Source organism: Paenibacillus sp. FSL H7-0350 (assembly GCF_038593195.1).
Taxonomy (GTDB): domain Bacteria; phylum Bacillota; class Bacilli; order Paenibacillales; family Paenibacillaceae; genus Paenibacillus_AQ.
Genome location: NZ_CP151972.1, coordinates 6630765 through 6688435, shown reverse-complemented (window position 1 = coordinate 6688435; position 57671 = coordinate 6630765). Strand labels below are relative to the sequence as shown.

General features: G+C 51.6%; 47 protein-coding genes and 1 pseudogene (2 of these 48 cut by a window edge). 12 read left to right on the top strand and 36 right to left on the bottom strand.

Features of this window, described 5'->3' with window-relative positions:
- Both NYE24_RS29975 and NYE24_RS29970 read right to left on the bottom strand, forming a co-directional pair.
- A protein-coding gene (locus NYE24_RS29975; protein ID WP_036692728.1) for a sensor histidine kinase crosses the window boundary here: on the bottom strand, positions 1-470 show its 5' portion. It extends 466 nt beyond the left edge of the window; 470 of the gene's 936 nt are visible here — the first part of the coding sequence; it begins with the start codon at positions 468-470; its stop codon lies beyond the left edge, outside the window.
- Positions 467-1216, bottom strand: coding sequence for a response regulator transcription factor (locus NYE24_RS29970; RefSeq protein ID WP_342477345.1), 750 nt, complete (start codon positions 1214-1216; stop codon positions 467-469). The genes NYE24_RS29975 and NYE24_RS29970 overlap by 4 nt, the downstream gene beginning before the upstream one ends.
- A gap of 207 nt (positions 1217-1423) precedes the next feature.
- Between NYE24_RS29970 and NYE24_RS29965 the strand changes: the two genes are divergently transcribed.
- Positions 1424-1915 (top strand): DinB family protein, encoded by a 492-nt coding sequence (locus NYE24_RS29965; protein WP_036692725.1) that lies wholly within the window; start codon positions 1424-1426, stop codon positions 1913-1915.
- An 80-nt stretch (positions 1916-1995) separates the two neighbouring features.
- On the opposite strand, the gene NYE24_RS29960 is transcribed toward NYE24_RS29965, so the two are convergent.
- The 4 genes from NYE24_RS29960 to NYE24_RS29945 form a co-directional block, all read right to left on the bottom strand.
- The gene (locus tag NYE24_RS29960; protein ID WP_200869186.1) at positions 1996-2145 is read right to left on the bottom strand and encodes a hypothetical protein; all 150 of its coding nucleotides are present in this window, start codon (positions 2143-2145) and stop codon (positions 1996-1998) included.
- A 72-nt stretch (positions 2146-2217) separates the two neighbouring features.
- Complete coding sequence (locus tag NYE24_RS29955) at positions 2218-3345, bottom strand: glycoside hydrolase family 88 protein (protein WP_342477344.1); 1128 nt, start codon at positions 3343-3345, stop codon at positions 2218-2220.
- A gap of 34 nt (positions 3346-3379) precedes the next feature.
- The gene (locus NYE24_RS29950) at positions 3380-4414 is read right to left on the bottom strand and encodes an alpha/beta hydrolase family protein (RefSeq protein WP_342477343.1); all 1035 of its coding nucleotides are present in this window, start codon (positions 4412-4414) and stop codon (positions 3380-3382) included.
- Positions 4415-4469: 55 nt separating this feature from the next.
- Positions 4470-5348 (bottom strand): pectinesterase family protein, encoded by an 879-nt coding sequence (locus NYE24_RS29945; RefSeq protein ID WP_342477342.1) that lies wholly within the window; start codon positions 5346-5348, stop codon positions 4470-4472.
- Between the two features lie 73 nt (positions 5349-5421).
- On the opposite strand from NYE24_RS29945, the gene NYE24_RS29940 reads away from it, so the two are divergent.
- Complete coding sequence (locus NYE24_RS29940) at positions 5422-6285, top strand: AraC family transcriptional regulator (protein ID WP_036692713.1); 864 nt, start codon at positions 5422-5424, stop codon at positions 6283-6285.
- A 2-nt stretch (positions 6286-6287) separates the two neighbouring features.
- Here the strand turns inward: NYE24_RS29940 and NYE24_RS29935 are convergent, their stop codons facing one another.
- The 4 genes from NYE24_RS29935 to NYE24_RS29920 all read right to left on the bottom strand — a co-directional run bounded on the left by NYE24_RS29935 (position 6288) and on the right by NYE24_RS29920 (position 11286).
- On the bottom strand, positions 6288-7739 hold the full coding sequence (locus NYE24_RS29935; RefSeq protein WP_342477341.1) for a glycoside hydrolase family 28 protein: 1452 nt from the start codon (positions 7737-7739) through the stop codon (positions 6288-6290).
- A 19-nt stretch (positions 7740-7758) separates the two neighbouring features.
- Positions 7759-9324: a glycoside hydrolase family 43 protein gene (locus NYE24_RS29930; protein ID WP_342477340.1), complete on the bottom strand. Its 1566-nt coding sequence runs from the start codon at positions 9322-9324 to the stop codon at positions 7759-7761.
- A 283-nt stretch (positions 9325-9607) separates the two neighbouring features.
- On the bottom strand, positions 9608-10381 hold the full coding sequence (locus tag NYE24_RS29925) for a GNAT family N-acetyltransferase (RefSeq protein WP_342477339.1): 774 nt from the start codon (positions 10379-10381) through the stop codon (positions 9608-9610).
- Positions 10382-10488: 107 nt separating this feature from the next.
- Positions 10489-11286 (bottom strand): AraC family transcriptional regulator, encoded by a 798-nt coding sequence (locus tag NYE24_RS29920; RefSeq protein WP_342477338.1) that lies wholly within the window; start codon positions 11284-11286, stop codon positions 10489-10491.
- A gap of 138 nt (positions 11287-11424) precedes the next feature.
- Between NYE24_RS29920 and NYE24_RS29915 the strand changes: the two genes are divergently transcribed.
- The gene (locus NYE24_RS29915; RefSeq protein WP_342477337.1) at positions 11425-13677 is read left to right on the top strand and encodes an FAD-dependent oxidoreductase; all 2253 of its coding nucleotides are present in this window, start codon (positions 11425-11427) and stop codon (positions 13675-13677) included.
- Positions 13678-13775: 98 nt separating this feature from the next.
- Here NYE24_RS29915 and NYE24_RS29910 read toward each other — a convergent pair whose 3' ends face one another.
- From NYE24_RS29910 to NYE24_RS29900, 3 genes are all read right to left on the bottom strand, one after another.
- A complete protein-coding gene (locus tag NYE24_RS29910) occupies positions 13776-14405 on the bottom strand; it encodes a hypothetical protein (protein ID WP_342477336.1) in 630 nt (209 codons plus the stop codon).
- A gap of 119 nt (positions 14406-14524) precedes the next feature.
- Positions 14525-15640, bottom strand: coding sequence for a glycoside hydrolase family 88 protein (locus tag NYE24_RS29905; protein ID WP_342477335.1), 1116 nt, complete (start codon positions 15638-15640; stop codon positions 14525-14527).
- Between the two features lie 36 nt (positions 15641-15676).
- On the bottom strand, positions 15677-17473 hold the full coding sequence (locus NYE24_RS29900) for a sugar-binding domain-containing protein (RefSeq protein WP_342477334.1): 1797 nt from the start codon (positions 17471-17473) through the stop codon (positions 15677-15679).
- A gap of 226 nt (positions 17474-17699) precedes the next feature.
- Between NYE24_RS29900 and NYE24_RS29895 the strand changes: the two genes are divergently transcribed.
- Entirely contained in the window at positions 17700-18617 is a 918-nt protein-coding gene (locus NYE24_RS29895; protein WP_342477333.1) for a helix-turn-helix domain-containing protein, read from the top strand.
- A 95-nt stretch (positions 18618-18712) separates the two neighbouring features.
- Positions 18713-19568, top strand: a pseudogene (locus NYE24_RS29890) (SpoVR family protein); the annotation flags it as partial.
- 14 nt (positions 19569-19582) lie between these two features.
- On the opposite strand, the gene NYE24_RS29885 reads toward NYE24_RS29890, so the two are convergent.
- Genes NYE24_RS29885 through hsdR form a run of 3 tightly spaced genes read right to left on the bottom strand, consistent with a single transcriptional unit; the run spans position 19583 to position 25902 of the window.
- Positions 19583-21166 (bottom strand): restriction endonuclease subunit S, encoded by a 1584-nt coding sequence (locus tag NYE24_RS29885; RefSeq protein WP_342477332.1) that lies wholly within the window; start codon positions 21164-21166, stop codon positions 19583-19585.
- The gene (locus NYE24_RS29880; RefSeq protein WP_342477331.1) at positions 21163-22647 is read right to left on the bottom strand and encodes an N-6 DNA methylase; all 1485 of its coding nucleotides are present in this window, start codon (positions 22645-22647) and stop codon (positions 21163-21165) included. The genes NYE24_RS29885 and NYE24_RS29880 overlap by 4 nt, the downstream gene beginning before the upstream one ends.
- 3 nt (positions 22648-22650) lie before the next feature.
- Entirely contained in the window at positions 22651-25902 is a 3252-nt protein-coding gene (hsdR, locus tag NYE24_RS29875; RefSeq protein WP_342477330.1) for a type I restriction-modification system endonuclease, read from the bottom strand.
- Between the two features lie 345 nt (positions 25903-26247).
- Between hsdR and NYE24_RS29870 the strand changes: the two genes are divergently transcribed.
- From NYE24_RS29870 to NYE24_RS29860, 3 genes are all read left to right on the top strand, one after another.
- Positions 26248-26391, top strand: a complete 144-nt coding sequence (locus NYE24_RS29870; protein ID WP_342477329.1) for a hypothetical protein — start codon at positions 26248-26250, stop codon at positions 26389-26391.
- A 278-nt stretch (positions 26392-26669) separates the two neighbouring features.
- Positions 26670-28067 (top strand): SpoVR family protein, encoded by a 1398-nt coding sequence (locus NYE24_RS29865; protein WP_342477328.1) that lies wholly within the window; start codon positions 26670-26672, stop codon positions 28065-28067.
- 245 nt (positions 28068-28312) lie between these two features.
- The gene (locus tag NYE24_RS29860) at positions 28313-30730 is read left to right on the top strand and encodes a transglutaminase-like domain-containing protein (RefSeq protein WP_342477327.1); all 2418 of its coding nucleotides are present in this window, start codon (positions 28313-28315) and stop codon (positions 30728-30730) included.
- A gap of 57 nt (positions 30731-30787) precedes the next feature.
- Here NYE24_RS29860 and NYE24_RS29855 read toward each other — a convergent pair whose 3' ends face one another.
- From NYE24_RS29855 to NYE24_RS29835, 5 genes are all read right to left on the bottom strand, one after another.
- On the bottom strand, positions 30788-31393 hold the full coding sequence (locus NYE24_RS29855) for a DJ-1/PfpI family protein (protein WP_342477326.1): 606 nt from the start codon (positions 31391-31393) through the stop codon (positions 30788-30790).
- Between the two features lie 38 nt (positions 31394-31431).
- Positions 31432-32364 carry a VanZ family protein gene (locus NYE24_RS29850; protein WP_036700589.1) on the bottom strand — a complete coding sequence of 311 codons (933 nt, stop codon included), beginning with the start codon at positions 32362-32364 and terminating at the stop codon, positions 31432-31434.
- 41 nt (positions 32365-32405) lie between these two features.
- Positions 32406-33320 (bottom strand): AraC family transcriptional regulator, encoded by a 915-nt coding sequence (locus NYE24_RS29845; protein WP_342477325.1) that lies wholly within the window; start codon positions 33318-33320, stop codon positions 32406-32408.
- 86 nt (positions 33321-33406) lie between these two features.
- Entirely contained in the window at positions 33407-33850 is a 444-nt protein-coding gene (locus tag NYE24_RS29840; RefSeq protein WP_036700580.1) for a flavodoxin domain-containing protein, read from the bottom strand.
- A gap of 144 nt (positions 33851-33994) precedes the next feature.
- Positions 33995-34582, bottom strand: a complete 588-nt coding sequence (locus tag NYE24_RS29835; RefSeq protein WP_036700578.1) for a TetR/AcrR family transcriptional regulator — start codon at positions 34580-34582, stop codon at positions 33995-33997.
- A 161-nt stretch (positions 34583-34743) separates the two neighbouring features.
- Between NYE24_RS29835 and NYE24_RS29830 the strand changes: the two genes are divergently transcribed.
- A complete protein-coding gene (locus NYE24_RS29830; protein WP_342477324.1) occupies positions 34744-35535 on the top strand; it encodes a hypothetical protein in 792 nt (263 codons plus the stop codon).
- 108 nt (positions 35536-35643) lie between these two features.
- Here NYE24_RS29830 and NYE24_RS29825 read toward each other — a convergent pair whose 3' ends face one another.
- Positions 35644-37539, bottom strand: a complete 1896-nt coding sequence (locus NYE24_RS29825) for a PrkA family serine protein kinase (RefSeq protein ID WP_342477323.1) — start codon at positions 37537-37539, stop codon at positions 35644-35646.
- A gap of 170 nt (positions 37540-37709) precedes the next feature.
- On the opposite strand from NYE24_RS29825, the gene NYE24_RS29820 reads away from it, so the two are divergent.
- Positions 37710-38555, top strand: a complete 846-nt coding sequence (locus NYE24_RS29820) for a DUF2161 family putative PD-(D/E)XK-type phosphodiesterase (RefSeq protein ID WP_342477322.1) — start codon at positions 37710-37712, stop codon at positions 38553-38555.
- A gap of 717 nt (positions 38556-39272) precedes the next feature.
- On the opposite strand, the gene NYE24_RS29815 is transcribed toward NYE24_RS29820, so the two are convergent.
- The 7 genes from NYE24_RS29815 to NYE24_RS29785 form a co-directional block, all read right to left on the bottom strand.
- Complete coding sequence (locus NYE24_RS29815; RefSeq protein WP_036699718.1) at positions 39273-41174, bottom strand: beta-glucoside-specific PTS transporter subunit IIABC; 1902 nt, start codon at positions 41172-41174, stop codon at positions 39273-39275.
- A gap of 140 nt (positions 41175-41314) precedes the next feature.
- Positions 41315-42166, bottom strand: coding sequence for a PRD domain-containing protein (locus NYE24_RS29810; protein WP_036699719.1), 852 nt, complete (start codon positions 42164-42166; stop codon positions 41315-41317).
- Between the two features lie 247 nt (positions 42167-42413).
- On the bottom strand, positions 42414-43871 hold the full coding sequence (locus NYE24_RS29805) for a 6-phospho-beta-glucosidase (RefSeq protein WP_342477321.1): 1458 nt from the start codon (positions 43869-43871) through the stop codon (positions 42414-42416).
- Positions 43872-44096: 225 nt separating this feature from the next.
- The gene (locus NYE24_RS29800) at positions 44097-44870 is read right to left on the bottom strand and encodes a hypothetical protein (RefSeq protein WP_342477320.1); all 774 of its coding nucleotides are present in this window, start codon (positions 44868-44870) and stop codon (positions 44097-44099) included.
- Between the two features lie 31 nt (positions 44871-44901).
- Positions 44902-45603, bottom strand: coding sequence for an ABC transporter ATP-binding protein (locus tag NYE24_RS29795; RefSeq protein ID WP_218639657.1), 702 nt, complete (start codon positions 45601-45603; stop codon positions 44902-44904).
- Positions 45604-45845: 242 nt separating this feature from the next.
- Positions 45846-47063 (bottom strand): PLP-dependent aminotransferase family protein, encoded by a 1218-nt coding sequence (locus NYE24_RS29790; protein ID WP_342477319.1) that lies wholly within the window; start codon positions 47061-47063, stop codon positions 45846-45848.
- A gap of 67 nt (positions 47064-47130) precedes the next feature.
- Positions 47131-47787 (bottom strand): response regulator transcription factor, encoded by a 657-nt coding sequence (locus tag NYE24_RS29785; protein ID WP_036697743.1) that lies wholly within the window; start codon positions 47785-47787, stop codon positions 47131-47133.
- A 283-nt stretch (positions 47788-48070) separates the two neighbouring features.
- On the opposite strand from NYE24_RS29785, the gene NYE24_RS29780 reads away from it, so the two are divergent.
- On the top strand, positions 48071-48478 hold the full coding sequence (locus NYE24_RS29780) for a hypothetical protein (RefSeq protein ID WP_036697746.1): 408 nt from the start codon (positions 48071-48073) through the stop codon (positions 48476-48478).
- On the top strand, positions 48475-49542 hold the full coding sequence (locus tag NYE24_RS29775; protein WP_036697748.1) for a phosphodiester glycosidase family protein: 1068 nt from the start codon (positions 48475-48477) through the stop codon (positions 49540-49542). The genes NYE24_RS29780 and NYE24_RS29775 overlap by 4 nt, the downstream gene beginning before the upstream one ends.
- Positions 49543-49927: 385 nt before the next feature.
- Here NYE24_RS29775 and NYE24_RS29770 read toward each other — a convergent pair whose 3' ends face one another.
- The 7 genes from NYE24_RS29770 to glnA form a co-directional block, all read right to left on the bottom strand.
- On the bottom strand, positions 49928-50182 hold the full coding sequence (locus tag NYE24_RS29770) for an AbrB/MazE/SpoVT family DNA-binding domain-containing protein (RefSeq protein ID WP_036697751.1): 255 nt from the start codon (positions 50180-50182) through the stop codon (positions 49928-49930).
- A 158-nt stretch (positions 50183-50340) separates the two neighbouring features.
- On the bottom strand, positions 50341-50805 hold the full coding sequence (gene trmL, locus NYE24_RS29765) for a tRNA (uridine(34)/cytosine(34)/5-carboxymethylaminomethyluridine(34)-2'-O)-methyltransferase TrmL (RefSeq protein ID WP_036697752.1): 465 nt from the start codon (positions 50803-50805) through the stop codon (positions 50341-50343).
- Positions 50806-51054: 249 nt separating this feature from the next.
- Entirely contained in the window at positions 51055-52146 is a 1092-nt protein-coding gene (serC, locus tag NYE24_RS29760) for a 3-phosphoserine/phosphohydroxythreonine transaminase (protein WP_036697795.1), read from the bottom strand.
- Between the two features lie 106 nt (positions 52147-52252).
- Positions 52253-53137: a hypothetical protein gene (locus NYE24_RS29755; protein WP_076158943.1), complete on the bottom strand. Its 885-nt coding sequence runs from the start codon at positions 53135-53137 to the stop codon at positions 52253-52255.
- Positions 53138-53281: 144 nt separating this feature from the next.
- Positions 53282-56029 carry a cellobiose phosphorylase gene (locus NYE24_RS29750; RefSeq protein ID WP_036697756.1) on the bottom strand — a complete coding sequence of 916 codons (2748 nt, stop codon included), beginning with the start codon at positions 56027-56029 and terminating at the stop codon, positions 53282-53284.
- Positions 56030-56635: 606 nt separating this feature from the next.
- The gene (locus NYE24_RS29745) at positions 56636-56830 is read right to left on the bottom strand and encodes a hypothetical protein (RefSeq protein ID WP_076158940.1); all 195 of its coding nucleotides are present in this window, start codon (positions 56828-56830) and stop codon (positions 56636-56638) included.
- A gap of 163 nt (positions 56831-56993) precedes the next feature.
- A protein-coding gene (gene glnA, locus NYE24_RS29740) for a type I glutamate--ammonia ligase (RefSeq protein ID WP_036697759.1) crosses the window boundary here: on the bottom strand, positions 56994-57671 show its 3' end. It continues 747 nt past the right edge of the window; 678 of the gene's 1425 nt are visible here — the last part of the coding sequence; the start codon falls outside the window, past its right edge — the gene reads right to left on this strand; the stop codon is at positions 56994-56996.

The following is a 57671-nucleotide window of genomic DNA, read 5'->3' as shown; positions in this document are numbered from 1 at the left end:
GGGATATCCCGGTCCCCCGACTCCAGCTTCGCCAGATCGAAGAACCGGTTCATCAGCGCAATGACCTCGCCGGCCTTGGTATGAATCGTCCGCAGCATACGTTCCTGCTCTTCTTTGGATACCGTCTCATCATGCAGCAGCGTCTCAATATAGCCCAGCACTACCGTCAGCGGCGTCTTCAGATCATGCGACACATTCGCCAGCATTCCGCGCATAGATTGCTCCAGCTTGCTCCGCTTGGCCGCTCCCTGATGGTTAACATCCAGCAGACGGTTCAGATCGGTCAGCAGCTGCTGCATCTGCGGACTGCTGCTCATTAGCAGCAGCCGCTCATGCGATCCGCCTTCTATGATGCTCTCCAGCTTATGATGAATGTAGTCCAACTGGCGGGCATGCTGCCGTGAATTCAGGAACTGCAGCGTAGAGACCACAAGCAACAGGACAAGCAGAACCAGCAACAGAATGATCACAGCAGCATATCCCCCAGCTTGTAGCCGATCCCCCACAGCGTCTTGATATACTCCGGACGGGAGGGATCTTCCTCGATTTTCTCGCGCAATCTGCGCATATGTACATTAATTACGTTCTCATCGCCATAATAATCCTCTTCCCAGACTTGGCTGTAGATCTGCGCCTTGGTGAATACCCGGCCCGGACTGCTCACGAACAGCTTCAGGATGTGGAACTCCTTGGCGGTCAGCTTCAGCTCTTGCCCGTTCTTCCGTACGGAGAAATTATCCAGATCCACGGTCAGTCCCCGCAGCTCGATAACCTTCGGCTTCTCTGCCTGCGACTCCCCGCTGCCCTGCGCTCCGCTCCCGACAACAGCCTGGCTTCCAGATGCAGCATACCCCGCCCGGCGGATCGCCGCCTTCACCCGGGCCGCCAGCTCAATCATCGAGAACGGCTTCGTAATATAATCATCCGCGCCGAAGCCCAGCCCCAGTGCCTTGTCCACATCGCTGTCTTTTGCCGACATAATCAGTACCGGCACAAGACTGCCGCTGCGGATAATCTGCAGCACATCCGTGCCGCTGCGCTTCGGCAGCATCAGATCCAGCAGCACCAGATCATAAGTAAGACCGCCCAGGAACTTGCTCACCGCCATGTCCCCGTCATATGCGATCTCCACCTCATAGCCCTCTTTGGTCAGATAAGAATAGACCATTTCGCTGATCGCTTCATCATCCTCGATCAGCAGCACCCTCTGTTGCATAGTGAACCTCCTGTAATTAACTCTGTCTACCATCTATTTGAAATTATACCCTCTGTCCGTGCCGGATTCTATATAGATTGAAAATGAACTGAAAGGGTGCTGTTCTCCGTATACATTCTCTGAACCTGACAGGCCGTGGTCCAGTTCCTCCTATTATAATGAATGATATAATCTCTTATTCAATCTGACAGACAAGGTGGTATGATCATGGCAGCCAAAACCAACAAGCAGCTCATTCTTGAATTCGAATCCTTCATCCCCTATATTCAATCGCTGGACAGCATGGAAGATGCAGACTGGGAGGCTCCGCTGGAGGCCGGAAAATGGTCCCTGCAGGATGTCCTTTGCCACATCATACTGTGGGACAAATACTTTTATGAGGAGGCCCTGGTCAAAATCCAAGAAGGCCTGCCGCTGACAGCTGCGCATCTGGACTTCAATGTATTCAATGCCAATGCGGTTCTATACGCCAGGACAGTAACCCGGCAGGAAGCCATCCAGCAATTCGTGCTGTACCGGACCAAGATTACCGGGCTTGCGGCCTCATTAAGCGATACGGCCCTTGAACAGAATCATCGGGATGGTGACGGCAAGAAATTCAGCATACGCAAGTATCTGAGAGATTTCATCTCCCACGACAAGCATCACAAGAAGCAGATAGAGAAATATGCAGCATCAGTTGCAGTCTCTAAATCATAAAACTGCGGCCCCGTCTGTCCACTGAAATCTGGATAGATGGAGCCGCAGCTTTTTATCATTCTTTTGGATATAAACGATGCTTAATCCTGATTCCTAATCACAATATCGAACTTCTCATGATTCGGATGCATGAATAATTTATTGTAAGGGTCCGTATTCAAAAGATTCACATTCTCCTGCCCGAGCAGACTGGTCAGATGACCGGCAAATGTGGTTTTGCCCGATGCCATAAAATGCGGCCAGGGAACCGGCTGTCCTTCCAGCAAAATCCCGGCAACAATGGCCCATATCCCGCTATCTGTCTATTGCCCGGCAACATACCTTTCCACTTCAAGAGAAGCCAGCAGCAACGGCGCTACACCCATTGGTACATCGGATACAACAGCTTCGGAAATGTAGTAATCGTAGGAGCCGTTGCGGTCTTTGCTGAGCCCTGCCCCGTGGCAGATCTTGTGCAGATGAACGCCTTGTTCGTCTTCGGTAACCAGATGCTTAAGGATTCCCTCGTAGCCTTTTAACATCGCTGCCTTGAAGGAAGGCTCCAGATAACGCAGCCGCAGAGCTTTGGCCATTGCATAGACGAACATGCAGGAGCCTGTCGCTTCGAGGTAGTTGCCTTTGCGTCCCGCCTGATCCAGCACCTGATACCAGAGGCCGCTCTCCTGATCCTGCACCTCAACCAGCGCACCGCACATCCGCTGAAAAATTCCCATTACCGTTCCCCGTTGCGGATGGGTCAGCGGGAAATGCTCCAGGCAGTCCACGGCGGCCATCGCGTACCAGCCCATCGCCCGGCTCCAGAAATGGGCCGACAATCCGGTGGAGGAATCCGCCCACTCCTGCTCCCGGGATTCATCCCAGCCGTGATAGAACAGGCCGGTACGCGGATCACGGGTTCTGCGTTCTATCAGCAGCAGCTGACGTACAGCTTCATCGATCAGCTCCGGACGCCCGAAGACTGCCCCGTATTCGGCCAGGAACGGCGAAGCCATGTATAACCCGTCCAGCCACATCTGGAAGGGATATATTTTCTTATGCCAGAAGCCGCCTTCGGAGGTCCGGGGCTGTCCGATTAGCTGCGCTGCCAGCAGATGGGCGGCTTCCGCGTAGCGCTGCTCACCCGTCTGAGCGTACAGCCAGAACAGATTCTTGCCCTGATTGATCTGATCCAGGTTATATTCCTCCAGCGTGTAGGAGCGGATGCTTCCGTCCTCCCCGATGAAGCTGTCCATATGCCGCTGCATGAAGGAGAGGTACTCAGGCTCGCCATGCTGCACCCCGGCCCGGGCCACTGACATCAGCAGCATACCGGGCACATACGCCCAGCGCTCCATTACATATTCGTGCTCCCCTTGTTCATTGCATTGACCGATGAATGTATCCGCAATTCTGCGGGATAAGCCTGTGCTTACTGCTTCTGATATAGACATCTCTATTCCTCCTGTCATTTGCGTTACTGTAACCCTACTCCTGCGGACCGGCAAGCTGCTTAAGCAGCCAGGCATACGCCGGTTCCCCGTGAATCTCATGGCCCCCTGTGAAAAAATCCGCCGCAAGCTGCCCGCCATGGCCCTCTGCGGCATAGATTTGCTCCAGCCGCTCCAGAGCCTCCCTCACGCCGGCGGGACCAAACAGATGATCCGCGTCTCCCGCCTCCAGGAACAGCCCGCGTGGTGCAATCAGGCCCAGCAGATCCGGCATCTCCGCTTCCAGCAGAATGCCCGGAATATAATTGTCCAGACAATGATGCCGGGTGAGAATGCTGGCTTGGAACGTATTGGCATAGCCGCTAACAACCGCACTGTTGATCCGTTCATCCAGTGCAGCCGCGAAGCCCGCCACCAGCCCGCCGCCGGAGATGCCCATAATGCCGATCCGTTCCCCGTCAACCTCTTCCCGCCCCTGCAGATAATCCAGCGCCCGCATCGTCTCATAGATACGGCAACCTGCCATCGTCTGCCCTGTCATCAGCAGCGCCGAGGACAGGCGGAAGCAGGAATTACGTCCAGGCTCGCCGCTGGCCAGATCCTCAGCCAGACGCCTGTCTCCGAATCCGAGTACCTCGGGAGCGGCAACGACGAAGCCTTGCTTCACCAGGGCGACGGCAAAATCCTTATGCAAACCCGGGTCCCCCGTCCGCTCCGACCCGTCCGGATTCAAGCCGGTAATCTCGCGGCTGCCGTAGCCATGCCCGTGAATAGCCAGCACAGCCGGGCAGGGAGAGCCTGCCGGCTGCTCCGGGATCAGGAGATACAGGGCCATTCTAAGTCCTTCGTAGGTGGTGATCTCGATACGTTCGCGGATGTATCCGCTGCAGACCGTCCGCTCCAGCTGTACCGGTTCAAGCGCCGCCCTCTGAGCGGGAAATCCGCCCAGCCGCTCTATGAATCCGGCGGTAAGGGATGCCCGCCACTCCGCAAAGGAGATGTCCTTGCGGAAGGCAGAGCTGCGCGGTGCAGAAGCCGTCAGTTGATTGATATATTGTTCCAGTGATTCCATCGGGAAATCCTCCAATTCCGGGTTCCTGGGTCTGGATGTACCATGGCCCAGGCGATTAATAGCCCTCGGGATGCCAGCCGTCCAGCACAGACAGAATCCGGTACTGTGCGGCTTCCTCCGCAGTTAACTGGCGTGACCACGCTACCCGGCCCTCGGGGCAAGCGCCCGGGCCGCTGCTGCCATACTCTTCATAACGGCTGGTCTGCTCCCTGTCCGGCTGCCCCCAGTTATGCCAGCCTTCGCCGGTCACTGAACCGTCCATCACCGTGCGGATGAAGGCGACATGCGCGTAAGGGCGCCAAGGGCGTCCGAGATAGCACTCACTTACCCCTTCGCCGCCGGTAAGGAACACATATCCGAAGGCGGCTCCCTCCGGCGTTGAAGCCGCTGTGATATACCCTCTGGAGCGCTTGTTATGGAGATGGCAGCGGTCAAACAGCGCGGTGGCCGGACCGAAAATATAATCCACATCCCCTTCAATGTAGCAATCATCATAATATTGCCGCCCCGGCCCGGTATACAGGGTATCCTGGTCACCTAACAGACGTACACGCCGGAACACAGCCTGCCCGGCATCGACGAACGCCGCGACCGCCTGTCCTGTTCCCGGGCCGGAAGTGTTGCGGATGGTCAGATTCTCGGCAGTGAAGTCTTCTGCGAACACGTTCAGCGTCCCGGTGCGGAAGGTGCGCAGCGGTTCACCGTCCGCGCCGAGCGTATGGGCATTATCATTCCACGAGATAATGGTAGAATGCTGGTCCTCTCCCAGCAGCAGGATGGGCGGGGCTTCGCGGGCGATCGTAACCTTTTCCTCATAGATCCCGGGCTTAATCCGTATGGTTACGGCTTGTGTCTCCCCCGGCGGAATGGAATCCAGCGCCTCCTGCAGACTACTGTATCCTTCTCCGGCATTCTTTGAGACTATAATTAACATGGATGGCTCCTTTCACAGCAACCTGAATATATTCTATAATAACTCTAACAGCTTCCAGGAGAAGAGGAGATGTATGAACAGCGTATCTGGCCCTAATCCCAAATATCATCTTGAAGACGGACGCTTCAGCATCCAGCATATGAAGCGTAAAGGCATCACTGCGATGCCGCGCCCCCACAGCCATGAATGGACTGAGCTGTATTACCTGACGGACGGGGAGCGTGTATATTTTGTGGACGACCGGGTGGTTACGGTTCACAAAGGCGAGCTGATTCTGATTCCCGGCCGCGAGCTCCATTCCACGGCAAGCTCCGAGAAGGCCGAATTCGAGCGTATTCTGATCAATTATGACCCGCTGCTGCTGCCCCCGGTGCTGAGGGACGAGCAGCAATGGTTCCAGAGCCACCGCTACCGCTTGTTCAGGCTAACCCTGCGCGAGCAGAATGAAGCGGAGTCCCTGCTGAACCGCATGCTGGAGGAATCCCGCATCCGGCGGCCCTTGTACGAAGTCAGTGTCACCGCTCTATTGACCGAGCTGATGGTTCTGCTCCAGCGTTCAGAGAGCACGGCTCAGGCCGGCGGGACCCGCCATCCGCTGCACCATCTGGTAAACGAGGTTGCCACCTATATCCGCGCCCATTACCGGGAAGCGCTTACGCTGGAAGAGACCGCCAAGGACTTTTTCATCAGCCCCTCTTATTTGAGCCGGGTATTTCATCGCCTGACCGGCTTTCATTTCCGGGAATATATCGTCCATATCAGGGTCCGCGAGGCCCAGCGCCTGCTGGCCGGTACCCCCGCCAGAATTCAGGAGATCGCTGGAGCAGTCGGCTTCGAGCATCTGTCCCATTTCAATAAAACTTTCAAAAAGTCAACCGGTCTGACCCCGCTCCAGTACCGCAAGGAAGCGGGGTCACAGCCTGCACCGGAGTCCTAAGGTTAAAGCTCGGTGATGGCTAGGTCTCCTGAACGGACAAGCTCCACATCACTGCACTTATGCATCTGTACCTGCGGCTCCTCCTGCGTCTGCAGCCTGATCCGGTCCAGCTTCAGCCCTGCTGCATGGCGCAGGATGATACCCCGCCTGCTTATGGCGCTGAAGTTCTCCACCGTAAGCGCAGCAAGCGGCATTTCCGGTAACCCGTTCACCAGCAGCGCGGTTGCCGCCCCGTGGCAAGCCATATTCCGCAGCGTGATGTTACGGAACTGCGGAGTCTCCTCCGTGACCGGAACCTCCTGCTCGTCATAACCCTCAGACCCCTCAACCCCGGCATAGAACAGGTGGAAGGATACCGCTTCATGGACGATGCCTGACATCTGTATATTTTCGATCAGGATATCCTCCACGACGCCGCCTCTTCCCCGGGTACTCTTGAAGCGCAGCCCGATGTCCGTACCCATGAACACGCAGTCGTTCACCCGGACCGCATGCACACCGCCCGACATTTCACTGCCGATCACTACCCCGCCATGTCCGTGATAGACCGTACAATGGCGGATCGTAATGTACCGGCAGGCTCTTCCTGCCCGGCGGCCTTCCTCATCCTTGCCGGATTTCAGGCAGATGGCATCGTCGCCTACATCGAACCTGCAATGCTCCACCAGCGCATGTGTACATGACTCCAGATCCAGCCCGTCCCCGTTCTGGGAATACCACGGATTACGGACCTGAATATGTCTGATTGTAACCTGCTCACAGCCCATGGGATGCAGACACCAGGCAGGAGAATTCTGAAAGGTCGGCCCCTCCAGCAGCACTCTCTGGCAATTCCGCAGGCTCAGCAGCGCAGGACGCAGATACGCACGGCCAGGGAGATAGGCTTCCATTGCTGTCTCGCCGTTTTCCTTCAGCTGCAGAACATAAGCTTCTCCCGCAAGCGCTTCCTTGGAAGGCCACCATATCTCACCCTGTTCATCCAAGGCCCCCCCGGAGGCAAGCAGGCTATTCCATTCCAGTTCCGTCCGCTTGAAGCGTTTCACCGGACGCCAGGCCTCGCCGCTGCCATCGAAGATGCCTTCACCGGTTATGGCTACATCGATCAGATTCTCCCCGTCCAGCGGAGCCTGGCAACGCCATCCGGCAGTCCCTTCGTAATGGGAGAACAGCAGCGGATACAGATTGTAGTCGGGTTCAAAGCATACCAGCGCCCCCCGCTCGGCACACAGATTGATCCGGCTGTGCAGCGTCAGCGGCCCGGTGCGCCAGATTCCCGGCGGGATGATCACCGTTCCTCCTCCTGCGGCAGCGCAGGCATCCAGGGTATCCTGTATAGCAGACGTACACAGCAGCCCTTCAGCTTCTGCCCCATAGTCTGTAATACGGAAAGTCCGCTGCGGAATCTGCGGCAGCTCCGGGATTGGATAAGCTGCGGAATCATGTATTGTTTTCATCGTATTCCTCCTTCAGTGTCTATTCAAGCTCTTCATAGCTGAACCAGCCGTAATCCGCAACATTGCTGCTCTGCGCTCCACCCGCACTGGCATACATTCCGATATAGGCCCCTGTAAAACCTCCGGCCCAATCCGTACTCAGCACCCGGCCGTCAGCCCGTTCATGCAGTGCGGTCCAGGTGTCAGAATCTGCGGCTCTATAATAAAAGCTATAATCTTGCCCCCTGGCTTCTACCTTAAGCTGTACCGTATCCAGTGGATACGGCGCAGAGGCCAGCAATTGCTCAGCCCCTCTGCTGCGGACGGTCAGCTTCAGCATCTGCCTGCCGCCCTCCACCGCCCGTTCATAGCGGAAGTGGTTGTCCCCATTCTGGATCAGGGCCAGTCCGGCGCTCTCGCCTGCGGCCGCCGGCTGGAAGCGCATTGCCGCTGCGGCTCTGAAGCTGAGATGCTGCTGCCGTCTTCCGATATAAGCCGGGTTGCCGGTCTCCGCCAGCACCTCCGGCTTCAGCCGCAGCCGCAGATGCCCCGGATGCTCGCTGAGGCTCCAGAATTCACCGCGCGGCGTGCGCAGGAAGTTCCAGACGGGGTTAAGCTCCCCGGCAGCAAAATCATCCCGCACCGGCAACAGCGGCCACTGCGTCCCCGGCAGATCCGGCGCTGGCCCCTCCAGCTCAAGGACGCCCTTGCCGGGATTCACTACCGGCCATTCGTCCTCCCACTTGACCGGAGTCAGGAAGGTCTCCCGGCCCAGGTTGCGGTAATATCCCCCGCAGGTCCGGGAGGCCAGACAGAGCATCCACCACTCCCCGTGCTGCGTCTCCACAAGCTCCCCATGGCCCGTATTCACGATGGGATAGTCCCTGCCAAGATGGCGGTGGGTCAGGATCGGGTTGGCCCGGTGCCCCTCATAGGGCCCCGTCACGCTGCGGCTTCTGGCAACCGTCACCGCATGGGTATGGCCGGTGCCGCCCTCAGCGATCAGCAGATAATACCAGCCTCTGGTGAAATACAGATGCGGCCCTTCCTGGGCATGCGCAGTCTTCAGCGCTCCTTGCCAGAGACTGTACTTCGGGCCGGTAAGCCTGCCCTGCACCAGATCAATCTCCTGCAGCCAGATGTCCATATGCTTCGGATAATCCTGGCCTCCGGGAGGCACCCGGTTACCGGTATAATAGACCTTGCCGTCCTCATCGAAGAACAGGGAGGGATCAATGCCGGGCGCATCCTCCAGCCAGACAGGGTCGGACCAGTCTCCCGCCGGATCAGCGGAGGTTACGTAGAAATTATGCGATTCCTTGTGATTATCAACAAACGTCGTGATCATATAAAAGAGACCCTGATGGTACCGGAGGGTCGGCGCCCAAATCCCCCTCGACGGAAGAATCCCGTCCAGATTAAGCTGGGACGGACGGTCCAGCACATGGCCCAACTGGCGCCAGTGGACAAGGTCTCTGCTGTGAAAGACCGGAACCCCGGGATAGAATTCAAAGCTTGAAGTGACCAGATAATAGTCTTCACCTACACGGATAGCCGAAGGATCAGGGTAGAAGCCCGGCAGCACCGGATTACGGAATGTTCTCAAATTCGGAAGTCCTCCTTCACGCGGGCGATAGGTACGAATAATTAATCAACGATATGTAAGCATAACCAATTATAGTTCGTATAAGTTTAATTTTCTTGCGCTTTCTATGTTCTTTTTCCTGTTTTTTATACTTTCTTGTCCTGGAAACAGAAACAGCGGCAGCAGGGGACGGATAACGTCTCTTACTGTCGCTGCACTATGGAGTAGAATTCACTCTCGTTATTTTAATCAAATGTCTTAGCATATTCTCTTAACTGTTCAGAATCACTTGTGTGATTCAGACTTACTTTCTCGCATAGAGCGAATAGGTCTCTGGAGCGGTAAAATTTAATTTCTGCGCCAATCGGATGGAGGCAATATTGTGAAGGTCACAGTCCCATCTTGGTGTGATCTGACGTTCTAAGCACTCCAGGATAAAAGCTTCGGCAACACACCACGCCACGCCTCTTCCCCTATACAAAGGATTTGTCACAATATCAATCTCCGCATACTGTTCGGACGAGAATATAGAGACACACTCTCCAGCAATTACTTCGAGTTCCGTAACAAAGAAACCGAAGCCCTTGTCCGCAAAACGCTCCACTGGTCCCCAATATTTCCGGATGTACGCCGCATCGAACTCTCTATCCCCCTCAAGCGATTCCTCATTTATCCTGTTCAGCCGGAAGCCCTCCGGTATCCCCGCTCTTCCCGATTGCAGGAAACGCTGCTCATTGAATGTAAAAGAATACCTCTGCATCCGCTGCAGCTTCGCCCCTAAAAGCTCATTGATTCTACGATCCCACCCCTCAGAGGATGAAAATAACGTAAATCTCTGATCTAGCCTCTCTCTATGCTTGAATTCGTGCAGCAGCCTGGATGCAAAATCGTCATTCGTCTCATCCCCCACCACTGTATAAATGCCTGAAGAAGTACCGATCAATGCCGAAGACTTATCGATGATGATGTCCCCGTCAATGTAACGATCTAATACCGAATACGCAAATGTGGGATAACTCTTACCTTGGCTCGCATCCATAATATTTCTTGCGGCGATGACAGAAGCATCTATTTTCATTACAATTCAATCCTTTCTACAGCGAAAAACTATTTAGTTCATATAAAATTAGATGATTAACTAATTACATACTAATGTAATGTGCTGAATTATACAATTGTTATTAATTATATGCGGTGCAGCTTACGGTACCGGGATGGAGTTAATCCCAGCTTCGCTGAGAATACCCGGCTCAGATAGAAGCCGTTCTCGTAGCCGCACTGCTGGGCGATCCCTTCAATGGGCAGTCTGGAATCCTCCAAAAGCTGGCAGGCCCGTCTAAGCCGGAGTCCGGTTACGAAGTCTGACGGGGCCGTCCCATAGGCCGCACGGAAACGCCGCGTTAATTGCACTGGAGTAATATCAAGGGTAGCGGCCAGCTCCTGCAAGGTCATAGGTGTACAAGCGTGCTCCAGCAGCCATTGCTTAGCCTGCTGCATCAGCGGGCCCGGACTTGTCTCTTCAGAGCGCAGCTCCTCGGATGCACTGCTGCGCTCGATTTCAAGCAGCCTCCAGAGATCCTCCAGCATATGCTTCATCCGGCTATACCCCGGCTCCTCCTGAATCCCTCTTCCGATACTCCGCATATAGCGGTAGGTAGATCTTAGGCGCTCCACGTCCCTGACTGTCCAACTGCCTCCAAGCGTTGCAGCGTCCTCCGGTGCCCCCTCTTCCTCCCATTCGAATTGTATGAAATGAAAAGTCAACGGACTAAGCGTTCTCCGGTAAAAAGTTGTCCCCGGCGGACATACAATGATGTCCCCGAATCCGCCCTCCCCTTCGTGGTCCCCGAAGCGGTAAGCGAAATGTCCCTGCTCAACCGCAAATAACGTCCACACAGGATAGGTGTCGTGCTCCAGCAGGAACTGTTTTTTCTGCTCCCAATAGATATAGGCTGCCGGACGAACCGACCAATTCATGCGCATGTCTGACTCCCCTCCGATTGCATTATTCAGCGAAATAAAGTATATAAATCAAGAAATTATATGCATGTCATTTGATTAATGATTATCCTATCATGAAACTACGGATATATTACCATACACCAAAGGAGAGGTTCAACAATGCGTAGTGAAACGGTCAACACGGATGTAACGGTGGTAGGCGGAGGACTGGCAGGGGTATGCGCGGCGATTGCGGCAGCCCGGCTGGGCCAGCGTGTGGCGCTGATTAATAACCGTCCGGTGCTCGGCGGCAACTCCAGCAGCGAGGTGCGGGTATGGGTCTGCGGCGCAACCTCACACGGTATCCACCGGTATGCCCGTGAAACGGGGATCATGGGCGAGCTGTTTGTGGAGAACCAGTACCGCAACAAAGACGGCAATCCGTATCTCTGGGATATGGTTGTGCTTGAAGCAGTTAAGGCCGAACCGAACATTCAGCTGTTTCTGAACACGGATGTACATGAGGCCGATGCTTCCGAGGATGGCAGCGGCCAGCGGAGCATCCGGTCCGTGACGGGTTGGATGATGGGGTCGGAGCGGAGAATTACTTTTGAGAGTACGGTCTTTCTGGACTGTACAGGGGATGGCCTGGTAGGCTTCCTGGCAGGTGCAGAGTACCGGCTGGGCCGTGAAGCACGCGAAGAATATAATGAGGAATGGGCACCACTGGTTGCCGATGATATTACGCTCGGCAGCACACTGCTCTTCTATACCAAGGACGCAGGCCATCCGGTCAAATATATCGCTCCGGCCATGGCAAAGGATATTACACAAACCGCTATCGCCGAGCGCCGTATCATCCGCAGCGGCGACAACGGCTGCGCCTACTGGTGGATCGAATTCGGCGGCGAGCAGGACACCGTTCATGACAATGAGGCCATCCGCGACGAGCTGTGGTCTGTGATCTACGGGATCTGGGATTATATTAAGAACTCCGGCAAATTCGACGCGGACAACATGACGCTGGAATGGGTCGGTTCGACTCCGGGCAAGCGGGAGTACCGCCGGTTCATTGGCGATTATGTCCTGAATCAGAACGATATCCTGGCTCAGCGTGAATTCCCGGACCGCGTGGCGTTCGGCGGCTGGTCCATTGATCTGCATCCGCCGCAGGGAGTGTACGCTACAGAGTCAGGCTCGAAGCATATGTATTCAGACGGCAGCTATCACATCCCGTTCCGTTCGCTGTATTCGGTGAACGTCAGCAATATGCTCATGGCCGGCCGCGACATCAGCGCCTCGCATGTCGCGTTCGGCACGACCCGCGTCATGGCTACCTGCGCGGTCATCGGCGAAGCCGCCGGTATCGGCGCGGCACTCTGCGCCGCCAAGGGAATATCGCCGCGCGAACTGCATGCGGCCCACCTGAATGAGCTGCAGCAGACGATGCTGCGCCAGGACGCTTCCGTCCTCGGGCTGCGCAACGAGGATGAAGCAGATCTGGCGCTGAAGGCTGCGCTCAGCGCCTCCAGCGAGCGGAGCCGGTTCGCTGTGGAGCAATCCGCATTCAGCATCCCGCTCACAACGAACATCGGCATCACCGTCCCTGTTGATCCTGAGTTGGGCGGGATCGAGCTGCTAATTGATGCGGCTGAAGCCGCAGAGCTGACGGTCGAGCTATGGGAGACCGGTCGGCCCGAGAATTATATTCCCCATACGTTAATCCAGTCTGTATCAGCTCCCGTCCAGGCCGGACCCGCCCAGTGGGTGAAGCTCCCGCTGCAATGGAAGCCGGAGTCACCGCGCAACGCGTTCCTGATCTTGAAGGCCAATCCTGCACTATCGCTGCATATGGCAGATGATCCAGCTTCGGGAATGCTTGCATACGGGCATAGCGAGACCCCCGCTGCCTCAAGGGACTTCGGGGAGAATCCGCCCGCACAGCCGGTAGTGCAATGGGACAAAAAGAAATATGACCACAAGGCTCCCTGCCTTCGCCTGTCTGCTCCAACAAGCGCCTTCGCCGCAGACAAAGCCACCGACGGCTACCTCCGTCCGTACGGCGGGCCGCATCTGTGGTCCTCGGACCGGATGGCCTCCGGTAAGCCGGAGTGGCTGGAGCTGGCCTGGAACGCGCCGGTAAGACTGCGCGAGGTTCACGTTACCTTCAATGACGATGTCAACGAGGACTTGATCAATCTGCATCATCATGTTACGCCTTACGAAATCCTGCCAACGCTCGTTAAGGAGTATCGTATTGAAGCTTACATCGACGGTAATTGGAGTGCAGTTGCCGGGGAACGTGACAACCACAAGCGCAAGCGGGTACACATGCTGAACGAAGCTGTGACAGCCGACCGCCTGCGGGTCGTGGTCCTGGAGACCAACGGCAGTGAGTATGCGGAGATAATTGAGGTGCGGGTGTATAGTTAAGTAGACTTCAAATTGCAATAAGATGGGGTGTTGAGCAGGGCCTAACTACGGTTAGGCCCTTGTTTGGCTTATACGGGACTTTTGCCGGGAGGCGCGGATTACTGCTCCGTCCACTGCTCAAAGAGATTGTATAATTCATCCAGGCGTTCCTCGTCTTCGGCCGCGAACATTAACAGATGGCCACCGTTGTTGTTCATAATCATAATCAATTCACCCGGCTGGCCAAAAAAACGTACGCCCGTGTACAAATCTGAATCCGCTTGGCGGGATGGAAAGTTCTGCTCAATTCGCTCCGCAGCAGCCTCATCGATGTCCCAATATTCTTCGCTGCTATACTCCATCGCCAGCACTGCCTGCAAATGGGCCATAGCCAGCAAAAATTCCTTAACAGACGAACGCAGGCGCTCCCATTCCTCTCCGCTGCGCACATAGACGGGAGGATTATCGAGCTTCATATCCGCTGCACGGATTCCCCAGACGCAGGCTTCTTGATTTTCGGTATAAAAGATGCAGTAGTCTTCTTCCATATAACGCGGAAAATTCTGAGGCTGAACCAGAAAATCCTGAGTCGCGTTCAATGCAGAGTGGGCCCCAAGCTCCGTAAAATACGCCCGCAACACCTGCGGAATGTGCCCGTAGCGTTCCATCCATGGTGTTAATGATTCATTATCAAATCCACACGGTTCTGTAATATGGAACAGGTCCCGAATCGCTGTAAAATCGGTCATTACTTATCCCTCCCGTTCGTCGATATCCAAGTATTAATTAATGTAATTTTAACATAATTTATTGTGAAAAAAAGCCTGATCCTTTGGCGTAAACGCTCAGGGATTAGGCTTTTTTCCGTTTATTTTAAAGCTTCATACAATGCAATAAGAGCCAAAGACTGTCCGTACGCCATAGGTCTGAGGGCAATGTTCTTGTAATGCTCCTTATCCATCCCCATTCCGGTTCCAGCCGACACATTCAGCACCGTTCCATCTGCGCTAATATTTTGACATACCGCCTGAATGGCCTTGTCTGCCGCAGCCTGATAGGAGGAATCGAGAATACCGGTTTTGATGCCTTTGATAATCCCTGCGGCGATTGCGGCTGACCCGGATACCTCTTCATAGCTGGACGGGTCCTGCAGGACGGTATGCCAGAGACCGGAAGCTGCCTGGAGGGAGACCAGGGCATTAACTTGAGCGGTATACGTATCAATCAAAAACCGCCGGAACCCCGGGCTAATTGAATCCTGGCAGGCTTCCAGGTAATCGGTGATCCCATACGTGAACCAGGAATTGCCTCGGCACCAGAAGATACTGCCGAAATTATCATTGCGTTCGAAGCTCCAGCCGTGGAAGAACAGACCGGTATGTTTGTCGAACAAATACTTGATATGCAGCAGAATCTGGTGTTCAGCCTCATGCGCCCACTCCGGCCGGTTAAACTTGCGTCCCGCCTGGTTCAGAAACAGCACCGCCATAAAGAGTGTGTCAATCCATAACTGTCCATTATGCAGGTGAATGCCATCCCGGTTGCCAATCGCAGTGACCGTGTGCTGAAAGCCGCCTTCTTTGGTCTTGGGCAGCTCATGGATGAGCCAATCTGCATGCTCCCGGCATAGCTCTTCCAGTTCGCCGGAAGGCTCAAGCTGATCCAGGAGCAGCACCAGAGGCAGATAAGGAGCTGTTGTATTAATGTTTTTGGAAGGCAGGCCCGCCTCCAGATTACGTGAAACCCAATTCCGGAAAAATTCCATATAGCGCGTATCGCCATAATGCTTTTGCAGCTTGCAAAGACCATAAAGACCTACGCCCTGAGGCCAATCCCATTCTTCAATGCCGAAATCGCGCTGCACAATCCCTACTCTGGTATCGGCCTGAACCACGGTTTTATCCTTTTCATAGTCGCTGCCGCCCAGGTTCATAAGCCTGTCTACGACCAGCCCGATTTTTTGAAGCAAACTTTCATTTGTCATCGATTCATCAGCTCCTTATCATTTCATAAGTTCCGGTTAAATGGTCCGCAGATGCCACTGATTATTGATTTCTTTAATTAACGCCAGATCGCATTTGGGTGTCCGGTCATAGGCCAACAGGCCGTTAATCTCCTGCTCCACATCCGTTAACTGCGTATAACAATATCCATAAATAATCTTGGAAGCGTATATTGCCTTCATGATTCTTCCGTATTCCAGAACAAGGTCCTCTGCAGATTGTGCGCTGGTATATCCCCAGCCGTCGTCAGCGCCAGCCTTATAGCTTATACCACCGAATTCAGTTAACAAGATCGGCTCGCCCCGATGCTCATATCCGTCTGCATATACACTCCGGGCCGATGGCTTGGAAGCAAGCATGGTATCTTTTGTAGAAAGAATCCGCTTGAACTCTTCATACTTATCGGACTCATCCGCTCTGCCATGCTGATAATTGTGTACCGCACAAATGTCCGTCAGCGTCATTTCCCATCCGTCATTCGATATGACTAACCGGGTATTATCCAATGAATGAATCAGACTATACATGGCTACGCTGTGATACTGCTGTTGCTTATCTGATTTCACCAGCGGAATGCCCCAGCTTTCGTTAAGCGGAACCCAGGCCACAATCGAGGGATGATTGAAGTCACGGTCAATAATCTCAATCCATTCTTTGGTTAACCGGGCTACAGCATCATTATTGTAAGAGGCGTTCGCCGCACATTCTCCCCATACCAGGAACCCAATCCGGTCAGCCCAGTATAAAAACCGCGGGTCCTCGACCTTCTGATGCTTCCGGCAACCGTTGAACCCTAATTCTTTGGCTAATTCAATATCCTTCTTCAGATGGTCATCCGTTGGTGCCGTAAGTAATCCTTCCTGCCAATACCCCTGGTCCAGTACAAGCTTTTGGTAATAAGGTTTGTTATTCAGATAGACCATACCATTCTCTGTATGAACCTTCCGCATGCCGAAATACGATTCAATAGAGTCTACCTCAACCCCGTGATCGTACAGCTTCATTTCCACATCAAACAAATTAGGCGCCTCCGGGCTCCATGTCCAGCCAGCTCGGTGAAAGTTTGTGCGGAATATTTTCAGACCGAATAGATCTACCATTCTGCGTGTTATAGGCTGTAACAATCGTATTCGGTCCTGAGTAACAGATACTCCGCCAAAAGAAATACGAAGTTCCAACTCTAATTCTTCAGAACCATCCCCCTCAGACTTCACTTCTATTCCAATACTCCCTTGATCCAAATCGGGCGTAAATTTCACCTGTTGAATATGCACAGGGTTTACCGCCTCCAGCCACACAGTCTGCCAAATCCCTGTTGTACGGGTATACCAGATGCTTTCGGGCTGCTCTAACCAGAACTGTTTGCCCCGGGGAATAGTCTCGTCTGTTGATGGGTCCTCCACATGAACCGTTACCTGTTCTTCCTGTCCAGTTAAGGCATGCGTAATGTCAAAAGAAAATGAAGTGTGTCCGCCCTCATGCATCCCGATATATTGACCATTCACATACACCCAAGCTCTATAATCTACCGCTCCAAAATGTAATATCACCCGCTTTTTATACCAGTCCGGATCGAGTGTGAAATTGCGCTTATACCAGACATAGTCATGAAACGTGGTATCGTGTATTCCGCTGGCAGGGGTCTGAAAGGCAAAGGGAACCTGAATGGTCTGGCTGAAATTCTCACCTGGATCAAACCATCGTTGCGCGGCTCCCACATTCCTGTCATCAAATTCAAATTGCCAGCTTCCATTCAAATTAAGCCATGCGTCTCTGACGAACTGCGGACGCGGATATTCCATCCTGTGTGTCATTTAGCTTCAGCTCCCATCTTAGTAGTCCGCAACAATAAAAGTTAACTTTTTGTGGTTTAGATAGTAAATCTTCCTCGCGGGCAAGCAAATACTATCATGATGAAAGCGTTCTTTCAAGGTTATATCAACGTTATTCCTCATTTTCAACTTTGTGGTATACTAAATAAAATTACCGCTTGACTATATCTATCATTGTAAACTAAAAAGTTAACAATCGGAGGTACATATGTTCTTAGAACTCGACGATCATGGTATTTCTGTTCTAAAAGCACTGGCATCGGACACAAGAGCTTCGATTCTTAGACTATTGTTACATACGCCGCTAACTGTCAGTGAGCTGGCCGCCAAACTTAACTTAAGCAAAGCGATCGTGTCACGCCATATCCGGTTACTGGAGGACGCAAAGATCATCAAGCTCCAGGACAATCTGGAGGCTACCGACAGCCGAAAGAAGAATTTCATTGTTGCGGTCGATCATATTGCCCTCAACTTCCCGCAAAAGCTCCATCTTCCTTTTAAAGTCATTACGAATGAAATCAAGCTGGGATACTATTCTAATTTTTCAGTCACCCCCACCTGCGGATTAGCCAGCCAGGCAAAAATTATCGGAAAGTTAGATGATCAACGGACCTTCGTCTCCAATGACCGGATCGAGGCTTCCTTACTTTGGTTCGCGGAGGGCTTCGTCGAATATATCATTCCGAATGAGTTCAACCACAATTTCACTGCAGAATTATTAGAGTTATCCTTAGAGCTCTCATCAGAGTTTCCTGAATCCAACAATAATTGGCCGAGCGATATTGCTTTTTATATCAACGATGTTTTTTTAGGCACATGGACGGCTCCGGGGAATTTCTCAGATGTGCGCGGGAAGTTAACCCCTCCCTGGTGGGATAACGAACTAAGCCAGTACGGCCTGTTGAAACATTTAAGAGTCACCAAGAAGGATACTGGAATAGACGGTCAGAAAATATCTTCGGTCACCCTCGCTGAGCTAAAGATCGAAGACTCCCCCTTCATCAGATTGAAGATTGGGATTGATGAGAATTCTAAAAACAAAGGCGGACTTACCATTTTCGGGGAGCACTTTGGAAACTATCCGCAGAATATTCTGCTTAAGTTGTTCTATACGGAGGCGGAATAAGGGAGATTTGGGCTGGGCATGCCCATCATACTCCCTCCCCTCCCCCCATATACAATAGGAAGAACGGTTCACAAGCTGGAAGGAGAGATGGATGCATGCCCGGTGATGATGAGATTAAAGCGCTGGAGCGGTCGATTGCCGAGATTACGGAGATTGCTTCCGGGTTCGGACTCGATTTCTATCCGATGCGTTATGAGATATGTCCGGCGGATATCATTTATACCTTCGGTGCCTATGGGATGCCCACCCGGTTCGGACACTGGAGCTTCGGGAAGACTTTTCACAAAATGAAGTCGCAATACGATTTCGGCTTAAGCAAAATTTATGAGCTGGTCATCAACTCTAATCCGTGCTACGCCTTTCTGCTGGACGGCAACTCTCTGGTGCAGAATAAGCTGATTGTTGCGCATGTGCTGGCGCACTGCGATTTTTTCAAAAATAATATGCGCTTCTCCATGTCCAACCGGGATATGGTCGAGAGCATGTCCGCCACCGCCGACCGCATCAATGATTATTCCGTCACTTATGGCACGGACACTGTAGAGAGCTTCATTGATTCAGTGCTGGCGATCCAGGAGCATATCGACCCCAGTCTGATCCAGCCGCGCAAGCTGGGCAAGACTCATCTGCTCGAAGCCAAAATGAAAGAGCGCAAGGACTCCCCTCCCGGCGCGCCTGGACCGGCTAATGCCTACAGCGAACTGTGGGATCTGGAGAAGAGCGATGCTGCTGTGCAGGAGCCGGAGACTGCCGGTAAGCGTGCTTTTCCCCCGGAGCCGGAAAAAGATATCGTCTGGTTCATCCAGCAATACTCTACCGCTCTGGAGGACTGGCAGCGCGACATCATGACGATGCTCCGTGACGAGATGCTCTATTTCTGGCCGCAGATGGAGACCAAGATCATGAACGAAGGCTGGGCCTCGGTCAACTAAGGTGCTTAAGAAAAAAGACACCTATAAAGGCGTCTAAAATCCATTATCTTCTATTGTTTTGCTGAATACTTCTCTTATTATTTCTAAAGCATCATCATTTATATCATTAGTGCCAAGTTCACCCAAAAATGCTTTTGAAAGTACTGATTGTTCTAACGTGTTCAAATATTCACCGCTACCCATAACAGCTAGCGACTTATCTTCATTACCTAATAATTGGTTTATTAAGGTTTTAATTTTCATTTGCTCCTTTAATCCTGGTAATGGAATCCAAACACTCCTTACTGAAATTTTATCAATAGAAGTTGTAGTAACTCCCCTAATGTACTGGTTTATAAGAGTCTTTCCTAGAGGTGACTTTAGAAAATAAAAAACATACTCGTTATCAATATTTTCATCAATTCTAAGAGCAAATAAATTCATTCCTAATGATGAAGGTCTATCCAATTCAGGCATTAAATAAACAGAGCCAGTATTACCAATTTTACTGATAAGTATTTCCCCACCATATAGCTTACTTTTTGATAAGAAGTCGTAAGCTGATTTTGATAAGTATTTCATTAAAGTAGAAAAATTATCTTTTTCAAAATTTGTTGCGCGTATCATAAAAGCGTAATTTTCTGTATCTAATAATGTAACGTGCTTTTTTAGGATTTCATAACTACCATTAGCATGATAATCAGTCAAGTCAGTGATTATATCTCCAAGTTCTATCCATCTCCAATTATCTGGTATAGGATATTCAGGAATTTTATCCTTTAAGGTTTTTCTAACTAATTTCGTTGGCTTTTTGATATCCTGCTTTTTAGCTAGTTCACATTGTTTTTGATAGTCTTGTTCCTGCTTGATTCTAATTTTCGCTAAATAATCCTCTATACTTTCTATATCTGGATTCTTTTCTCTCCAATTCGCCGTCAATTCCCCACGAAAAACCTTATCCAAAATCGCCGCTCGACGAAGTTCAAATGTTTCTTTGGCTTCTTCGATTAGTTGTTTGGCTTGATTGATTTTCCTCAAAAGTCTTTCGACTTTATCTGCAATTCGTTTTTGTTCGAATAAAGGGGGTAAAAAACATAACATTTCTTTAATTGCGCTAGTTGAAAGTTCGGTTTGTTTAGTTGTTCCAGAAATAGATCGACCAATAGAATATTTCTGTATATAGGGACTAGATAACCAGTAAAATAAGAACCTAGGGTCTAATACTCTTTTATCTGATCGAACTATGGTAACATGTGAATCAGCCACAACAATCTCGTGACTAGTAGCCTTTGTTCTGTAAAGAGCAACTCTTCCAATTGTTCCTTCTCCAGTTGAATTCCACAATATATCATAATCCTGAAGAAATCTTTCCGGCTGGTAACTGTTTATTGTGTTAGGTTCAATAAATCTTGCCTTGCTTATATCAAGCCCGGACCACTGAACACATTTTTGAGAAATAACTGGAAACTCGTGCACATCGTCAGTGTATTTAGGTGACTTTCCTCTTTGAATATAAGCACATACACTTTGCAGCTTTACAACTGACCAATTCTCAGGCACCTTATAAGGCTGCTCCTCCACAGGCACCAACGCCTCCTGCAGTAACTCCTCAGCTGCCTTCCCTTTATTCTTACTCATACGTTATACTCTCCACGCGCTTCAGCAACCTGAAGCAACTCTTGACGTTCATCAGCAGCATACTCAGGCTTGTTCTCCACCGCCTTAAGCTCAGCGACAACCTCAAGCAGCAAGGTCATTGCTTCATCCAGCTTCGCAATCGCCAATTCCGCCGAATCGATCGGATCTGGGAGGTTGTCGTAGGCGGACAACGATTCATCCGCAATCAACCCAATATCCAAACTATCATCCTTTTTGCGGATATCCTCGCGAGTAAACACATTGAATCTTGCATCCTGCACAGTGCTGCGATCTTCAGCGGTGTAAGCTTCCACGAACGCATCAAAATGCACAGTAGTCAACGGAGTCCGTTTCCCGAAGCTAGGCATATTTGTCCGCAGATCGTACACCCAAACATCTTTTGTACTTTCCTTATCCATTTTCTCACGCGTGAAGAATAATACGTTCGTCTTAACCCCTTGCGCATAAAAAATCCCCGTAGGCAGGCGTAGAACGGTATACAGATTACACTTATCCATCAAGTCAGCACGAATCTTCGCTCCAACTCCACCTTCAAATAGCACGTTGTCAGGAAGAACAACGGCTGCTCGTGCTTTTCCATTCGCTTTTAATGCCCGATAAATATGCTGCAAGAAGTTCAACTGTTTATTAGAAGTTGTAAATGTTAAATCATCACGAGTAAGCCCTTCACCGCCTTGTTTGGTACCAAACGGTGGATTGGTCATAATTACATCGTAATTTTTCAAGCTCTTTCCGAGATCAGATAGCGTATCTCCAAGCATAATATCCCCATGCAGATCATGAAGCATTGCATTCATCATCGCTAGGCGATGGGTATCCTTAACTAGTTCCACCCCAGTGAAAGCTTCGTTTCTTTGAAACTCCGCTTCTTTTTGACTCAACTCAAAATAATCATCCGTCTTGCTCCGAATGTGACTATCTGCTGCAATCATAAATCCAAACGTTCCTGCGGCAGGGTCATTACAGCGTTCTCCTGGCTGTGGATCAACCAGCTTCACGATGACATCAATCAATGGACGCGGGGTAAAATACTGCCCTGCTCCCGACTTGGTTTCACTCGCATTCTTCTCCAGCAGTCCTTCATACAGATCTCCAAGCCCTTCTTCCTTAGCGGAATACCAGTCGAGCTGATCAATGGAGCGCACGATTTTCTCCAGATTCTTCGGTTCATCGATGTTGGAGCTGGCATTCATATAGATCTGCTTAATGATCTCGTTGCCTTCCTTACCAAGATCAAGCAGTAACTGACGGTAATGATTCGTTAATTCCAGCCCATGCCGCTCCTGCAGCGAATCCCAGCGATATGGTTCAGGCAGAATGCCCTCATTATTCGTTTCCTTCATCATTTTAAGAAACAGCAGATAAGTCAGTTCCGTAACATATTGGTGATACGTGATGCCATCATCACGCAGTACATTACACAGGTTCCAAAGCTTTTGTACAATTTCCTGATTCCTCATGATTTAAGCTTGCTCCTTCTGTCTGGTTGGGTATAGTGCAACGTTTATTGTAGCAACAATCTCGTCCAATTGACCATCAAAAATTTTATTCAACTGCTTATAGCCGCCCTTGCTGCGGAAAGGTTCCACATCGAATGCTTTTTCGGGATTCGGGTCCAGCACAGATTCTTGCAGCAATTGCTTCTCTATCCGCTTCAGCCAATCCTTCTGCACCTTCGGCCATACCCGCATCTCATAGATCTTCTTCATCGCATTCTCAATCCGTTCTTCATGGCTTAGGAGAGGGTCACCGAGCGCCTGCTGACGGATAAAGCTGATAATGTCTGCGGCGACGTCCTGCTGCTTCACATCACGCCATGCGGTTTGCAGGTTTTTCTCGGTAAAGCCTTTCTGATCCAGCGCCACCCGAAGCTTCCGCAATTCTTCACGGGTCAGATCATTCGGGCGGGTACAGATAATGTTCAAGGCTGGTATCAAATTGAGATTCTCACGGATGAAACCGTTGAATCCTTCTAAATAATCCTCTGGCTTATCCACATCCCCATAACCGCGTGAGACTCCGATCAACTTATCCTCATGCTCTGAGATGAACTGGCGGTTATGCCTCCCTCTATTCTCTTCAATGAACTGAAGCAATTGTGGTTTGCTTAATAAAGCTTCGCTAACCTGCTCTGCACTTGCTTTCTTTACCTCATCAATGAACTCATCAATACTCTGTCCATCGGACAGCGCTATGAAATCCTCATGATCCTGAGGTGTCCATCCCTGTTTCTTCCGCTGCATCTTGGCCACAATCTCTTCCTGATGTGACTTAATGTGGTGTTCACTCTTCATCTGCTTCAGCTCATCGACCAGAAGATCCAGGCTGACATGGGGTCTCGTCACAACGGGCTTCATATCTGTATAGGGCTTAAGTGACTCATAGATTCCTACAGCATCATAGATTGTAAAATGATCCTTATCAATCTCATCACAGCGGCGGGTGGCCCGTCCCAGCATTTGTTCATACAGAATACGGGAGCGGACACGCCTTAGGAAAACTACATGGGAGATACTCGGGATGTCAATTCCCGTTGTAAGCAAATCTACAGTGACCACGATATTTGGCCGCCGTTCATTTTTGAAGAGCTTAATGGCATGCAGTGGATCTTTGATCGATCCTGTAATTTTTAGAATCGCTCCATCATCTACTGGGCCGTAGACCTTCTCCAATTCATGCTTGAAGATCCGAACCACCATATCCGCATGATCATCCGTTGCCGCGAAGATTAAGGTCTTCCCATCCGCTTCAGGATCGATATATTCAGTGAGTGCCTCCAGCACCACACGATTGAAACTCTCCGTAATCACCGTCTTGTTGAACTGGGTTACTTCGAGATTGACCTCGTCTTCCAGCATTTCCTTCTCCACGGTTCCCAGGTCCACATTATACACAGATACTTCCTCACCAATCTGCCACTTGATGCCGTTCTTCTTCAGTTCTGTTTCAAACTGGATGGGTGGTTCATGGTCGATAAGATAACCGTCAATTACAGCTTCACGGTAGGAGTAGTTAAAGATCGCTTTGTCAAAAATCTCAACCGTATGGAGCGCTGGAGTAGCCGTTAGCCCGATTCGCACCGCATCAAAATAATCCAGTACCTTCCGGTACTTGCTCACATAGTCGGCATGATCCCGAAATTCCAGTTCGATCTCTGTCATTTCCTTATCAAGCGTATAACCACGGTGGGCTTCATCCACGATGATGCAATCATACTGATCTACAGAAGGAATGCCTTTATCATCTTCGCTATAAAAAAGCCGCTTCACCATACCCTGAACGGTAGCAATCTGTACCTTAGTCTCCACATTAGGTTTCTTGTCGTCCAGCGTCTGAAGCTCAAAAATCTCAGTGAACGAGTGATAGCTCTCCAGCTTGGAATCCTTAAACGCTGCCTCGGCCTGACGGCCTAATGCTGAACGGTCCACGAGAAACAGTATTCTTTTGAAACGATTATGTTTGATTAGACGATAAATTAGGCCGATGGCCATTCTCGTCTTGCCTGTGCCTGTCGCCATGGCTACCAGAATTCTGCGTTGTCCTGCTTCTATCGCATGTTCCACAGACAAAATCGCATCCTCTTGATACTCACGCAGATGCAGATAATCCAGTGATTCATCACGGAGATCCTTTGTAGCCTGATCGATGTCCTGCTGTAAAAGAGCCTTCAACCCTTCTGGTGAGTACCAGGTTTGCAGCACTCTGGTATGGTTCGTAGGCTTGCGTGCATCCAGAAACCAGATTCCAGATTTGTGTTCAAGCTGTTTTAAATAGGGTCGCCCATTTGTTGAAAACAAGAACGGAACCTGATAATTCCCCCAGGGTCCATGAATGATTTCTTCACCATGCTTAATTACATAGGAGGCATACTTCTTTGCCTGTTCAATGTCGGCTTGAACATCCTTGCTCTGGCGTTTGGCCTCGATAATACCGATCAGTTCCATTCCATAGAAAAGAGCATAATCCGCAAAACCATTTTTTAAAGGCCATTCTGCTATAGCCAGATATCTCCCTTTTTCAGGACGGGTCCCTGCGCTAAAACGCAATTGTAATGTATCTGCTTCCCAGCCTGCCTGCCGCAGCTTCTCATCGATGATCATTCTTGTCTCAGCTTCAGTCAGTTGGAGGGCACTGCCGAGCTTCCTGGCCTTCGAATGACGTTTCTGTTTCTCTTCCTGAGTCTTGGAATCCTGAAGTTCGGTCAGCCGCAGGAGCTCTTGTTCCAGTTGCTGCACTTTGGCGTCGTAGGAAGCAGACAACTGCTGGAGCTGCTCTTCATTGTATACAGTGTCATCTGCCTCTGCCGGCTCCACATACTCTGGCGCTGTAAAGTCCCATTCCCCATAGACCTGCATAAACCAGACGGCTAGACGAAAAGCAAAATGCACAAGCGCCTTGGCCTCTTCGGTTGTACCATAATTGCCCTGATGTGCAGCTTTGTTGCCTTGTTTACGGATAGCGTGCAGCATATCCAGCAACTCTTCCGTAAGCAAATCTTCACGGCTCAGAAAGTTCAAACGATCTATCTGATTCAGACCCTCAGCCTGTCTCATTTCTTCAAGAGCACAGATGAATTTCGTCATCGTCTCTCCAAACATACGGAGCTTCATTAAGGATGTATTGGGATCGGTATACATATTCCGTTCAGCCATTTCGGCCAGATTAGACAGAATATTCCAATGGTTCGACAAGAAAGTGAAATTGCTATTGTTCATATCATTCACCTCTGGATGTTTTATTCGTAAAATGTAAAATGATTCATAGGAAAATATTCCTAAGTTCATAATAACATGTCTAAATACAAGGGGAATATAAAAAAAATAAGGACACAAATTGAGTCCCCCACACTTGTTTCATCTATACGTCTTAGCCAGGCATCGAAAAAACTTCTGCTGAGGTTCTCCACCCAATGATTGCATAATAGACAATTATGCTTTCAAGGAAAATCTTACGTAGACCTTAAAGACTTGGTCCAGTTAATTGAAGAAAACTTTGGATTCAACGTTACACTGTAAAGAAAAGAAGATCGTCCCAATTTTACAGAAGACCAAAAGAAGAGAATGAGTACCGTCATTTTTAAAGATGAGGACGTTCTTTCACAGCTTCGTAAGGCCAAAAATGACCGTGAGAATGGAATTTCCACATATAGCAACAGCGAAGAGGAGTTTGCCCAATTACTGAAAGAGGTTCAGAATGAACAATGACCGCTACAATGTTCTGTGGACCACATATGCACGGGTAGCTCTTGCCCGTATGGGGAAGCTCAAAGTAAATTCAGCAAACGTTTTTAAGTTTGTAACTTTGCTAATTCTGGACTATCTGAAGAATAGCCTAACCTCTCAGCATATTCGCTGTGGTTAGGCTATTTTTTGTACAATAACTCTTCTATTCCCTCATGCAGCGCGCATGCCCATCATACTCCTTCCCCTCCCCCCATATACATAGGAAGAACGGTTCACAAGCTGGAAGGAGAGATGGATGCATGCCCGGTGATGATGAGATTAAAGCGCTGGAGCGGTCGATTGCCGAGATTACGGAGATTGCTTCCGGGTTCGGACTCGATTTCTATCCGATGCGTTATGAGATATGTCCGGCGGATATTATTTATACCTTCGGTGCGTACGGGATGCCTACCCGGTTCGGGCACTGGAGCTTTGGCAAGACTTTTCATAAAATGAAGGCTCAATACGATTTCGGCCTGAGCAAAATTTATGAGCTGGTCATCAACTCTAATCCGTGCTACGCCTTTCTGCTGGACGGCAACTCTCTGGTGCAGAATAAGCTGATTGTTGCGCATGTGCTGGCGCACTGCGATTTTTTCAAAAATAATATGCGCTTCTCCATGTCCAACCGGGATATGGTCGAGAGCATGTCCGCCACCGCCGACCGCATCAATGATTATTCCGTCACTTATGGCACGGACACTGTAGAGAGCTTCATTGATTCAGTGCTGGCGATCCAGGAGCATATCGACCCCAGTCTGATCCAGCCGCGCAAGCTGGGCAAGACTCATCTGCTCGAAGCCAAAATGAAAGAACGCAAGGACTCCCCGCCCGGCGGATCTGGTCCGCCTAATGCCTACAGCGAACTGTGGGATCTGGAGAAGAGCGATGCTGCTGTGCAGGAGCCGGAGACTGCCGGTAAGCGTGCTTTTCCCCCGGAGCCGGAAAAAGATATCGTCTGGTTCATCCAGCAATACTCTACCGCTCTGGAGGACTGGCAGCGCGACATCATGACGATGCTCCGTGACGAGATGCTCTATTTCTGGCCGCAGATGGAGACCAAGATCATGAACGAAGGCTGGGCCTCCTACTGGCATCAGCGGATCATGCGCGAGCTGGACCTGACTGCCGAAGAGACGGTCGAATACGCCAAGCTGAATTCATCGGTGGTGCAGCCATCGCGCCAGAGCCTGAATCCGTATTACCTAGGCCTGAAGATTTTCGAGGACATTGAGAAACGCTGGGACCGGGACAAAATGTTCGAGGTACGCGAGCTGGATTCCGACATCTCCTTCATCCGCAGCTATCTGTCGAAGGAGCTGGTGAACGACCTGGACCTCTACGTGTTCGAGAAAAAAGGCCCGGAGTGGAAAATCACCGATAAAGCGTGGGAGAATGTGCGCGACCAGCTCGTGCTGGCCCGGGTGAACGGCGGCTCCCCGTATCTCGTCATCCAGGATGCCGATTATGAGCGGAACGGCGAACTGCTGATTACCCACCGCTATGAGAGCATCGAGCTGGATCTGAAATACCTGGAGCGCACGCTCCCGCATATCTATGCCCTCTGGGGCCGTACCGTGCATCTGCAGACCGTCGTAGAAGACAAAAACGCTCTGTTCACCTATGACGGCAAAAAGGTGCAGCGGCGGTTTATGTAAAGAAACATATGGGTTCGCACAATAAGCCGCAGTGTAGTTGCTATGTGCAATTACGCTGCGGCTTGTTTTTGAATGGTATTAGATTGGGAGATCAAACCCTGCTGCAAAAAATACTTAAATATAAATTATCCCAATTTTGTTTTAATAGTATCCGAATGGGTTATATATCTCCTGTGATTTATAATGGGTAATTCTGGATGGTCCATGGTTACCCTCATACAGAAACCAGACGGGAGAGGACGTTAGTGAAAGTGAAACAACTGGCAATACTGCTACTCATCATGTGTGTGATTCTGACAGGCTGCATGGGGGGCAGCAAAGAAGGAAGTCCAGCGCCTTCATCCAGCCCGGCCGCCACGGCAACTGCTGAGACAAAGAACACTTCGGGGAACCCTCCGCCTGAGGCTTCACAGACCGTGTACGATCTGAAGCAGAAGTATGATTCAGACGAAGCAGATCACAGTCCGGGCATCATGCCTATGTATAATGTGGAGCAGGATATGGAATTCATCTTCAGATTCAATACCGATCTTGGTTCCGAAGCCATCGGCAAGACGTTATCCGTACATACCGATATCAAGGCACTCCCGGAGAGCAAAGTCGGGACCCTTGAGGACTCACAGCTTGTTGACGGCAAAAGCGTATACTCCATCAAGCCGCTCGGCTTCGGCGTTCTTCCCTCCGATTCCCTGCGCGCTACCGGAGCCAGCTCCTGGGGGAACGCGCCTGTCTACTACATCCGGCTCAATTATGACCTGGATGCCAAGTCGCCAACTCTGCTGAAGCAGCCGGTGATCATTCCGTTCACGGTGAAGTCGGATCTTCCTGTGCCGAACCTGCAATCCGACATCAGTCTGGACGGCAGATTAACCCTGGTCTGGGATGAGGTGCCGGGTGCAGAGAGCTATAACATTTACAGTGCTTCCCACATTACGATGGAGAACACGAATGAGCCGCTCAGCGGTGCGGAGCAAGGTTACGCGGATCAGCGCCCGCTGCTGATTGCAACAGTGAAGGGCAACTTGTATAACGACTTCATGAAGGATGGACGCGGTGCGCTAGGTGTGGTAGATGAGACCATTACCAGCATACAGAATAACAATGTGCAAGGTGAATATTACGTCACTGCCGTTCAGGGGGACAAAGAATCCCGGTTCAGCCGCTCGGCAGATACCGTGGCGTTATCCAAACGTCTGCCGCGCACTGTGGCTCCTGAGGATAACATCAACCTGAAATTGTACAAGAATGCCACAGAGCTGCCCAAAACCGTTCCTGTTCAGTTCATTGACGGCTCCAAAGCCTCAGTAACAGTGATGTACGACACCGAAGCTGTGACTCTTAAGGCTTCCGGTCCAACTGATGTCCCGTACAAGATTCAAGGCACTGCGCTTAAGGGATATGTCCAGGTTACGCAGTTGACGGAAGCGGATATTGCCAGTCTTGCCGCCGCCCAGAGCAACAAGGCGAACCCGGGATATGTAGAGCCGCAGAATGACACGGATTATGTGCCTGCACCAGATATACCAACTATCATCGACAACAACGATAGGGGGAACGCCAGTGAGCCTGGAGATAATGTCATCGACCAGCAAAAAGAAAATACCAAGAGCAAGGTAGAAGAAGGCAACAAGCAGGCGGTTCCAGGCACCACGATACGGGCTGACCTCATTCATGCAGACTCTGCGCTGGAGGAATACCTCGCGTTATCCCTTATGAATGGCGAGACCGAAATTTCGCTGCAAGCCTTCCCGGAGGCGCAGAATGCCCGCACCCTGGTGGATGTGATTGAGAAGGTGGTCTACCAGAACCCGCTCATTCTCGGCTTCCGCGGTTATAGCTACGATTATGAGAAGCTGACGCTGAATGTCAAGTATGATGATTCTGCCGAGTCCATCCGCACCAAGCAGAAGGAGATTCTTGCCGAAGCAGATAAAGTAATCGCGGCTACGATCAAGGAAGGCATGAGTGCAGATGAGAAGCAGATGGCGATCTATAATTATCTGAATGATAACACCGTCTATGACGATGCTGCACTGGAGAATGCCAAGGAGCAGGAGTTCAAGACAGTAGATGCGAAGTATAACGATTCTTTCAATACCTATGGCATTCTGGTTAAAAAAGTCGGCGTATGCATGAGCTATGCCCATACCTTCCAGCTGCTCTCGGATCTCGTCCAGGTCCCTTCGATGGTCGTCACAGGAACCATGAGCGGTGTGAATCACGCCTGGAACAAGGTGAAGATCGGCGACGAATGGGTCAATGTTGACCCGACTAATAACGCCACCAATACTGGACTTCCTTATCTGCTCTATAACTCCAATGATGCTACAGCCACCGATGTAGAGTATGTGATGGACAAGGCCTACTGGCTGGACCATGAGCTGCCTCTGTTCAAGGCCACCAGCAATGCCTACGATTATTACGTAACCCAGGGGCTGGAGGTAGATTCTCTAGATGCCTACAAGACCAAGCTGGGCGAACAGCTGAAGAAAGGCGAGACTCTGGTAGTCCTGCGCGTTCTGGGCAATACCGACAGCTCGGAGCTGATGCAGAAAACCGCCGAGGTCATCAAGCAATACGATGCCGCTAAGCTGGATAGTGCAGGCATGGTTGAGCTGGGAAGCTACGTGGCGGTTCAATTGGACGCTGCAGCCCCGCAATAATAACGGCAGAAAAGGCAAGCCCCGCAGTAGGGGCTTGCCTTTCTTGCTGAATCCTCTCTATTCCTCTTCATACGGATAGTAGATATCGCTCAGCTTACCTGACTGATAATAGGGGTACTCCAGTCTTTTTTGCACCTGGAGCGCAGTGTCTGTATCCACTAAGCACTCAATCAGGTAGAGGCCCAGATCGATCGAGGACGTCACTCCGCCTCCGGTGAAGGTGTCGCCGTCCCGGACGGCCCGGGCCTTAACGACTTCCCCGCAGTAAGGGGCAAGCAGATCGTAGGCCGATGAGTTCGTGGTCGCTTTTTTCCCCTTCAGGAATCCTGCCGCCCCTAACAGCAGCGCACCCGTGCAGACCGACACTTTGTAGCGTGCGCCTTCTGCCGTCCGTATCCAGCTCATAAAGTCCTCGTCATAGCGGAGTGTCCGGGTCGGCATGCCGCCCGGAAGGAACACCAGGTCGAATGCCCCCAGATCAGGCAGCACCTCATCGGCCTTCATGGTCAACCCCCGGTCATCTGTCACCTCAGCCTTGTTGGCGCAGAAAGTCCAGGATACATCCTCCTTCGCCTTCAGGATCGCCAGCCAGGTGACTGTATCATAGAATCCCACGAAATCCATGGTGGTCATGCCATCGAACAGTACAAATGCCATTCTCATTACCGTCACCAATCCTCTCGGAGTAGAAGATTAAGTACTCAGTTCCAGATATACTGCATCTTTTTATATCCTACATCCCATACTTTCAAGCCGCCCTTAAGCGTGATCTTCAGCTCTTGCCCCGGCAGAGCCGGCATCTCATATACCACAGGGTACTGTTCAGGATTAGTACGCTGAAAATCTGCAGAATAATTCAAGAATTCCTGGCCATCCCGGGTAATACTGATCTCACCGGAATAATCTGTTGGTTCGGGGTTTCCGAAAGTGAAGCAGAAAGTCGTCTGACCCTCAGACTTGTACGTGAACGTTCTGGACTCTCCGCCTTCAGCGCCATACAGGTTATAGCGGAGCGGTATCTTCTGTCCGTTGATTTGAATGCTGTCCGGTTTGTCTGCGGATGAATTGCCCGAGGTGTCCGTCCATTCCGTGATCGCTGTGAACGGACCCTCTACTTTAGTTATTATTTTGTCTACCGCCTCCCCTAACCCCCATAAAGCTATAAAAAGAACCATAACCGATATAGCCGTTGCCACCAGATTGCGCCCGAGGCTCCGGTAACGGAAACCAAGCTTGTACGCCCCAAAACCCAGAGCTGCTCCAATCGAATTCTGAAGAGCGTCGTTGATATCGAAGCTGCCCAGGAAGGTAAGAGCCTGGATCGTTTCCAGGACAAGAATCGCAATGAAGAATAAGGTGATGAACCGGACGAAGCTGACCCGGTACAGCCATGGAATCAATATACCGAAAGGAATAAACGCAATCGTGTTCCCGAAACCCACCAAATCCATGAGGGTGGGAGGCAGAAGATCAGACGGAGACGGCAGCTTAAGAAAGTTATCGGGCATGAAAATAAAGGTGTAGATGGTATGATCCGAAGCCTCTCCTCTGCCGAAAGCAAAGAACATAAAATAAAGCACAAGCATTGTATACAATACGGTTACAGTTAGTAAAATCTTGCGTTGTTTAGCCATGGTTATCTCCTTTATCTCTATTTTCCACATATTACAATAACCTATTCAATGGTTTCATGAAACCTGCGGCCCCGCACCGGAACATAAATCTCCATCACCGAATCCACACGGGCGTGACAGCGTTCGTCGTAGAACTCAAAGTTCAGCTTATCTTCGTCATGCATATATCCGCTGCCCGGGAACCAGTCTTCGAAGATATATCTCCAGGTACTCTTGACCACCTCGGCAAAAGTCTCCGGTCTCGCCTCATCGGTAGCGTCCACCGGCGGTGTCGTAAATACCGCATACTGCGCCGCCGGCACAACAGCCGTAAGCATGTCAGGAGTAACCTTACTGAAGTCCTCCACTATAACCCCTAGCAGATAGACGGCGTTGCCGCCAGTGTCTGCCGGAATGCACAAGCCAACCTCCCCGTGCTTAGGCGGATTCAGCTTCGCGTACATCTGATCCTCCAGATTGTCGCCCTCATAGTAATACCAGAAGGAAGCGACGTCCTGCGTAGCATTCCCGGCCTCCACATCCGTCTCAATCCCGTACCCCGCTACGTTAAAAGCAGACTTCACCACCATCACCGGCTCTGCAATATAGTCCTTAATCTCATATTCTAACCGGTCTAGGAGATACCCGCTCATCCGTGCCGCATACTGGGAGGGGCTGTAGCCGTAAGTTTTGCGGAAGGCTTTGGCGAAGCCCCCGGGGGTCTCGAAGCCATATTCCAGCGCAATCTCCGTAATTCTCCGCCCGTTGAACAATTCAACGGCAGCCCGCGACAATCTCCGGGTGCGCACATATTCCATGACCGGCATAGCCTGAGCCTTACTGAACATCCGGCAAAAATGATACAGCGAATACCCTGCATACGCTGCAATTTGCTCCGCTGTCAGCGGGTCCATGAGATGCTCCTCAATATAATCAATCGTCTGCCCGATCTCTCTGCTGTAATTCAGTAACTCCACCGGCCTTTCTGGTCCACATAGGTGAGTCCATTATAGCAGACTGTGGCCGGTGGGACTGTTCCTGTCTTGCTCTATACTCAGCTTATTCAGACAATCTTGTCTAATAAGGCGGCTGCGAAGAGGCGGGCTTTCTCGACATCCAGCTCATCGGGATGCCCTTTTTTATCCAGATTGAAGCCCAGCGGGCTGAACTCCCCGGGACAATGGAACTCACCGATCACGTTGCTGCCCTTCGCCGCCAGCTTGGTCTCAACCAGCACCTGATTCTTGAATTCTCCAGATCCGGAGGTGCAAAAAATAAAGACTTTTTTGTCCCGGAGCGGCATCCTCTTGATGAATTTGAACATCTTGCGGTGGATTTTGGAGGCGTAAATGCCTGAACCAAGGCCAATCAGGTCATATCCGGACAGCATCTCCGGCTTAACGTCCTCTACTTTAGCCAAATCTGCACCCAGCACTTCAGCCATAGCGGCTGCAATCTTCTGTGTGTTCATGCTGCGGCCTGATCTGTAAATAATAATAGTCTTCATAATGGCGCCTCAATTCGTTATTTTATAAAATATGAATGAACTTAATTAAATTCATTCATTTCAAAGCAAAATAAAATGCCCAGTACATCCCTGAACATTTAATAGTGTATTCTGCAGCAAGCCAAACGAAACCATAGATCTTTGTCAATGCTGTGTATCCGTCAAGCCTTTCATAATGAATTCAACTAAATAATCCAGGATCTGCGGGAAATAGCTAACCCCTATCTCTTCCTTGTGAATGTCGATATACGGCACAGAGTTGAACAAGGCAAGAATCATGCCGTCCGCAAGATCTGTTCTGATCTTCCCCTTGGTCTTCCAGTGCCGGATTAATTCCAGCGTGCCGCTGTTCATCATTTCATGAATACCTTCAATCCCGCCATGCTCATAGAATTCCTTCTCCAGCTTGCTGAAAAGAGCTTTGTTGTACCATTCCTTCAGGATTGGATTCGAATTGATTCCGCTGTAATTAAGCGCCATGATTTCTTTGAGCACTTTGGCAGGCTCGTCGTCCAGATTGACCGAAGATTGCAGGATACTCCGTTTCAGCTTCTCGTTCTCCTGCAGATAAATATCGATGAACAGCTTCTCTTTCGAAGCGTAATAATTGTAGAACGTACCCACAGCGAACCCGCACATTTTGGTGATGTCAGAAATATTGGTGTCCTTGAAGCCCTTGGAGCTGAACAGCTCTTTACCGCATCTGAAAATCTCAGCCTTCTTATCTTCCATCCGTAATCCCTCCGTGACTGAGTGAATAATATATAATTCATTCATAATGTAGCACAGTCATGCAGCCATTACAAATGTACTTTTATATTCAGCTGACACGTATCACTTCCCATTTCGGTGAATAGGCTATTGTAATGAATTCAAGAATGGAGGTATCCCGCATGAATTACAAGAACGAAGATTCGACCCCTTCAGCTCATCCGTCAGGCTATCGGCATCTGCCGCAGCCCTATCCTTATTCGCATTACCACTACCTGGTACGTTCGGGGTCGGCTGAGGAGCCCGCTCCGAGAATTGCTAAGAACGCTGCAACTGCCGGGAATACGCAGACTGTCCGGACCTCCGAACCTCCGGCTGCTGCGAACAATCCGGTGGACGGCCATCCCGGGGCAAGTCAGACCGGCGGAAAGGGAATCCATGTCGATGCAGGAGGCGAGTTAGGGGGTAAACACGGCATCGGTATGAATGCCGGAGGACAACTGGCTTACAGCGGCGCAAGTATGCAGGCAGGCGGCCATATCGGCGGCCCCTCCTATGGCATTGATGCGCAAGGCGATTCCTATGTCGGTAACGGGCAAGGCATCGGCGTGAATGCTGAAGCCCAGGCCTTCGGCAAATACGGGGTGGCCGCACAGGGCAAGGCCCAGCTTGGCGGCGGGCAGGGCGCAGATGTCCAGATGGGCGCGCAGGCCGGGGGCGAACACGGGCTTAATGCAGATGCAGGTGCTCATCTGGGCCTTAGTCAAGGCGCCGGTTTTGACTCCCATGTTCAGCTAGGCGGCAATAAGGGCATCGGAGCTGAGGCCAATGCTCAGTTCGGCGGCGGCGAAGGCGCAGGCATCGGCGTGGGCGGACAGCTCGGCAAATATAACGGCCAGTTAAGCTTCAAGATTGGCGGCAAGCAGCAGGAGCCTAAGGATTCTCAGGAGGAGAAGAGGCTTCCAAGCGAATAAGGAATCCTCTGATAGCTAGACAACATAAAGGGAATATCCTTAAGCCATCACGATGGCCTGGGATATTCCCTTTTTTTTGCAGAACCCGTATGTCAAAGTGGCGCTGTGTCAGCGGTTCAGCAGGCTTCCGACATATTTCAGCAGCTCATTGGCACAGATTGGGCAGTAGTTGTGCTCGTCGATCAGGCGGCGGCTGACCTCGTTGATCCGTTTAAGCTGGCTTTCATCCGGTGTTTTGGAGGAAGTGGTGATTTTGACAATATCCTTGAGATCCGTGAACAGCTTCTTCTCGATGGCTTCCCGCAGCCGGTCATGATTGTTGTACTCGAACTTCTTGCCCTTGCGGGAATAGGACGAGATGCGGATCAGAATCTCCTCGCGGAAGGCCTTCTTCGCATTCTCCGAAATGCCGATCTGCTCTTCAATGGAGCGCATCAGCCGCTCATCCGGCTCCATCTCTTCATAGGTAAGCGGGTCGCGGATTTTGGACCAGTTGCAGAAGGCTTCAATATTGTCGAGATAATTCTCGAACAGCGTTTTGGCGGATTCTTCAAAAGAGTAGACGAAGGCCTTTTGCACTTCGCTTTTGGCGAGAATATCGTATTCCTTGCGGGCAATGGAAATAAAGTTCAGGTAACGCTCGCGCTCCTCCTTCGTAATCGAAGGATGCTGATCCAGACCGTCCTTGATCGCCCGCAGCACATCCAGCGCGTTCATGCACTGCAAATCGCCTTTGATCAGGGCGCTGGAGATACGGTTGATGACATACCGCGGGTCGATGCCGGACATGCCCTCATCCAGGTATTCGGTCTGCATTTCCTTCAGATCTGCTTCCTTGTAGCCCTCGACCTCTTCGCCGTCGTACATCCGCAGCTTCTTGATCAGATCCATCCCCTGCTTCTTGCTCTCCTTAAGCCGCGTCAGGATCGAGAAAATCGCCGCCGCACGCAGCGCGTGAGGGGCAATATGCACATGCTTCATATCGCTCTGGCCGATTAGCTTGGCGTAGATCTTTTCCTCTTCAGAGACGCGCAGATTATAGGGAACCGGCATGACGATCATACGGGACTGGAGCGCTTCGTTCTTTTTATTAGAGATGAAGGATTTATATTCGGTCTCATTCGTGTGGGCAATAATCATCTCATCCGCCGAGATTAACGCGAAGCGCCCAGCCTTGAAATTCCCCTCCTGGGTCAGGGACAGCAGGTTCCACAGGAATTTCTCATCGCATTTCAGCATCTCCTGGAACTCCATCAGACCACGGTTGGCCTTGTTCAGCTCCCCGTCGAAGCGGTAGGCCCGCGGATCGGATTCCGAGCCGAATTCAGTAATGGTCGAGAAGTCGATACTGCCGGTCAGATCCGCGATATCCTGCGACTTCGGATCCGAAGGGCTGAATGTGCCAATCCCCACCCGCTCCTCTTCTGACAACAGCACCCGGGTAACTGCCACCTGTTCGATATCCCCGTGATACTCATTCTTCAGCCGCATCTGGCAGGACGGGCACAGATTGCCTTCAACCCGTACGCCAAGCTCCCGCTCAATCTCCGGACGCAGCTCCAGCGGAATCAGGTGCAGCGGGTCCTCATGCATCGGGCAGCCCTCAATCGCATACACCGCACCCGCATCCGTACGCGAATATTGTTCCAGGCCGCGCTTCAGCAGCGTTACGAGCGTCGACTTCCCTCCACTGACCGGTCCCATCAGCAGCAAGATCCGTTTGCGCACATCCAGCCTTCGGGCTGCGGAATGGAAGTATTCCTCCACCAGCTTTTCCACCGCACGATCCAGTCCAAAGATCTCCTGTTCAAAAAACTTATACCGTTTACGTCCGTTGATGTCCTCGACGCCGTGTGACTTGATCATGTCGTATACGCGGGAATGAGCCGTTTTTGCGGGAGAGGGGTCTGCTCTTAGCAGTTCTATATAGTCCTTGAAAGTGCCGCTCCACGCCAAACGGTCGTTCTCAGCCCGATACGAAGCTATACGCTCAAAAATATCCATGGCTCGCTGCCTCCTCTTGCGCTCCTACTTGCTCCACCAAGCTTAGAAAGTGTATTACATACCTATGCGGCGAGCCCGGAATAGTTGACCTCTTTTTTGCTGTGCTATAATAGAGAATCATGAATTCTCTATTATAATTACGCTGCAATCCAGGGCAGGAGTGACAACCAATGGCGATCAAACAGGAAACGGAGCTGTATGCTCCTTTGAAGGGATTTTTTGAACGGCAGGGCTATGAGATCAAGGGCGAGGTGCGTACCTGCGATCTGGTCGGTATCCGGGAGGACGAGCCCCAGCCGCTCATTGTCGAGATGAAAAAATCGTTCAATCTCGCCCTGCTGCTGCAAGGCATTGAACGGCTGCGGCTTAGCCCTAACGTCTACCTCGCGGTAGAACGCGTCAGGGAGAAGAAGGGCGCGGTCAACCAGCGCTGGGGCGAGCTCACCGGGCTATGCCGCCGGCTCGGCCTGGGGCTGGTAACCGTCGTCTTCTACAAGACGAAGGCCCCGCTCGTCGAGGTGCTCGCGGAGCCGGGCGAGGCGCCGCCGCAGGCCCGCAGCGCCGTCCGCCGCCGCGAGCGCTTGCTCTACGAGTTCCGCGAGCGCAGCGGGGACTACAACACCGGCGGCAGCACGCGCGTCAAGCTCGTGACTGCCTACCGCGAGAAGGCGCTGCGCGTGGCCGCCGCGCTGCAGGCCCTGGAGGCCGAAGCCGCCGGAGCGGCTGGCCTCGGCGGGGGCGCGCGGCGCGCGGCGGCGCGCCGGGCATGGCCCTGGCCGCCGGGGAGACGGCGGCCGCGGGTACGGCAGCAGCGGCGGGTGATGCCGCTGCGGGTGCGGGCCCGGCGGCTGCGCACAGCCGGGCGGAGGGCGCGCGCGGCGTCACGCCCGCCGCGCTGCGGAAGCGCAGCGGCGTGCCCGGCGCCGCTGCGATCCTGCAGAAGAACTACTATGCGTGGTTCTTCCGGGTGCAGCGCGGCCGCTACACACTCACGGCCGCCGGACAAGCGGCGCTGATCGAGTATGCAAGGGTCGCGGAGATCAGCGCGGGCAAGCTGTAGGCCCGCGCCCGGGCTTGACCGTCCGCAGCTCCATCTGCTGGACACGGGCCGCCACGGCTGCTTATCTGTCCGCTCGCTGCTCACCAGCCGGACGCGGATCGCCGGGCTACCCATCTGTCCGCTCACTGCTCCACCAGCCTGAGCCAGTAAGCCGCACCCGCCTTTACATAGGCATGCACGCAATCATGAGGCGTTCACGCTCCACTACCCTGCCAATAGTTGGAAAATTAACACTTAATTTGTTGAGTTTTTCCCGGCGCAAAAGATTAGTTGGATAAACGACACTTACTTCCCACCATTTTGTCTCAACTAGCATAATTCAGCTAAATAGATGTAATTATTCCAACTATAGTCCCAACTCTCAGGAATGCAGTCAAATTAGATGCTCTTTTTCCACCTATCTCCACAGAACAAGGTTACCTGGACAGGCGCCAACACAATATATTCTGTTTTCCGCACACATTCGGCCAAAAAAAGGAGTTGTCCCCACGCAGACCTGCTGCGGGCGACAACTCCTTAGTACCTTCTCGATCTACTTACCAGACCTATACTCTAGAACATCCTACTTGCTTATACTCCAGCTCTTCGCTTATTCACTCCAAGCCCCCAGCTTTTCACTCATTCACTCCAAGCCCCAGCCATTTGCTAATTCGCACCTGGCCCCTAGCTCATCCTAAGCAAGCACCGTATACAGCAGCTCCTTCTCCTTAACCGGGGTAACGCCAGCAGACTGGATGGACTGATACTGCTGGATGTTCGTAATAATAACTGGCGTAATGGTGCTGTAGCCAGCCTTCTCGATCTCCACCAGATCGAATTCCATCAACAGATCGCCGACAGCCACCCGGGTTCCGGCAGTTACCTTCGGCGAGAAATGCAAGCCCTTCAGCTTCACTGTGTCGATGCCGATATGGATCAGCATCTCTGCTCCGCTGTCGCTGACCAGACCAATCGCATGTCCGCTCTTCGAGAGCGAGAACACCGTTCCCTGAACCGGCGAGACTACGCGGCCTTCGGACGGCTGAATCGCATATCCCTTACCCATAATCTCTTCCGAGAAGGCCGGATCGCTCACTTCGCTCAGCGGCTTCACCGCTCCGGCAATCGGACTAAATACCTCTTGATTCACCATCTTAGGCTCAGCAGCAGCGCCGTTTACAGTAGTGTTAGCAGCAGATACATTTACAGACTCAGCAGGAGTCACCGCAGGCGCAGCAGCAGCTTCCTGCTCATCCTCGAAGCCGATAATATAAGTGACAACCGCAGCAACTACCGCCCCGATGGCGAAGCCGATGACCGAATAGACAAAGGTCGCACCGAGAACCATTGGAATGCCGGAGAGTCCGGCGAGTCCGCCGATGACATAGGCTTTTACCTTGAACAAGCTGAGGAACGCACCACCGGCAGCTCCGCCGATCAGGGCAGCGATGAACGGTTTCTTAAGCCGCATATTCACTCCGTACATGGCCGGTTCTGTAATTCCCATGAAGGCCGTAATACTTGTAGACAGGGAGAGGGACTTCAGCTTGCTGTTCTTCGTTCTTAGAGAAACACCAAGCGCACTGCCCGCCTGGGCGAAGTTTGCTACCATCATAATCGGAATCATATAGTCATAGCCAAGCTGTGCAATGGATGCAATCATAATTGGAATCAGGGCATAATGCATCCCCGTGATGATCAACAGGGACATGGTTCCGCCCAGCAGCAGGCCTGCGAACAGTCCCGTATTCTCGAACAGCCAGCTGATGCCTCCTGTCAGGCCATCCCCGATAATAACACCCAGCGGACCTACAGCAATCAGGGTAAGCGGTACAATGACCAGCAGGGTAACCGTCGGAACGACAATCAGCTTCAGCGAAGCATGGGTTACTTTATCAACGGCTTTTTCCACATAGGAGGCCAGCCATACTGCAATCACAATCGGAATGACAGACGAAGCGTAGGTTGCAGCTACCACCGGCAGTGAAGCGAAGGTAACAGGCTCCCCTGACCCCAGCAGCGTGGTGACGGTCGGATGCAGAATGGCCGCCCCGATCGCAGCAGCGATGTACATATTGCTTCCCAGCTTACGGGCAGCGCTGATAGCCAGAACAATCGGCAGGAAGTAGAAGGCGCCGTCCCCGATCGCCGAGAGTATGATATACGTGGAGTTCTCCGTCCCCATCCAACCCGCCGCTACCAGCAGGGCGACAATCCCCTTGATCATCCCCGCACCGGTAATGGCCGGCAGGATCGGTGTGAAGATCCCCGAGATGAAGTCGAACAGCTTGCTCAGCGGATTCTGCTTCTTTTTCTCCACCTTGTCACCGGAAGCCTTCTTCTCAGGAGAAACGGACATATTGCCAATCAGGTCATTGTAGACCACCGGCACATCATTGCCGATGATGACCTGGAATTGCCCGCCGTTAATCATCACGCCCATAACCCCGTCCGTCTTCTGCAGGGCCGCTTTGTCCGCACGGTTGTTGTCATTCAGGTTGAAGCGCAGACGGGTCATACAATGGGTAACCTGATCGATATTCTCTTCTCCGCCGACAAGCTTCAATATTTCTTTGGACAGCTCTTTTGTATTCATAAGATGTTGCTCCTTAGCTATAGTATGTTTTCCGCAAAAAAAAACCTAAACGCCGATCAGCGGGGAAAGGCAGTCTTCTGCCTCCAGCACTGTCCGGGTTTAGGTTTTGCCTCTGTACCGAGTAGCAATCCTGCACCACATTATTCTGTTATTTCCTCATTGCGGATAATCCGTTCAATATGAATGGTCAGATACAATATTTCTTCCTTGGACAAGACCCTTTTGTATATCTTGCGGGTATAGTCCGCTATCTTCACCGCAACCGCATGGGCAGCAGGGTACTGCTTCATGACCAGATCATGCAGTGCATGATCCTGGTCCCGCTCTTCCATCGGAGTGCCTTGGACCACCCGTTGCGCAAAGAACTTCAGATGGGTCAGGAAGCGGTAATACCCGAGGGATTCTTCATCCAGCTCAATGAGGAAGCTCCGCCGGACAATATTCAAGATGTCCTTCACGATATTCGTGATGCTTACCGTCTCCCGCATCTCACCGTTCATCTGCGCATTCACCAGATGCATCGCGATGAAAGCGCACTCGTCCTCCGGCAGGAGAACACCCAGCCGTTCCTCGATAATTTGCAGCGCCTTGAGTCCAATGGAGAACTCCTTGCGGTACATCCGCTTGATTTCCCACAGCAGCGCATTCTTGATTTGAAGCCCCTGACGGTGACGGTCGATGGCGAAATGGATATGGTCCGTCAGTGAGATATAGATGCTGTCATGCAGCTTCTCCCCGAGCACCGTCTCGGCATAACGGATCACTTCATCGGTGCATTCCACATATTCCAGCGGGATCTCCGAGAGAAGCGACATCAGCTTCTGTGAACCTTCTTTATTCTCCAGGGCGAATACTTTCTCAACCTGGGCATCCTCAACGTCATCCCCGGGCTGCTTTTTGAAGGCGATTCCGCGGCCCATGACGACCCGTTCCTTCCCGCTGGCATCGAGTACGGTGACCACATTGTTGTTGAGCACCTTAGCAATTTTCATTCCATCACCTTACACCGTCAGAGTAATAAAATCCCCCCACCACGCGGGGATACAACATTATTGTGTGAAAAAAGGCAAAACCAAAACGGCATCAAAAGAGTGCCCGTTTCTGGTTTTGCCTGAATGAACAGTAACAATCCAGTTATTCTACCTGTAGCAGCATCTTAGCATATCATTGTAAATATGACAACACTTTTATGAAAACGGTTTATTAAGGCCTGTGCTTCTTAAGCTTGCCCCATTTCAACTACAATATTTCACCGTTCGACGAAATGACCTGCTTGTACCACTCAAACGAATCCTTCTTGCTGCGGTTCAGCGTGCCGCTTCCCGTGTCATCCAGGTCTACATAAATGAAGCCGTAGCGCTTGGACATCTCCGAAGTCGACATGCTCACCAGGTCAATCGGGCCCCAGGCCGTATAGCCCAGCAGCTCCACGCCATCCTTTACCGCTTCCTTCATCTCCTTGATGTGTTCCCGCAAATAATCAATCCGGTAGTGGTCATGGATCGATCCGTCTTCCTCCACCTTGTCATAGGCGCCCAGTCCGTTCTCCACAATGAACAACGGCTTTTGGTACCGGTCGTACAGGTTATTCAGGGTAATGCGCAGCCCTACAGGATCAATCTGCCAGCCCCAGTCGGAGGCTTTCAAATACGGGTTTTTGATACCGCCCAGCAGATTCCCTTCCGTGGCCTCACCCTCCGGGCCTGCGGACACAGTGAGCGTCATATAATAGCTGAACGAAATGAAATCTACTGTATTCGCAGCAAGCAGCTCATCATCTCCCGGCTCACGGACAATCTCAATCTGATTCTCGGCAAAATAACGGTTCATATAACGCGGGTACTTGCCGCGCGCATGCACATCCGTGAAGAACAGATTCAGCTGGTCTTCCTGCTGTCTCTTACGCACATCCGCCGGATTGCAGGTATGCGCGTAGCTCTCCATACGGGCCAGCATACAGCCGATCTGTGAGCCCGGAATAATCTCATGTCCCAGCTTGGTAACCAGAGCGCTTGCTACAAACTGATGGTGCAGACCTTGAAAGACCGCTTGCAGCTTGTTCTCCACGCGGTCTGTAAGAATACCGCCGCCGGTATACGGGCTGAACAGCATGACATTGATCTCGTTGAAGGTCAGCCAGTATTTCACTTTATTACGGTAACGGGTAAATACAGTCTCCGCATACTTTACATAGAATCCGATGACTTCACGGCTGGCCCAGCCGTTATATTTCTGTGTAAGACCGAGCGGTGTCTCATAGTGCGAGAGGGTAACCAGCGGCTCAATGCCGTATTTCAGCAGTTCATCGAATACATCGTCGTAGAATTGCAGACCCTGCTCGTTAGGCTCGGCGTCATCGCCGTTCGGGAAGATCCGGGCCCAGTTAATCGACAGCCGGAACACCTTGAAGCCCATTTCGGCGAATAGAGCAATGTCCTCCTTGTAGCGGTGATAGAAGTCAACGCCTTCGCGTTTCGGGAACCAGTCATCCGTCTCTCCGGCAAGAATCCGGGCGATCCGCTCCGAGGAGATCTCCATGGAATGATCCCCCTTGCGCTTATCCTTAGGCACGAAGGCGATCATATCTGCCGTAGACAGCCCTTTGCCGCCCTGATCAAAAGCGCCCTCCAGCTGATTGGCAGCGGTTGCGCCGCCCCATAAGAAATGCTCAGGAAATCCGTTAAGTACTGTAGCCATAGTCCTTACCCCTTTTCATTATGATGTTTCTGCATGGCCCATATAACAGAAAAACCTAAACCTCTGGCAAGATCATCGAGCCCGGCGAACGGGTTCAAATCAGTCACCATCAGTTTAGGTTTTGCCTGGCACGGCCAGTAACAATCCGGTAAACGATGTGTTTATGGAAGATTTAATTGACTCCAGCCTAACATAGCATCCGGTAAATTTCAAATGAAAATGCGATCATTTTCCGTGAAGCTCATATTTGCGCCCGTTCAAGAGCGCACTGCCCGCAGCTCCGGCCAGCAGCGCCACCAGCAGGTTCATGCCGACCGACAGCCAGTTAATGGTCTCGTTAATGTTGGACGGCTGCTCCCGCCCAGCCGGGCTAACCGTAAGCAGATTCGCATATTGCTTGAAGCTGGCCGCGGCTGAGGAACCGATACTGAAATGCTGGCTCCCCCGGATCACCAGAGCGAACTGGATGCCGGTAACAAGGACGATGAGGGCAGCAATGCAGAGGTGGCTCAGCGCAGGCTTACGGAATCTTTTGGCAGCTGCCAGGGCCAGACCAATCAGCGCCAGGCCTGCCGGAAGGCTGCACAGCTTGGAGAGTATGAAGTAGGAGATGCCCAGCGCGGGACTTGTGGAGTGTGCGATCCGCAGCTGATACAGTCCTTCGGGATTCAAGAAGACATCCAGCAAAGTGGTAGACCAGACTGCGGTAAGACCCAGCATGAAGACAGCAGACTTCACACCGAAGAGCGCAGAGGTTCGCAGCGGCAGCAGATGGTTAACCGGCATCGTCCCCGTGAAGAACTCCTTGTAATAGTCCATGTAGATATAGACCGGCAGCAGAATGCCTATCACCATATTTACCAGCAGAAAGACGAAGGCCATATCCTGTCCCCGGTCAAACAGAAAATACAAATTAGCCAGACCGCTCAAGGCGGTGAAGATAGCAAATACAGCGAAATGCTTCCGGCATTCCAGCTTGAATTGATGCCATTGAACCATGATGTTCTCCCCTTTTCTTGTCTTTAGAAGATCAAATCAGACGTTTGAATAACTCCTCAATCGGCACACCATGTTCCCGCCGCAGCTCCTCCACGCTCCCCTGCAGCAGCACCTTGCCGTCATTCACGAACACCACATCCGTGAACAGGCTCTCGACATCGTGGATCAGATGCGTACTAATCAGAATCGAGCTGTCCGGGTCGAAGTTATCCAGAATAATCCTTATAATCTTATCCCGTGTGGAAGGGTCCACCGCCGCCAGCGGCTCGTCCAGGACGAACAGCCGGGCCTTGCGCGCGAACACCAGCGAGATACTCACCCGCTCCTGCATCCCTTTGGACAGAGACTTCACTTTATCCTGCAGATTCAGTCCCAGCTCTGCAATCATGCTATACGCCTTCTCCCGCTGAAAGTCGGCAAACGAGTGATCAAAAAAAGCAATGCTCTCTTCAATCGACATCCATGGATACAGGAATTCACGGTCCGGCAGATAAGACACCATTTTTTTGGTTTTCAGGCCGGGGCGTATGCCGCTGACCGTAAGGCTGCCTTTATAATCCCGTAGCAGAGTGACTATCAGCTTCATCAGCGTCGTCTTTCCCGCCCCGTTAGGCCCGAGCAGCCCTACGATTCTACCTGTGGGAATCGTCAGACTGAGTTGGTCTAGCGCGGTCTTCTTCCCATAGCGTTTCGTTACATTCCTGCACTCCAGTACATTCTCCATCGCTTGCATTTCCACATGCATCCCCTTTGATAGGCATTGGTCTCTATTGTGTTTCTTTTCACAATTGATTAGACGCATGTTCTTCATAGACCCCTGCACGCCAAATAACCCCACAAAGTGGAGTTTTAGCTTCGATGATGATTCAGGTAATTTACAGGGGCCCCAAAAAGCCAAAGAAAACCGCCTGCCGTCAAGGCCAAGCGGTCACTCTTCCTATAAGACTCCCTATCATTCATGCTCTTGATGGTTTCCTAGCTGCGGGCCGTAAACTCAGTCACCGCTTCACTCATCAGGTTCATCCCTAGCAGCAGCTCATCCCGGCCGGGATGGCTGAAGTTGAGCCGGATGCGGTCTGAGCCGCCACTTACACTACAGAGCGGACCAGGCAGGAAGGCTACGCCCTTGGATAGCGAAGCACGCAGCAAAGCCATCGCGTCCAGCCCTTCGGGCAGCGATACCCAGAGGAACATGCCGCCGGCCGGCATGTCGTAGACACTGTTCTTCCAGGCCGGACGCTTCAGCAGCTCCGCCATCAGCTTCAGGCGGGTATTGTATTCGCGGTTCAACAGCGTGATATGCTCCCGCAGATCAAAGGCCGATACACTGAGCAGATGATGCAGCAGCCGCTGGTTCAGCGAGCTGGACTGCCAGTCCGCCATCTGCTTGGCGGCAGCCATCATGCCGATCAGCTCGCGGCTTCCTGCCGCCCAGCCCGTCCGCAGCGCCGGCGCGACAGTCTTGCTGAAGGAGCCGATGTACAGCACATGCCCGCCTTCGCTGACATTCTCCAGTGCGTATAGAGTAGGATATTTCTTGGAGGGATGGCCCTCACTCCGCTGGAAGTGCAGATCGCCGTAGGAATCATCCTCTACGATCAGCACATTATGTGAGATGCACAGCTCCAGAATCTCTTGCCGCCGGGCAAGGCTCCAGAGCACTCCGCTGGGATTGGTGAAGCTTGGCGCAGCGAACAGCATCTTGGGCCTATAGCTGCGGATCGTTCGGAGCAGATGATCCGGCAGCAGGCCATCCCCATCCCCCTGGACCGGAATAATGACGGCTCCCTGCATCCGCAGCGCCTGCAGAATACCGGGAGACGTCGGATTCTCAACCAGCACATGATCCCCGGGATCGATATACACCCTGGACAGCAGATCGATGGCCTGCTGACTGCCCGTTGTCAGCAGCACTCCGCCTTCGGCTACCGCCACTCCTTTGCTGCGGAGCCAATCTCCGGTCAGCCATTCGCGGAGCGGGCCATACCCCTCAGGCTCCCCGTACTGCAGCGCACTTGCATCTGTGGAGATAACAGTAGATGCCGCCTCAGACAGCAATGACAGCGGAAATAATTCTTCTGCCGGGAGCTCCTCTGCCAGTGAGATCAGCGTGCCCCGGCGTGTCTCCTTACGGATACTCAGCAGCGGTGAAGATAACAATGTATGTGCGCGCGAAGAAAACTCATACTTCATACGCTTCCCCCCTTTATCTGGTTTAAGAATATTCCAGTTCTGACGCCATTATGTCGTAATACAGGGATTATGCGTAGATTTGCTTGTTCTGTCTTGAGAAAAGCGCGAACTTCTCAATCGCCTGCGCTCTTGTCGATACTTCCAGCTTCACATAAATCTTGCGCAGGTAGTTATCGATTGAACGGCGGCTGACTTCAATTTCAAGTGCGATTTTGTCGTATGTAATTCCTTGCACAATGCGTTCCATGATGAACATCTCAGTCTGTGTCAGCTGCAAGACACCTTCCAGCCCTCTGGAGGAGGCTACCGGACGGAAACCCTTTTCGATCCACTCCAGCGGAATGGAGAGGAACCCTTCGCGGATGCCGCGGATCATCTGCAGAAGCTGACCCGGAGTGGCTCCCTTCGACAATACCCCGCTCGCTCCCAGTTCAATCAGGGGCAGGAATATTTCCTTATCGTTCTCCTCCGTCATGATAATAATGTGGGAGCACGGTGAGCTTTTTTTCATTTCCGGCAGCACCTCCTCTACGGTTCCATCATGCATCTGATAATCACTCAGTACCAGATCAGGCCGGGATTCCTCCATGCCCGCGAGACATTCCTCCCAGGTAGCGTACATTCCGTCTACCGTCAGTCCCTCCTCATCTTCCAGTATTAATTTTGTTCCCAGCATACTTGTGGGATGACATCCCACGATGACCACCTGCCAGACCTTCGTCATTAATGCCCAGACCTCCTGCTATCTATATAATTTTCCAGAATGGAAAGCGCTGTAAGCGTTTCCTGTCAACACGCAAGCAAGGATCTATGCTGTCCTAAGTCTATTCTTCCTTCTTTTACCTTGAATACGTCCATCAGATATTCCAATCTATAGAAATTGTATCGCAGTAGTTTAACAGGATGCAATTACTTTTTGTCGTTTCTGCGCGGCTCTTTCACTTTTGCGAAAAACCTGAAAGTCTGATAGAATGAGAACTTGAAAAAATATGGCTTGAGGTGATGAAATGCAACCGCTAGCGGAATCGACCCGGGTACACTCTCGCCGGAGTGCAGAGAGAAGCGGCTCGTCCGTCAAATGGTTTCTACTGTTCTGGATTCTGATGATCGCGCTCGGCATATATGCCGTGTACAGCTACACCAATCATCTGAAAGACCAGGTGCTGAGCGAGCTTGGATCTCAAAGCCAGCAGCAGCTTACCGTTTTGAAGACCGACTACGAGTCCAAGATTGCCGTCCTGTCAGAACAAGTGAAGGAGCTTCAGAGCACCGTGCAGACATTCAACGAGCTGCTGACCTTCACCAAGGATAATGCCAGCAACAAGACGGACAACAGCAACAAGCTGTACACGCAATTAAGCGAGGTCAAGAAACAGCTTGATACGCTCAAGAAAGAGATGGATCTGCTGAAATGATGACTCCTGTCAAAAGAGTGAACCGGTTCTTCATGCTCCTGACTGCTCCATTGTTCGGACTGCTGCTCTGTCTGTGGCTGTACCAGCCCCCGCTTGAGCTTAAACTGAATACCGCCCCCTTCGCAGCTGACCCCGGACCCGTGAATGAAACCGCCCAATTGAAGCAGGACCTGGCTGTGGCCAAGAGCTATGCCGCTTACACCATAGACTCTATCGGCACCAGCGCACAGCTCTACAAGCAGACCACCAATGCTATGAACGCATTGGTCAGCACAGCAGCAGCCCAGACCTCCCGTCCCGAGCGGATCTACAACAGCCGGATTAGTTCCCGGCTCGGCATTCCCGCCGATGTGATCAGCAGCGACCGGATTACCATCGAATTATACCGGCTGAACCCCGGCAACTATACAGCGTACGCAATGAAGATTAAGCTGAAGGATTCCTCAGCCATGAAGATGAGCCTGGCCGGTGACGGCACAGGCGCTTCGGAGACCACCATGCAGGCCGTGAACCGTTACGGCGCCTCGGCCGGTATTAACGCCGGCGGGTTCGCTGATCAGAACGGCAAGCGTTATCCGCTCTCGACTACCATCGTTGGCGGACAATATCTGTACGGGTTCGAGCCCAGCTACAAGGATCTCAGCTTCGTCGGCCTGAACAAGTCCGGCCAGCTGATCGGCGGCAAGTTCACCAGCCGTGACCAGCTCGATCAGTTGGAGCCGGTATTCGGGGCAACCTTCGTCCCCGTGCTTCTGAAGAATCAGAGCAAGACCGCCATTCCACTGAAGTGGCAGCTGGCCCCGAAGCGGGCACCACGCACCGTCATCGGCAACTATAAGGACAATCAGCTGCTGATTCTGGTCGCTGACGGATATAACGAGAACGGCAACTCGGGAGCTACGCTGGCTGAGCTGCAGGATAAGCTGTACAATCTCGGCGTCATCGATGCTTATAACCTGGATGGCGGCGGCTCATCGTCCATGATTTTTCGCGGCAAGGTCATCAACAAGCCTTCAGACGGCAATCTGCGCCGCGTCCCGACCAACTTCCTGTTCTTCAAGTAACCCCAAGTATAACCGTCAATGCTAAATATCACATTTTCATTTATTTTTACAGGTTAAAAGGGTATACTCAGGGTAACGAAGATCGTCAATAATGGAGGTGCCTGTATGTCGTTCTCCCTGACTTTTTGGATCGTGACCCTGGTATTCGTAATGTTTCTGGCCGGTATTCTTACTTCTTCCTACAACGACGACAAGACTAAGGGGCTGTAACCCGCCCTCCGCAAACAATCTGCCGGACGTATACCACAAAAAGGAGCACCGCACTGATGTGCGGCGCTCTTTTTGTGTTCTTCACTATTCACTGAAGCCGAGTCCAACCAGCATCCATGTTATAAGACGCCGCGTAAGCGTTTTACCCTATGTAGATAATTGATGCGCTCTACGCTTACGCGTGTTTTGGCAGTTGGGTCATCTCAGTAAGGCAGCTTGAACAAATGTAACGGTCTTTATATTCGCTTACGCCTTCCATAGATCCGCAGAAGACACACTTCGGACGGTAACGCTCCAGAATAATATGGTCGCCCTGAACGAGAATTTCTACAGGATCACCTTCATTCATTTGATACCTTTTACGCAGAGACTTAGGCAGAACAATTCTACCCAGCTGATCTACTTTACGTACAACGCCAGCAGGTTTCATATCTAACTTACACTCTCCTGTTCAACTTATGATTAGTAGTGCCATTCCATTTCTGACTTCCAAGTTCACGTACCCTATTACTTTCTTCGGCACTAATCAACTATTTCGTTACTAAAATGTCGAATCCTGCTGAAAAAAATAAAAAATGATGTCAACTTTTAGAAAAGTTGTGGGAAATCCAGTTGCCGGAGCGCTTCATAGACCACAATTGCTGCTGAATTGGACAAATTAAGCGATCTGACCGCCTCACTCATCGGCATCCGCATCGCCGTTTCCTGACCAGCCTCCAGGATCTCAGCCGGCAAGCCCTTGGTTTCTTTCCCGAACACGAAGAAATCTCCATCCCGGAAGGCGAAATCACTATAGCGCTTCTTGGCCTTGGTGGTCGCGTAGAAGAACCGCCCTTCCTGATACTTCTCCAATACTTCACTGAAGGAATTATGATATTCAATATTCACCGCATGCCAATAATCGAGTCCGGCACGCTTCAGCGTAGCATCATCTGTGCGGAAACCCAGCGGGTGTACGAGGTGGAGATGAGTACCTGTCGCCGCACAAGTACGGGCGATATTGCCGGTATTCGCCGGAATTTCCGGTTCCACCAGCACAATGTGTAATGCCATAAGTCGAATGCTTCCTCTCTGTAGGGTCTTAAGGACTGCGGCGGAGTATGTACCCGCAGCGCCTTCCTTGTCCCTGTGATGTATTCTTGCTGCTTGCAGGTACAGGCCGGGCTCAGGTGATTCTGGCTATGGGCAAAATAACCCCACAAAGTGGGGCTTTAGCGTAGGGTGATGACTCAGGTACTTTGCGGGGACCCCAAAACATATAAACCTTCCGCTGCCAGGCGGAAGGTCAGGAACGTTCTTAGATTACCCTTGGGTTTGCTGGAAATGCTTCATGAAATCAGCCAGCGCCTTCACGCTCTCATGTGGGACGGCGTTGTAGATCGAAGCCCGTAAGCCGCCTACGCTGCGGTGTCCCTTGAGGCCGACAAAGCCTTCCGCTTCGGAAGCTTTGATGAACTGCTTCTCCAGCTCCTCCGATTGCATCCGGAACGTTACATTCATGATGGAACGGCTGCCTTCTTCCGCAACTCCGCGGTAAAAGCCGCCGCTGCCGTCGATATAATCATACAGGAGACCTGCTTTGTCACGGTTCTTGGCTTCAGTGCCGGCAAGCCCGCCCTGTTCCTCAATCCATTTTAACACTTCGTTAACCATATATACAGAGAAGGATGGCGGCGTATTGTAGAGAGAGTTGTTCTTGTAATGAGTATCATACCGCAGAATCGTTGGAATATTCGCCGGAGAACTGGAAATCAGCTCTTCCTTGGCTATCACTACGGTGACGCCCGACGGTCCGAGATTCTTCTGTGCACCGGCATAGATCAGGCCGAATTGGTTCACATCGAAGTCGCGGCTTAGAATATCACTGGACATATCAGCAACCAGCGGAATGTTACCGGCATCAGGATACTGTGCATACTGCGTGCCTTCAATCGTCTCATTTGAGGTGATGTGCAGGTAAGCCGCATTGTCCGCAGCCTTGATGCTGCTTAGCTCGGGAATAGCCAGGAATTTCTTATCTGCCGAGGATGCGGCTACATGCCCGCCGCCTGTCAGCTTGGCTTCCTTCAGGGCTTTGTCCGCCCAGCTTCCTGTCATGACATAGCTGCCAACCTGGCCTTCAGCGATAAGGTTCAGCGGAACCATGGCGAACTGTGTGCTTGCTCCGCCCTGGATGAACAATACCTTGTAGCCCTGCGGATTGCCGAGGAGCGAAAGCAGGCGTTCCTGAGCTTCATTATGCACGGATTCGTATATCGCCCCACGGTGCGACATCTCCATAATGGACATTCCGCTCTCCCGGAATTCAACGAACTCCGCCTGTGCACGTTCCAATACTGCCAGCGGCAATGCTGCCGGACCGGCATTAAAATTGTATGCTCTCTTGCTCAAAATAACTCCCACCCTTTCTCTCCTATGAATATGGATATCGCTATGATAGCAGATAACGATAAACACCAGCAAGTATAATTATTCACATATGAGGTAAGCTAGACCGCATTCAGGAGACCGAAAACAGGTAGCTGCGGCTCCACACCTTGCTGTGACGCGGTAAAATAGTGATGTCAGCAAAAACCTCGGGTGAAATTACATGCTTGTCTCCCCACAGCGCAATCCGCTCAGCAGCGAAATCTCCGCTCTCTCTGATGCAGGCACCAGTAGGCTTATGGATCAGCTCCCAGTAATAATCTGCCTCCGCCTGCTCCCAGCCTTCGAGTCTGCAATAGAATTGGCGGTCCGTTTCCCCGGCCCAAGTCAGGCTATTCCCGTCTATGCAGAGCAAATTCTCCGTATACGCCGATTCCGCGTCCACGATCTTCGGCGTTCCCGGCAGCCTAAGCTCATAATCCGTCCCTACGGGTGCCCCATCAATACCGACAAAATTATGAATATACTCTTCAATCCGCAGCACTTCAGTCCCTGTATTCTCTACCCTGTAGGAAATGTCCAGCCGGTTCCCTTCCAGCTTCAGCGTCTTGACCAACCGCATACTGTAGCCCCGGCATTCCAGCGGCTGCACAGTGTATGTAACCGATTGTCCGCTCCACTCCTCACTAATCGGGAATGGCTTAAGCGGATACTCTCCAATGAATGAATAGGGCTCATCGCTCTGCTTCTGCAGTAGTCCGATACCGAATTTGGGGAACCATTCCCCTGCAGCAGCATCCTCATAGCCAATTGCCCGGGAAATGCCAAATTCATTGCAGAGGCCTATGCCTCCCGTACCCTGCCCGGGCACCAGACTTTCCGGAACGCAAAAGGTATGTCCGCCCTGCTCCAGCTTCACTCCTGTAATAAATCCCGTCCAGTCAAAACGGGTCCCCCCGTAAGCTCCCACATCAGCGATCTCTACTGTCAGTACTCCGTTGGATAGTATACGTGTCATTGATCTCTTTCCTTTCTGTCCTGGTTGGACACAGCACATCCTATCATAGCATTTCCAAGTCCATTCTATACGGTATATTTGGATATTGAAAAGCCTGCTCTGCGCGGACCGTCAGAGCAGGCGATAGATTTCAGCAGCTCCGGCTTAGGCCAGTTCTACCTCCAGCAGATGAATTTCTCCTTCAGCCAGTTCTGTCAGCAGGCTGCGTGGAATCACAGCGCCCTCTGAGCCGCGCTGAAGCGTTACCTCAGCCCCGTTCAAGCGGACTGCGTGTATTTGATACTCTCCGTACTCCGTGCTTCCAGAAGCCGTATAGACGACTTTCAGCTCACGTCCGGCAAAGATAGTTTTGATCGAGGCGCTCTTATTGCCGTCAAACTGTTCTTTCACCAGCTTCGGCTGCAGCAACAGGTCACCGAGCTTGCCTTTGACGCCAAATACTTCAGTCACCATCGTCAGGAGCAGCCAGCTTGCCGAGCCTGTCAGATACGTGTACATTCCTCTGCCCTGCTCGTTGATATATTCCGGAATTCCGGGATACATCCGGCTGACCTCGAAGTTAGCACTCAGGTTATACAGCGAATTCAGCACCTTACGGCCTTCTTTGACGTATCCGCGCTTATATAGCGCATTGCCGTACATAACGGTCATGTGGCTGAACATCGCTCCGTTCTCCTTGTGTCCGAAGGCGAAGCCGAACGCCCGGCCCAGATTCTGCTGAATTCCGCCGAAGTTGCTGTTCAGACGGTAGCCGATTTTCTCATCGTACAGATTGCGCTCTACCGCAGAGATGATCGCAGGAATCTGCTCTGGAGCAGCCGCGTGGCCGAGGAGCGGGAAGACCTGTCCGGTAAGCGTCATCCGTGTGCTATCAGCCCATTCCCCTTCTACACGTTCACCGTCATTATTATAATAACCGTTGAACCAGCCGTCGCCATATCCGCTCTCTACCCATTCATTGCGGCGCAGGTGATCGAAGATCCATTCCGCCTTACGGGCGAGATCTGCTGCAACCTCTTCAAGCTTCAGCACAGCTCTTACTCCGCTCACCTTATTCGGCGCAGCAGCATAGAAGCGGCTGAGCAGCTCATGCTTGGCCGTCACCGATTCATAATCGACAGCTTGGCCGAGCGAGTCAAGCAGCAGCACCATCTCTTCGGCCAGCTCCAGCGTATCTCCGCCCGTCCGTTCTTTCAGGGTAATCAGCAGCTTGGACAGATCCAGCAGGTTGCTGGCATAGAAGGCTGTGAAAGTAACACTTTCGCCCCGCTGTGCAGCCATATCGAGGCCATCGTTCCAGTCTGCTCCTTCCAGCAGGATATTGTTATGCTCACCCACATTGAAGAAAGGAACCAGATTCTGCAGCAGGATATGCTCCAGAATAGTACCTGTATATTCTTCGCCCGCAGTTGTCCGCAGACTGCTTCCTGCCCCCGGCTCCCAGGAGGCATCGCGGTCTTTACAGCGGTTCATGAAGGTATCACGGAAGTAGGTCTGCTCCTGCAGCAGGAAGTCCAGATCCCCGCTCTGATCCAGGTATAGCATGGTAGTCAGGAACGGCCACGCGCCATGATCCATCCAGACCCGTGGAATATTGTTACGGTCGGCAATGAATTCGCCCGGCTGCTGCCCGATGATCGTCGCATTGCTGCCGTCAATTCGAACTCCGGCATAGTTGTTCAGCAGCAGGCTGCGCACATCCGCAGGTTCCATGATCAATAGAGCCAGGCAATCCTGCCAGAGATCGCGCCAGCCGCGTCCCCCTCTGCCATAATCGTGGTAAGGCAGGAACGAGTTGCCGTATAGTCTGCGCAGCACCGGCTGCAGCGTCACCCATTTCATCCATTCGTCAGCAGCATGATCTCCGGTATGGAATTCTACCGTATTGACTTTATCCGCCCAGAAGCGCTTATTCTCTTCAAGCAATGCGTCAAAAGCCGCAGCCGAGCCATATTTGGCCATCAGCGCCTGCACATCAATTCTATCATTGTCAATCGCCATGACTACGACATAAGAATGGCTCTGACCCGGCTCCAGAGTAATCGCGGCGAACCGCAGTCCCCCCAACGCCTCATAACCTTCCCAAGGCACTCCTCCGTCTTCGCCAATCGGCGGCGCCAGATTGTTCACGACCGCTTCCGGCCAGTCCAGACTTCCGCCCTCGCCGATGAATTCCTCCTGGACAGGGAATAATCCGGTTGGCAGCGCTCCACCCTCTCCAGCCCCGAATACCCCGTACGAAGTATGATTCACCCGATGGCCGCGTTCGTCGAAGGACAGGGCAGGCTGCACCTCTACGCCATAAGCCGAAGTATAAATCCGGTTCAGCAGCGAAGTCACATGCCGGTGATCGCGCAGATCGTCCGCAGAGCGCGCATATAGCGGAATAGCTGCAGTAGGTGTCAGCGTAAGCACCTCTGTACCGCTGTTCGTAAGTACCACCTTCATCAGCTCAACCTTGTCGCTGCCGCAGGGTACGAAGCTTGTGATCTCCGCTCTCAGCCCCAGCTCCTTACTCTCCCGCGTCACCCGATGCCACAGAAGTCCTGCCTCCAGCAAGGATTCATCTGCCGCTTCGCTATAGAATGACGCATTCTGCCGTGCAGAATTGCCCGCAGCCGACCAGGCGCCTTTGCCTTCAATGTATACCCAGAAATTGCGCGAGGCGCGGGAATTATGCAGATCCTCCACCGAGATCGGCGGTGTCAGAAAGGTATTATGGCCCGAGGTGGCCTGACCATGCAGCTTAGGACTGACCGAGGACATCATGCCCCCTTCATTAACTAGCGGAAAATATAAAAAGCTGCTACGGTCCGGCTGTTCCAGCCGAAAATCCCCGTTATTCCCGGTAAAGCTCCAGCCTGTTCTTGACACCTTTGATTGATCCTTCAATACATTCATCCTCCCTGTTCCCTGACAGCAGATCTCTTCTTGTTTGTGTATGACCACATAATTGCTCAACCACATAATTGCAATAACACATAACCCCAATTCCCGATACCGCTTTCCGAAATCGGTTTCGGTTTCATTATCACACCGTTATTTCCCTTTGTAAAGCGTTATTTGTGACTTATGAGCAGAGATGAATGTGCAAAATTTATACTCCAAAGCTCAAAGCATCATATGTAATTGTAACTTTATTACAATAATACTATTTTAGTAACGAAACTTTACGAAACCGCAATATAAAGCTATTTGTAACAAGTGCAAATGAGCTTCCACCTTTACTCAACTAGCAAATATTCACTGAATTCAGGTGCACCAATGCCCCACATTCAGCTCATTTGCCCAATATTGCCGAATTCAGGTGCACTTGTGCTCTTCATTTAGCTCGTTTGCCCACTTTTGCCAGATTCAGGTGCACTTGTGCTCTTCATTTAGCTCGTTTTCCCACCATTCGCCGAATTCAGGTGCACTAATGCTCTTCATTTAGCCCATTTTCCCACCATTCGCCGAATTCAGGTGCACTAATGCTCTTCATCATTACTCCCAATCAGTTTAATGAGCAGCAGCACCAACAGAGGGAATTATCCCTTTTATTTTAGCTTCCAACCAACTTTTCGCTGAATCTGAGGGATTTATCCCTTTCATTTCACCCATTTGCCAACTTTCAGCTAAATCAAAGGGATTTATCCCTTTTTTCTCAACTTCTAGCCAACTCCCACCTAAATTAGAGGGATTTATCCCTTTCACCTTTCACCTTTCTCCTTTCACCTTCCACCTTTCACTTTTCACTATTCACTATTCACTTTTCACCTCACCCTCCAGCACGAAATTGCCACACGCAAAAAGCCCCCAGAATCAATGATTCCAGGGGCCCTTCTAACCTACTATATTCACATTAGACTAGCTTATCTTATACGTCGAAGTACAGGGAGTATTCATGCGGATGAACGCGGATAGCAACAGCTTGAGCTTCGGAACGCTTCAGGGCGATATAGTTATCGATGAAGTCCTTGGTGAATACGCCGCCCTCAGTCAGGAATTCGAAGTCAGCCTCCAGTGCATCCAGTGCTTCGTCCAGGGAACCTGGAACGCTGCGGATCTTCTCTTTGTCTGCATCAGACAATTCGTAGATGTTCTTGTCCAGCGGACCATAACCCATTTCTTCAGGGTTGATCTTCTTCTTAATTCCGTCCAAACCAGCCATCAGCATAGCGGAGAAGGCCAGGTAAGGGTTAGCAGTGGAGTCCGGTGTACGGAATTCGATGCGACAGCCCTTAGGTGTCACAGCAGCAACCGGGATACGGACAGCAGCGGAACGGTTACCCTTGGAGTAGACCAGGTTGACTGGTGCTTCATAGCCAGGAACCAGACGTTTGAACGAGTTGGTGCTTGGATTCGTCAGCGCGATCAATGCAGGAGCATGATACAGGATACCGCCGATGTAGTGCAGCGCCATTTCACTCAGGTTGGCATATGCGCCTTTTTCGTAGAACAATGGAGCATCGCCGTTGAAAATCGATTGGTGAACGTGCATTCCGCTACCGTTATCACCGAACAGCGGTTTTGGCATGAAGGTGGCTACCTTGCC

Bases quoted from the DNA above. Each gene is read 5' to 3' on its own strand.
- NYE24_RS29805 (WP_342477321.1), bottom strand. From the start codon at position 43,871: ATGGCTACAGTACTTAACGGATTTCCTGAGCATTTCTTATGGGGCGGC.
- NYE24_RS29815 (WP_036699718.1), bottom strand. From the start codon at position 41,174: ATGAATACAAAAGAGCTGTCCAAAGAAATATTGAAGCTTGTCGGCGGA.
- hsdR (WP_342477330.1), bottom strand. From the start codon at position 25,902: ATGAACAATAGCAATTTCACTTTCTTGTCGAACCATTGGAATATTCTG.
- NYE24_RS29965 (WP_036692725.1), top strand. From the start codon at position 1,424: ATGGCAGCCAAAACCAACAAGCAGCTCATTCTTGAATTCGAATCCTTC.
- NYE24_RS29910 (WP_342477336.1), bottom strand. From the start codon at position 14,405: ATGACCGATTTTACAGCGATTCGGGACCTGTTCCATATTACAGAACCG.
- NYE24_RS29810 (WP_036699719.1), bottom strand. From the start codon at position 42,166: ATGAAAATTGCTAAGGTGCTCAACAACAATGTGGTCACCGTACTCGAT.
- NYE24_RS29885 (WP_342477332.1), bottom strand. From the start codon at position 21,166: ATGAGTAAGAATAAAGGGAAGGCAGCTGAGGAGTTACTGCAGGAGGCG.
- NYE24_RS29850 (WP_036700589.1), bottom strand. From the start codon at position 32,364: ATGGCTAAACAACGCAAGATTTTACTAACTGTAACCGTATTGTATACA.
- NYE24_RS29840 (WP_036700580.1), bottom strand. From the start codon at position 33,850: ATGAAGACTATTATTATTTACAGATCAGGCCGCAGCATGAACACACAG.
- NYE24_RS29825 (WP_342477323.1), bottom strand. From the start codon at position 37,539: ATGGATATTTTTGAGCGTATAGCTTCGTATCGGGCTGAGAACGACCGT.
- NYE24_RS29870 (WP_342477329.1), top strand. From the start codon at position 26,248: ATGAGTACCGTCATTTTTAAAGATGAGGACGTTCTTTCACAGCTTCGT.
- NYE24_RS29905 (WP_342477335.1), bottom strand. From the start codon at position 15,640: ATGACAAATGAAAGTTTGCTTCAAAAAATCGGGCTGGTCGTAGACAGG.
- NYE24_RS29960 (WP_200869186.1), bottom strand. From the start codon at position 2,145: ATGGCATCGGGCAAAACCACATTTGCCGGTCATCTGACCAGTCTGCTC.
- NYE24_RS29855 (WP_342477326.1), bottom strand. From the start codon at position 31,393: ATGAGAATGGCATTTGTACTGTTCGATGGCATGACCACCATGGATTTC.
- NYE24_RS29795 (WP_218639657.1), bottom strand. From the start codon at position 45,603: ATGCAAGCGATGGAGAATGTACTGGAGTGCAGGAATGTAACGAAACGC.
- NYE24_RS29945 (WP_342477342.1), bottom strand. From the start codon at position 5,348: ATGTTAATTATAGTCTCAAAGAATGCCGGAGAAGGATACAGTAGTCTG.
- NYE24_RS29785 (WP_036697743.1), bottom strand. From the start codon at position 47,787: ATGACGAAGGTCTGGCAGGTGGTCATCGTGGGATGTCATCCCACAAGT.
- NYE24_RS29755 (WP_076158943.1), bottom strand. From the start codon at position 53,137: ATGACACGTATACTATCCAACGGAGTACTGACAGTAGAGATCGCTGAT.
- NYE24_RS29800 (WP_342477320.1), bottom strand. From the start codon at position 44,870: ATGGTTCAATGGCATCAATTCAAGCTGGAATGCCGGAAGCATTTCGCT.
- NYE24_RS29915 (WP_342477337.1), top strand. From the start codon at position 11,425: ATGCGTAGTGAAACGGTCAACACGGATGTAACGGTGGTAGGCGGAGGA.
- NYE24_RS29790 (WP_342477319.1), bottom strand. From the start codon at position 47,063: ATGAAGTATGAGTTTTCTTCGCGCGCACATACATTGTTATCTTCACCG.
- NYE24_RS29950 (WP_342477343.1), bottom strand. From the start codon at position 4,414: ATGGAATCACTGGAACAATATATCAATCAACTGACGGCTTCTGCACCG.
- NYE24_RS29925 (WP_342477339.1), bottom strand. From the start codon at position 10,381: ATGAAAATAGATGCTTCTGTCATCGCCGCAAGAAATATTATGGATGCG.
- NYE24_RS29940 (WP_036692713.1), top strand. From the start codon at position 5,422: ATGAACAGCGTATCTGGCCCTAATCCCAAATATCATCTTGAAGACGGA.
- NYE24_RS29770 (WP_036697751.1), bottom strand. From the start codon at position 50,182: ATGAAACCTGCTGGCGTTGTACGTAAAGTAGATCAGCTGGGTAGAATT.
- NYE24_RS29780 (WP_036697746.1), top strand. From the start codon at position 48,071: ATGCAACCGCTAGCGGAATCGACCCGGGTACACTCTCGCCGGAGTGCA.
- NYE24_RS29935 (WP_342477341.1), bottom strand. From the start codon at position 7,739: ATGAAAACAATACATGATTCCGCAGCTTATCCAATCCCGGAGCTGCCG.
- NYE24_RS29900 (WP_342477334.1), bottom strand. From the start codon at position 17,473: ATGACACACAGGATGGAATATCCGCGTCCGCAGTTCGTCAGAGACGCA.
- NYE24_RS29920 (WP_342477338.1), bottom strand. From the start codon at position 11,286: ATGCGCATGAATTGGTCGGTTCGTCCGGCAGCCTATATCTATTGGGAG.
- trmL (WP_036697752.1), bottom strand. From the start codon at position 50,805: ATGGCATTACACATTGTGCTGGTGGAACCGGAAATTCCGGCGAATACC.
- NYE24_RS29955 (WP_342477344.1), bottom strand. From the start codon at position 3,345: ATGTCTATATCAGAAGCAGTAAGCACAGGCTTATCCCGCAGAATTGCG.
- NYE24_RS29835 (WP_036700578.1), bottom strand. From the start codon at position 34,582: ATGGAAGATAAGAAGGCTGAGATTTTCAGATGCGGTAAAGAGCTGTTC.
- NYE24_RS29895 (WP_342477333.1), top strand. From the start codon at position 17,700: ATGTTCTTAGAACTCGACGATCATGGTATTTCTGTTCTAAAAGCACTG.
- NYE24_RS29820 (WP_342477322.1), top strand. From the start codon at position 37,710: ATGGCGATCAAACAGGAAACGGAGCTGTATGCTCCTTTGAAGGGATTT.
- NYE24_RS29880 (WP_342477331.1), bottom strand. From the start codon at position 22,647: ATGAGGAATCAGGAAATTGTACAAAAGCTTTGGAACCTGTGTAATGTA.
- NYE24_RS29830 (WP_342477324.1), top strand. From the start codon at position 34,744: ATGAATTACAAGAACGAAGATTCGACCCCTTCAGCTCATCCGTCAGGC.
- NYE24_RS29865 (WP_342477328.1), top strand. From the start codon at position 26,670: ATGCCCGGTGATGATGAGATTAAAGCGCTGGAGCGGTCGATTGCCGAG.
- NYE24_RS29775 (WP_036697748.1), top strand. From the start codon at position 48,475: ATGATGACTCCTGTCAAAAGAGTGAACCGGTTCTTCATGCTCCTGACT.
- NYE24_RS29970 (WP_342477345.1), bottom strand. From the start codon at position 1,216: ATGCAACAGAGGGTGCTGCTGATCGAGGATGATGAAGCGATCAGCGAA.